This is a genomic window from Peribacillus sp. FSL E2-0218, assembly GCF_037992945.1.
Lineage (GTDB): Bacteria > Bacillota > Bacilli > Bacillales > DSM-1321 > Peribacillus > Peribacillus simplex_B.
Genome location: NZ_CP150304.1, coordinates 4,297,865 through 4,355,535, shown reverse-complemented (window position 1 = coordinate 4,355,535; position 57,671 = coordinate 4,297,865). Strand labels below are relative to the sequence as shown.

Sequence of the window (57,671 nt, the reverse complement as noted above, 5' to 3'; positions counted from 1 at the left end):
AGAGCCTCGGAGCTGCCCTTTTTTATAAAATGAAGTCATTGTATAATAATGGTATCGTTTATTAAAGGAGGATGAGATATTGGGTGGCAGCACATTGTTTGTTCCGCATCGTGTATATATCCTTTTAACTTTGATCCCTATCGTGATTTCTTTGGTGCTTACTGGTTTTGCCATTTATTTTGTGAGTAAGGTCATTAAGTTCATGAATGAAAAGGTAAAATTAGATCAAGAAAAGAACGAGAAGCTGGATGAATTAATTAAGGCAATCAAGGGATAAAAAAGTAAAAGTTTCTATATATAATTCAGGGGACAAAAGAACTTGATTTACATCCAAAATTTTAATGACAGATGGGAGCTAGTTACGATGATAAAAGGTTTTGGCGGAATATTTTGGAGAACTAAAAATCTAGAGTCAGTAAAAAAATGGTACAGTGAAGTGTTGAAGCTTGAAATAGACAATTGGAATGGGACGGTAATAAAGCCCCAAGCAGGAAATGAGACCATCTTTTCTTTCTTTACCGAGGATGACCGTTATTTTCCAACAGAACAACAAGTGATGTTAAATTTCCAGGTAGATAATCTAAGCGAGACAATTAAGCATCTTGAACAAATAGGTGTACCTCTTGCCAAGAAAGAAGAGATTAGTGAATATGGAAAGTTTGTTTGGATTGAAGATCCTGAAGGCCGGCTGATCGAGCTTTGGGAGAAATGACTACGAAGCTAATGGTTGCGTTAGCTGAAGATCGGAGCTGTCTATAAGGCAGCTTTTTCTTATGAAAGGGACGGATAAAATGGATGTTGAAAGTTTGATAAAGAGGAAAATAACTGTCACTTATGTCACGACAGCGGTTACTTCCTTTATCTTCGTTTATTTGTACATGGCTGATGGAATGAAGGAGGGAACGACCTATAATTTAGGAGGGGAATTTTTAAGATGGGTATTTTTATATAGTATGTATGTAGGTGCAATTGTCTTGATTTATGGCACCCTGGTTTCAGTAGTCATAGAATATCTGCAAAGAAGATGGTTTATAAAACATACATGGCTTTACATTTTGCTTCATGGTCTTTTTGGTTTATTGAATGGATTGTTTTTTCAGGAAACGTCATTAGCAATAGCCGGAATGGTTGCTGCTTTATTCTATGCTTTTATTGATAGATGGCTATATGTTAGAGATAAGGCTCAACAGACTACAAAGCTGTTCTTGCTTTTCCCTCCCTTAGCATGTGGTTTGCTATGTGTGTATTTTCAAATAATATCAGAACCTTTACCTCCATTTTCAACGGAAGATGCTGTTGAATTTGCCACTGATGGAGAGGGGACTTTTACTGAGGTTTTCCCTAAATATGTCGGCAAGGTGGATGAAATGATTCACGGTTATCATGTTGAGAGAGAAACATCTGCGAAAGGAATTGGAAAAGAAAAATATCTCATTACGTTTACTGAGAGGTGGAACAAAGGAAAAGAAAAGGGATTCTGGTCCTTTTCTTATGAAGTAGAACGAAAATCTTTAACCGCTTATGATGATGAGGGAACTTACCCTCCATACTATCAATAAATGAATGAAGATTCTGATTCGCTGTCTTGTGTTGGATTCCTCTTGACCTAACATGCCCGACTATTTAAACCAACTGTTATTTTTATTATTGTAGCTGTCCATGGTATCAATACATAGGTTTTTCTCTGAAAGTGGGAATCCACTGAATATATTCAACACAACTTTTGCCCGGCAAAAAACCTATTCCTCCATATGCTAGCCCTGTAGCACCAGATAATTGAATAACATTTGCCCATTTACAAATAATATTAAAAATTAGAAAGGTGGAAATCGATGAAAAAGTTGTTGTTTTTAGCAATTTTGCTGGCTTCCATGAGTCTCGATAACGTTTCCATTAGTGCTGAGAAACAGCATAAGCACGATTCAAAAGGTATGGAACAAGTTATGGACCATTTTATATTAGACCAGTTTTCTGATGAAATGAAACAAGCAGTAACCGATTTTTATAAAAAGGATTCAGTGACGTTTCAATATAATTGGTGGGATAAAAATTATGATGTTGTGGAAATAAAACAATCGGAAAAAGGAAGGGAATTAAGCCATCCTTATATAATAAAATTTACTGTTAAAACTTACGATGGAAATAAAAGGGGACAATTAGGCACGGATACCATTACATTTGGTGTTTCACCCCTCCAGTTTAACAAAGACCTGGATGAGAAAAATTTAGCCGCTTCCAATGTGGAATTATTAAACTATAGTCACGGTGAACCTTCGAAAGGGAAATGATAACGAAAAAAGCACCTGCTTGGTGCTTTTTTCTATTATCTATTTTAATTAACCTTTACCTTTTACACAGCCTATTATTTATTCTCTCTAAAATGGCATGCTTGAGTTCCGATGGGGAATCAGAACGAATGGCGATTTTAGTACATTCTTTTTGAATTCCCATGAACAGAGTAACTTTTATTGATTTTTTTAAGTGGATAATCATATCCGGGTCAACCTTAGCAAAATCGCGAACGATAAAATCGATTGTGTCTTTCGGTATTTTCTTCTTTAAGATTTCAAGGTCCACAATAATGGATTCAATGTTATCGAACTGAATTTCGGCACGTTTTACCAATCCTAAAGATATAAATAGCGTCCGGTCATTCATATAAATTGGATTTAATCTGATTGCTTGAATATTCGCCAGAAAATAAACGACAGAGTAAATATTAAGGACTAACAAAATTAGAGAGAGGGTCGTCGATTTTCCATGAATCCACAAGTGAATCCCTAACGTTTCAATAACAATTGCATGAATCATCATAATTTGAAAAGCCATGTAACTAGAATTTTTATAAATAGTCATGCCAGGAGGCGGAGTCTTTTTCCAACTGAAAAATGCATAATAAGACATGAGAGCTTCTGAGCAAATCATATGAATAATTGGATTTTTCTTCACATACAAATTAACAGCGTGTGGAAAAGAAAAAATGACAGGCAATTTACTAGATGAAACGGTCCTGACAATTTGGGGTACATAACGTACAAACATAAAGATCAGTAAAACTTCGAAAACGATTAAAGCTGCTTCAATAGCAATTCCTGCCCAAGTGACTGCCACGAATGGTTCCAAGAAATCATAGGGTATCAAAAATCTCGCTAAAATACACCCCATTGCTGTAAGAAGTACCGCCATCTTTATCGTGAATTTCCGCTGATAGAGCATAAAAAGTATAGGAAGCAGAATCACTAAATCTAATAGCGAGCCTAAAACGACTTCATTGGTATCATCTGGTAATATACCATTGCCCACGTTTGTGTTGTATATAGCGAAGTTACTACATAGGACCAATCCTAACATTAATAACCAAACCCATTTTCCCTTTTCAATCAGAACCATTAGCTTCTCCTTCACTATAAAAAAATTGTCTAACAATAAATATTTCGTTAACGAAAAAAATGAAAGTGAACGAGCCCTTATGCATGACGGACTCTTTATTGTCATTTTACTTTAAGTAACATTATAGTAACTTATTGGGTATTTTGGTGCAACAGCTATTCTTTTAGCTGGAAATGCAAAAATGTGGTTTCTTGTTTTGGAACAGAGCTGCTTTAATCTTTTTTGCTAACTCAATTGGTGGACAATGGAAAATGATACATACATGGAAGATCCATCATATATTTTGAAATGTATTTTCAAAAACCAAAGGCGCTATAACCGATTTAGTTAAAAAAATTAAAATAACATTAACTAAAGAGGATTATGTTTGCTTGTATTAGCTTAAATTCAGAAAAATAGATTGAACATTCTAGAAAAAGTAATTGGATTGGTTGTTGTAAATTGGAGAGATTTAAGCTCTGTCACAAAACTTCTAATCATTTAATAAATACAAGTGCGTAAGCCGATGGGGCAGCCTTTGTACGGATCTTTTTATATTGGAGTATAAGGTTAGCCAGTTTTTACTGGATGACCTTTTTTAATAGAATCTATTATATCAGTAGCCAGGGCAGGACGCAGATTTCGTATAGCAGTTAAGCTCTCCAAAAAATATAGGCCGCTTGGCAATGTTAGGCGGCCCTCATCATTATAAATGGAATAATAATCGAAAAACATGTCCAGAAACGAATGAAACATCTCTGATTTCTCATCACGGCGGTATGCTACTGCAATATCCAGCGTAACTGCCGTATCCACCAGTTCCCTAAAGACAACCTCAGCAGTTTGTGTATTTCTAGCTGTAAGTGAGAAGCTCATCCCAAGGGAGACGAAGGAGATTACCGTTTGGAGGTCATGGGTCTCGACCGTGATATTAGGAGAAAACCCGGCTTGAAGACAGGTTTTTGTAATTACATCGTAAAAGCCCGGTCCAATCACCCTTGGGGTAATAACTAATGATTCGTCTGCCAAGTCTGCTAAGGAAATGGGACCCTCTTTCAGTACAAAGTCATGATGAGTTAGTAACAAGCATAGTGTATACGAACTGTGCATATTCCTATTTATCAACGTATCGATTTCCTCTCTTTCAAAAGTTGAATAAAATGCACTTTCTATTCAACCTTTCTAGAAATATAATGAAACGGAAAGGAGGCAATAAGAATGAAGCATGATTCTATGCACCAAGGGCATAAAGAGCATAATAAACGGGTAGCGGAGTTTCACAAAAAACACGCTGCTCAAGTAGCTAATGGAGAAAACGGAAACGGTTGGTTAGCCAAGCTCGAAACCTCTTTTTTTCATAAAGTACTTGTTCCTCTTAAAATTGTGAAATAACATCTTTTTTTTCTGCTTCTGCTCTTTGAGGAGCAGTTTTTTTGATTTTATATAAATACTTTGTGATTCGGTATGCGTCAACTCTGCGATAAATCTTTATGAACTAACGGGGCAGGTTATTCCAAGAAGGTAATATTTGGATTGATATGGATATAAGTAGAAAAGGTGATTTTTGGAGAGGATATGGGGATGTAACGGAATGGTTATTGGGGTTAAGAACCATGAAGGCTTATGCAGAGTGTCAAGGCATTATATTGGCGAGGATTTATTTTACTAAGTTTTTAATGTTTTTATTGATATATGCCAAGTTAGCAGTACACTAATAAAGTAATAAGGTTTAGTTCAGTAAAATAAGGTATATTATATTTGTTGAATAGATTCTCTTTACAGACAAGAAAAGTAGGTGAATAAAGTGGGGAAATATCAATTGGATTACAAAAGTCAGGTAGCTGTGACAAAGTTTCATGAAAAACAGAAGCCTGCCAAATTTGATAAAAAGCAGCAAATAGAAAAAATACGTGCGGAGTATTTGAAAAAGAAGCAAAAACAAACAGATCAATAATAGGAATGAAAACATAGGAAGACTAAAATCTCCCTATGTGATGAAGAACGATATTCCTGTCTTTGAAAAGGGGTTGGGAATTTAAATTCCCAACCCCTTTTTGAGATTCTGCCTTATCGATTACATGTATTTCAATACTTTATATGCCAAAATAGCTAAGTATAACTTTATGCCATTATCATAATCATCCAGGTCCAATCCGGTTTTTTTCTGTATCTGATCTAGCCTATATTTCAGTGTATGGCGATGAATATATAGCTCACTTGCCGTTTTTTTGATGCTTTGATTGAAAAAAAGATAAGCTTCAAGTGTCGTAATGAGGTCTACTCCTTTTGAATCAAATAGATTTCCAAGATATTTTTGGTGAAATTCCTCTAAATCCACCCCTGATTCTTTCATTTCCATCAGTAATTGATATACCCCAAAATCATTGTAATGGGCGATCGATTTTGGCTTAAATAGAACTTGGGAAAAACGTGCGGCTTGCTCGGATTCAGCCGCACGTTTAGGTAATTCATGAATGTGGGCAGCTGTTTGACCAATCCCTATGGCTATCGGTTCATTTAACGATGTTGAATTCCAACTAGTTAAGAGGCTCACCGCTAAGTCCATACTATTCGATCCAGGTTTTGCTTCCGCCATAATCATCACACTATCGGATTTCGTCCGCAGAAGGTAGGGGATTTTCGACTTTCCCATAGTGTGTTGAATCATTTCGGTTAATTGATTGTATTTTTCATCACTGTTCTCCTCATTCAATGATGGAAAATAAATGAATAAGATACTTTGTGGGTTTGCAAGGTCTACGCCTAGTTTACGTCCTCTCTCGATCATATCTTGATTATTGGGGATTATGGGATTCAATATTTCATCAAGGAAGTCACTGGTAAGCCGCAATTGGGTCTCCTCTATTGCTCTTCTTCGCAAAAATTCAATGGCATATACAGTCGTCGCATGCTCGATTGCGATAGAATCCAATTCTTCCGATAACCTTTTTTCCTTTATGATGAGTACCTTTCCGTAGGTATGCTTATTGGCGATAATAGGTTGACTGATCATTTTGACGTTATCCATTTGTTTTTCATCTAGATTGGTTACATTGTCGATATCAATAAAGTCATGTTTTAGGCAGGAGCTTATTACTTCATCTTGTGCGATAAGGATGATACTTGCATCCAGTATGTCATGAAGGGTTTTCGTAATCGGATCAAATCCATGCCCTTCCAATACAAGCCGTGTAAAATCCTGATGGATACGCAGCGAGTACTCCAATGTTTGGCTTTGTTTGTTCACAATTTGTACGAGTAGCTCTTTTGTGATCATCGAAAAATTTATGTCTTGAGGAATTTCAATTAAGGGCAGGGCAAATTCGTCGGCGATGGCGATAAATGATTTTGGAATTTCCTTTAGATAAAAACCGGTATATAGGGCTATTCCAGACAGTTTTCCGCTGGATAAAAGCTTTTCGAACACCTTGCGTTTCTCCGTATGTTCTCCTAATCCGAATCCTGTTGTAATCAAAAACTCTCCATCTTGTAAACGATGAATATCTTCAATTACCTCCACAATGGTTACCCATTTGAGCCAATTTTGTAAGCCCTTTTTGCCAGCCACTAATTTGGTTTGCTGCATAATCGGCAGTTGCAACGCTTCATACATCCGAATCGCCATAGATAGCCCCCCAGTGAGTAAACATCGATTAGTCTATCATCCATTATACACAGTGTACAATGGAACCCCGATTTTTTCATCCGTTTGTCAAATTGTGGTTTGTCGGAAAATTTAATAAAGTTTTAGTATACTCTTATAATCCGAGGGAGCTGTAAAGGATGAAGGAACGAGATTATTTAATTAAACCGATATTAGGTAAGCGATATCCAATGGCAGCATCGGCAAAAGGCATATATATATATGATCAGGATGGAAAAAAATATATCGACGGGTCTTCGGGAGCTGTAACAGTAAGTATAGGACACGGTGTACAGGAGGTTATCAACGAAACTCTTGCACAGGCAGAAAAGATTTCATTTTCTTATCGATCGCAATTTACCAATGAACCAGCTGAAAAACTAGCGGAAAAATTGAGTCAATTGGCTCCTGGAGATCTTAATTGGTCATTCTTTGTCAATAGCGGTTCGGAAGCGACCGAGACAGCGATGAAGATTGCGATCCAATATTGGCAAGAAAAGGGGAAACTGAAAAAAGACCGCATTATATCCAGATGGTCGAGCTATCACGGAATTACAATGGGAGCCTTATCGATGTCAGGGCATGTGCTGAGAAGACAGAGATTTTCATCGTTGTTAGCTGATTATCCTTCCGTATCTGCCCCATACACGTATCGCCGGCCGGAGCACGTAACGGAAGAGGAGTGGGGTTTTCTTTGTGCACAAGAACTAGAAACGGAGATTAGGCGCATTGGGGCAGAACGTGTTGCTGCATTTATTGCCGAGCCGATTATAGGCGCTGCGGGTGGGGCCATCACGCCACCAGCTAATTATTATCAGAAAATCAAAGAAATTTGTGAGCGGTATGACGTCCTATTTATTGCAGATGAGGTAATGACAGGAATTGGCCGTACCGGGAAAATGTTTGCCATCGAGCATTGGAATGTTACGCCGGACCTTATGACCCTAGGAAAAGGAATGAGTTCAGGGTATACCCCCATGGCAGCCACCCTAGTCAGCGATAAAGTCATGGAACCTATTTTGAATGGATCCAAGACCATTATGGGCGGCCATACGTATAGTGCCAATCCGCAATCGGCAGCAGTTGCCCTAAAGGTCATTGAATACGTGGAGAAACATCAATTGGTAAAAAAAGCAGAAGAACAAGGTAACTATCTGATGAGTAAATTGAAAGCGCTCCTATCGTCGTATGAAATGATTGGGGACATAAGGGGAAAGGGTTTACTAATTGGAATGGAGTTTGTCGCAAACCGGGAAAAGAAAAACCCTTATCCACCAGAATTAGATGTAACGAATCGGGTAATTGAGCATGCATTTGATAAAGGGTTACTTGTTTATCCGGCTTCAGGAGCCATTAATGGGATGGGGGATGCCATTATCATTTCGCCACCCTTGGTTATTACAAAAGGTGAAATGGATCGTTTAGTAGATATTTTAGAAGCGGCCATTTCCGAGGTGCAATGTGAACTCCGTCTGGAGGGGAAGGCAGATCCTACTGTCCAACTTTAAACAAGGATGAGCCAGGACGGAGCCTTTTCGATATACGACGTGAGCGGCCATCCTGAGGAGTTTACAGAAAAAAAACGCCCGGAGAAGTAGCTGGTGCAGCACTTCTGCGGGATTTAAGTTAAGGAGGATACATGATGTCTATTCAAAATCTGCCTTTTTTTACTCGAATTGAGACGGGGGAAAGTTTTACGATGGAACTCTATCTTGATCATGCAAATCAACGATTGCGCATTGATGATTATCGGGGGAATATCAAAACAGTGATAACTCGATCGCTCGTCATCACTCAGGAGCACGGCTTTACAAAATTGATCCTTAAAGCCAGACAAGAAGATTTATCTGCGACATTGGCTCGTGGGTTTGTGCTCGAAGGAATATTGAGGAAGTATTTTAATGGGAATGATGCTTATTGCATGGCCTTGTATTTTACTGATGAAAGGCGGACAAGTGACGATTGGATGAAGGAAGATAAAATTATCCAGGATGTCATCGATATTCCTAGAGTGATAGAAAAGCGGCAACTGCCTGAAGATTACTCCCTTCGATTTGCTGAAGTTAAAGATGCACATGAGCTGGCTAAGTTATATGGTGAAATTTTTGAAACCTATCCAACACCAATGAATGATGCGGGCTATATCAAAAAAGTGATGGAGGAAGGTACGATCTTTAGTGTTATCCAATATGAAGGATCGATTGTCAGTGCTGCATCCGCGGAAGTATGTGAAAGGTATCATCATGCTGAAATGACAGACTGTGCTACGATTCCTCATCATCGGAAACATGGTTTTATGAAGGTGCTTATCTCGTCATTGGAGCAGGAACTTATCAGGAAAAATATTTATTGTTCCTACTCTTTGGCACGGTCTTTGTCGATGGGAATGAACGCCGTCTTTCACCAGCTTGGGTATGAATATGGAGGAAGATTAACGAAGAATTGCAATATTTGGGATAAGTATGAGGACATGAATATCTGGGGGAAAGATTTATCTTCAGGTGATGGAGACTTTAAATAGGCATATATTTCAGATGAAGAAACTGGAAGCTTCAGTTGAGAGGTAGGAGGAACCACATATGAAGCAGGTCATTTCCAAAAAAAACAAAATTGTGACTCTGGAAGAAGCAATCGAGTATATAAAGGATGGATGTACGCTCATGTATGGCGGGTTTGGGGGAGTGGGGACGCCGCCAACGCTCATACAGGGCATCCTGGACAAGGGGGTCAAGGATTTAACCTTGATTGGCAATGATACAGGATTCCCCGATATTGGAATTGGCAGGCTAGTAACCCTTGAAAGGGCCAAAAAGGTCATCGCCTCTCATATCGGCTCTAACCCTAATGCCGGTCGGCTCATGACGGAAGGGAAGCTGCAGGTGGAATTTTCCCCGCAAGGCACATTAGCTGAAAGGGTTCGTGCCGGGGGAGTGGGCTTGGGTGGGATATTTGTTGATGTCGGGATTGGAACGATAGCCGAAGAAGGCAAGGACAAAATGGTCATCGATGGCAAGGAGTACTTGATCGAAACCGCTTTGACCTCGGAAGTGAGCATCGTCTATGCCAAAAAGGCTGATCCGTTGGGGAATTTGGTATATGACAAGACTGCCCGCAACTTCAATCCGCTGGTAGCGATGGCAGGAGCCCTTACGATAGCCGAGGTAGAAGAGATCGTTCCGGCCGGCGAATTGGATCCGGAATGTATTGCCACGCCAGGTATTTATGTAGATATGGTGATTCCAACAAAAGGGGTGAATTGGAAATGGGCATGGGAGTAGATGTAAGGAATCGCATCGCGAAACGCGCTGCCAAGGAAATCCATGACGGATTGATCGTGAATTTAGGGATTGGCATCCCTACCTTAGTGGCCGATCATTTACCACAAGATATCCATGTTCTGTTTCATGCCGAAAACGGTGTTCTTGGAACAGGCCCCAGTCCAAAACAGGGGGAAGAGGATCCTGCTCTCTGTAACGCAGGAGGGGTACCGATCACGACTGTAATGGGGGCTTCTTACTTTGATAGTGCTGCGGCATTTGGCATGATTCGCCGAGGGTACATCGACATTGCCATCCTCGGGGCATTGGAAGTTAGTGAAACGGGGGATTTGGCAAATTGGATTGTCCCAGGCAAACGGGTACCGGGGATGGGCGGAGCAATGGAGCTTGCCCAAAAAGCGAAAAAGGTGATTGTCTTGATGAATCATGTGAACAAACAGGGTGAATCGAAAATTTTAAAGAAATGCACACTGCCTTTAACGGCAAGACAAAGTGTAGATATGATCATCACAGAAATGGCTGTCATTGAAGTGACAAAAGAGGGATTGGCATTGAAGGAAGTCATGGCGCCCTATACAGTGGCCGATGTGATTGCGAATACAGAGGCAACGCTGAAAATCGGGGCTGCAGTCCACAGCATCGAATAGGCAAGAGGCGTGAAGGATTGATAGTCACATTGTGATGGAATATGGAATGGCACGCTATGTATATAAGGAGGATGAAAGTGGCGAATTTCAAAACACGAATCAACCAATGGATCAAGGATCATCGGGAAGAAGGAACGGACTTATTGCAAAGATTGGTGCAAGCCCCGAGTACCCAAGGAAATGAAGCAGGGGCGCAGGCCATCGTTGCCCAAAAAATACGGGAAATGGGCCTGCAGGTCGATATTTGGGAGCCTGACGGCGGGGAGCTGAAAAAGCATCCCTATTTCTATTCTCCCCGCAGCGAATTTTCCAATAGCCATAATGTGGTTGGTGTCATGAAGGGGACCGGAGGAGGCCGTTCCATCATCCTGAACGGACACATCGACGTGGTTCCGGATGGTGATCGAAATCAGTGGGATGACGATCCATATAGCGGAGCCATTAAGGATGGGAAAATGTTTGGACGCGGCGTAACAGATATGAAGGGAGGCAATGTATCGCTTATCCTTGCCATCCAGGCATTAAAGGAAAATGGCATCCAGTTAAAAGGAGATGTCATATTTCAAAGTGTGATTGAAGAAGAAAGCGGTGGTGCCGGAACGTTGGCAGCCGTCCTGAGGGGATACAAAGCCGATGCGGCTCTGATCCCTGAACCAACGAATATGAGGATCTTCCCTAAACAGCAAGGGTCGATGTGGTTCCGGGTTCTAGTAAAAGGCCGCTCGGCTCACGGCGGAACAAGGTATGAAGGCGTTAGTGCCATTGAAAAGAGCATGACCGTAATAAATCACATTCGTGCTCTGGAAGAAAAGCGAAATGCACGTATCCGTGATCCGCTCTATCGGAACACGCCCATTCCGATACCAATCAATTTAGGGGTCATTGAAGGCGGTAATTGGCCATCGTCCGTCCCTGATCTCGTGAAAATGGAAGGTAGAATGGGTGTTGAGCCAGAGGAAACGATGGAGCAGGCGAAAAACGAAATGGCCGAGTGGCTATTAAAGATCAAAGAAGTAGATGAATGGTTCAAGGATCACCCGCCCGTTTTAGAATGGTTCGGAGCACGCTGGGTCCCAGGGGCAATTGATGTGGAACATGAACTCATGAATACGCTCGTCAATCAATTTCGGGAAGTTGCTGGACAAGATCCGGTCATTGAAGCCTCTCCTTGGGGGACTGATGGAGGATTGCTGACTCATGTCGGTGAAACGCCTTCCATCGTTTTTGGTCCTGGCGTAACGGAGGTCGCTCATTATCCCAATGAATACATCTTACTGGACCATGTATTCACGACAGCGGAAATCATTGCCCTCGCTTTAATTCAATGGTGTGGAATGGAACCCTTGCAGGATGAGCAGGATGCGGTCCTGGCAAGTAACGAAGACAAATGAAGCGTAATTTGATATCTATTGAAATGAACGCTTAAAAGAAATCATTTTGACTTTTTCCAGTAAAGTGAAGCGGCAATAGGGGCAGGAACCTAGCCAATGTACAGACAAGGTTCTTGCCTTCAGTCAGTAAGGGTAAATACATCTCTAGCAATATTTCTTAAAGCTTTGGGCAGTAGTTTTTAGTGTAGTGCTAACTTACGGTCCATGATGAGATAAATAGAATTTTTAGATGATGGCAAACTTCACCACTTGGTGAGCTTGCTTTTTTTTTGTGCCCAAACGGCCGATTTCAATAAAAACCCGGTACCAATCGTGCAGTCACCCCTTAATAACAACCTCCTATCCACTTCCTTACTTTGACCACATAAAATCAAAACAAACCATTCAGCATCTCCTCCCCATTAAATCAAAATGGTTTCCTTACATTTTTATCCGGGGTCGTTACAAATTCCCATTATTGATAAACATTATTTAGGATAACTTCATTTATTGTGGATAACTTAGAAATGAAATCTTAAAAGAAAGGATACATATATGAAAATAAAATGGGTTTTATTGGCTATTCTTTCTGCCTTAGTTCATGTGCTTTCTGGCTGTGACCGATTAGCGGTTTTAGATCCTAAAGGACCTCAGGCCCAAACGCAAGCCAATGTGATATGGCTATCCATTGCGATCATGGCGGTTATCGTCATTATTGTTTGTGCTTTTTTAGTTTATGTGTTAGCGAAATACCGTGACGATAAACTGCCTAAAGACTATGAACCACCCTACATTGAAGGGAACCATGTCGTTGAATCGATCATTGTTGGGGTGCCGATATTAATCGTCATTTTCTTCTCCGTTGTTTCCGTCATTTCCAACAATAAAGTGGAAGCCACTCCGGAAGAGTACAAAGGTCAAGATCCATTGGTGATTTACGCTTCGACATCTGACTGGAAGTGGCATTTCAGTTATCCAGAAAACGATATCGAGACCGTGAACTATTTGTATATCCCGACAAATCGACCACTCGAATTCAAACTCTATTCATTCGGGCCGATCACGAGTTTCTGGGTTCCGCAACTTGGCGGTCAAAAATATGCCATGTCCAACATGGTGACCACCTTGCACTTGGCAGCGGACGAATCAGGGGAAATGATGGGACGGAATGCGAACTTCAGCGGGAAGGGATTCGCTGAGAATATGTTCCATGTCGAAGCGGTGTCTCAAGATAAATTTGATGAATGGGTCAAGGAAGTGAAAGCAACTGCGAAACCCATCACGGAAGAAAAATTCAATCAATTATTAAAACCGGGTCACACAGGGCAGTTGACCTTTACGGGAACTCACTTGGGCTTCTCACCAGCGCCGGAGGGTGAAAATGCTGGACATCATCATGGCTCTAGTAATTCTGATGCGAATTCAAAAGGCGACCATATGGAACATGATCATAAAACAAATGATGGTAATGAAAAGCCAGAACACAATCATGAATGATTTCCTGGTCCCTCTCATGAAAAATATGGTTAGAAAGGAAACATAACAGTATGGGGTTCTTCACTAGATTTCTTATACCTAATCCTAGTCCAGTCATCTACACATCAATGGTAGCCATTGGTGTTACTGTTCTCTTGATCATTTTTGGTTTAACCCACTTTAAGAAATGGTTTTATTTATGGAGTGGCTGGCTGACGACGGTCGATCATAAAAGAATAGGCATCATGTATTTGATCGCTGCTTTGCTGATGCTATTCCGTGGTGGGGTAGATGCCGTGATGATGCGTGCGCAACTTGCCATACCGGATAACAAATTATTGGATTCACAGCACTATAATGAGATTTTTTCTACACACGGGGTCGTGATGATTCTCTTTATGGCGATGCCATACATCATGGCCTTGATGAATTTCGTCGTGCCATTACAAATTGGAGCACGGGATGTAGCATTCCCGCGTCTGAATGCGATAAGCTTCTGGTTATTTTTTATGGGGGCGATGCTATTCAACATCTCATTTGTAATCGGCGGCTCACCCGATGCGGGGTGGTCTTCTTATTTCCCGCTTGCAGGCAATGAGTTCAGTCCGCATGTTGGAACGAATTATTATATGATTGCCATTCAAATTGCCGGAATTGGGACGTTAATGACGGGGATCAACTTTTTGACGACCATCCTTAAGATGAGGGCGCCCGGCATGACATTAATGAGATTGCCGATGTTTACTTGGTCTTCTTTAGTCACAAGCGTCATCATCATTTTCGCCTTCCCTGTATTAACAGTGGCGCTGATCATGGGGACGATGGATCGACTATTCGCCACCAAGTTTTTCACGATGACCGACGGCGGAATGGATATGCTTTGGGCTAACTTGTTCTGGGTTTGGGGACATCCTGAAGTATACATCCTGATCCTGCCTGCATTTGGTCTATTCAGTGAGATTATCCCAACCTTTTCACGTCGTAACCTTTATGGCTATCGATCAATGGTGGCTTCGATGGTGTTCATCTCGATCTATTCATTTTTCGTCTGGACGCACCATTTCTTTACAATGGGGCAAGCAGCCTATGTCAATAGCATTTTCTCGATCACGACGATGGTGATTGCCATTCCGACCGGGATCAAGATCTTCAACTGGTTGCTCACGATGTGGAGAGGCAGAATCAGATTTACCGTACCGATGCTTTATTCGATCGGCTTCATCCCGCTTTTCACGATCGGTGGCGTTACCGGGGTCATGCTGGCGATGTCAGCCGCGGATTATCAATATCACAATACCATGTTTTTAGTGGCTCACTTCCACAATGTCATCATTCCGGGAGTAGTATTCGCCGTGCTTGGCGCCGCCACTTACTACTGGCCGAAAATGTTCGGTTTCATGCTGAATGAGAGGCTTGGGAAATGGGCGTTCTGGTTTTTGACCATCGGTTTTTGCTTGGCATTCTTCCCGATGTATATCACCGGGTTGGATGGTCAAGCACGCCGGATATACACATACTCTGAATCGACTGGTTTCGGACCATGGAATATGGTTACGTTTATCGGTACAGTACTTATGGCCATCAGCTTCTTTATAATCGTTTATACGGTTTACTATAGCATTCGCCATGCGCCAAAGGATGTTGGTGGTGATCCGTGGGATGCGCGTTCCCTTGAATGGGCCACTCATAATCCAGTCCCGGAATATAACTTTGCGATCATTCCGCAAGTGAACTCAAGGGAAGCGTTTTGGGATGCCAAATATAAAGGGGTTGAATTATTCAAGGGTGACTATGAAAAAATCCATATGCCCAACAACAGCGGCGGACCGTTCATCCTATCCTGTATCTTCTTTGTCTTTGGGTTTGCGTTAATATTCAGCATCTGGTTTCTTGCGATCATTGGGTTAATCGGCATCTTTGTTTGCATGGCCCTTCGTTCATTCGAAATAGATCATGGCCATTACATTTCTGTAGAAGAAATTAAAGAGACGGAAGCAAAATACGGGGGTGTCAATAAATGAAGATCGATCACTCGCAGCCTCTTGAATATAGCACGGAACAAAATCGGCTGAATATTTTAGGCTTCTGGATTTTCCTGGGTGCCGAAATCATGCTTTTTGCAACACTCTTTGCCTCTTATTTTACATTGGTGGATCGTACCGGTAACGGCCCGGCTGGAGCGAAAATCTTTGAAATCACTCCGGTCCTTGCTGAAACTTTCCTGCTCTTGACAAGCAGTTTTGTCATCGGACTTGGCATTCACGCCATGCGTCTCGGCAACAAGAAAGCCATGTTGACTTTCTTCGTAATCACTCTCCTTCTTGGACTAGGGTTCCTGGGGTTTGAAATCACGGAGTTCATTACGTATTATCACGAAGGAGCTACGCTGCAAACCAGTGCCTTCACATCGGTGCTCTTTACAACATTAGGGACACATGGAGCGCATGTCACATTAGGACTTTTCTGGGGTTCATTTATTATCCTGCAAGTGAAAAAACGCGGATTGACACCGGAAACAGCCAATAAATCCTTCATTTTCTCTCTTTACTGGCATTTCTTGGACATCGTTTGGATTTTCATCTTCACGTTTATCTACATGAAAGGAATGACCTGAACATGAAGGAATTATTCCCGGCTAAACAAGTATGGGGTTTTGTATTTTCATTGCTCTTGACGTTTGTCGCTCTTTTGGTTTACTTCTTCAATATGTCAAAAGCGATGGGAATGACGATTTTTATATTGACAGCATTCATCCAAGCAGCTGTTCAACTAGTGGTGTTCATGCATGCCCGTGAAACGGATGATAGCAAATCGATTTTCATGACTTTGTATTGCGCTATATGCCTGGCTATCATCACTGTCGTCGGTACAATCCTATGTATGATCTGGGGTTGGACTTATTGAGAGGAAACGCATGCTGGTATGCAAAGCTCAGGAAAAGGTCGGAAGTTGAAAGATCAATGAAATAGGATGTGTTACCTCATTTACCAGGAGCTGATCAGCAGCTCCTTTTCTTATGGAACTAACGGGGCAGGAACGATGCATTAGTTAGGCTCTTTTTGTTTTTCGAACGAAACGATTTAAGCGGACTCCTGGAAATCGACCACCCGATCACTTGATGCAAAGCAACAAAGCCATGCAAAAACAGCCATCAGTTATTAACCGCATGAAATCGGCATATGTTAACTGAAAGGAGTGAAATGAAAATGCAAAGTCCACCAAATAATGCTTATCGTGAGATATTGCCGCCTGGGCATTATGCGTATTCAAGCGGTTTTCCCACCATGATGAAAAATGTATCGCCGACTTATACGATACCTACCGAACCTGTTTTTTTAGATCATTTACTTATGAATTTAGAAAAGACCATTGTCGTCGCCACAACGATGGGGGCATTAGAAGGAAAATTAACAGGAGTTGCCATTGACCACATTCAACTCACTATCGGAAATATAAATTACCATATTCGCCATCAACATATTGTCTACTACACTGGTAAGCCTTAACCGCGTCTTAGGACGCTTTTTTACTGTATCCTCGCTGTTCGGATTGTACGTAGTCTTTTATGCATCAACAGTCTATACATACCGTTCATCGTGCTGATCGAAATTAGCAGCGGCACAGCTGGGGAAGTGGAATAAACTAATTGAAACCTCCGAGGTAAACGAGCATGATGAAGCATTGGATAGTTCCCCTTTTTCCCAGATTACAAGAAGGTATCAGTAAATCTTTTGGCGAAAATATAAAGAGCTGACATTCAATGATGAGTGGGGAAAAAACGACTACTGATCACTTTAGGGGGAAATATATTGAAACAAACATTACTGATCATCGATGCCCAACAGGATTTAATAGAAGGCAATAAAGAAGAACAAGGCGTCTACGAGAAAGAAAAGCTTGTTAATAACCTGAATGCTGTAATTGAAAAAGCGATAAATGAGGGAATTTCCGTCGTTTTTATAAGAGATATAGATGTTTCAAATGGAGAAGGACCTGGATTTCAGATACACAGGGATATTAGGGTGCCATCAACTGCCATCATATTTGATAAAGCTGCCACAAATTGCTTTTATGGCACGCCCTTACACCAACATTTAAGAGAAAACGATGTAAACCACATTGTAATGATGGGATGTAAAACGGAACATTGCATTGATTCAGCTGTTAGAACAGCAACAATCAATCATTTTGACGTAACATTAGTTGGTGATGGACATTCTACGTCAGATTCCAAAAACCTAACTGCAAAGCAAATAATCCTTCATCATAATGAAATCCTTCACGGGCACTATAATGTAGACAATTTTTCCATTGTGAGAAATGCTGATGAAGAACTATTCAACCCTCTTCACGATCATTACCGAGAAGCATCATCTCCAACTAATGTGAGTGGCTGAGGACCTGAGCTGTCATCTGGCAGCTTTTTCTTATGGAATTGAAAGGGCAGGAAAGTTGAGGGTTGCTTTTTAAGCTTGGGCGATATTGCGTAAGACTGGAACCAATGCCCATTTCAAACGTAAGTCATGTTAAAGACTCAAAGTTGGGAGGCATAGGTATGAAGCAGCTTTATATAAAGCAGAAGGTATTCAGTCTTAGCGGGAAATTTACAGTAAAGGATCAGCAGGAGAAGGATATTTATTACGTGGAGGGAAGTTTTATGCAAGTTCCAAAGACTTTCTCCATCATGAATACAGCAAGAGAGGAAGTCGCACTCATTACGAAAAAGGTGTTCAGCTTTTTACCAAAGTTTTTCGTTGAGGTGAATGGCCGGGAGGTAATGACGATAAAGAAGGAATTTTCCTTCTTAAAAGCACGATATACAATAGAAGCGGCAGGCATTGAAGTACAGGGCAGTTGGTGGGATATGGATTTTCAAGTTTTACAGCACGGCAAAACCGTAGGTAAAGTCGGTAAGGAGTGGTTCACATGGGGCGATAGCTACAAGGTTCAAATCATGGATGAAGAGATGGAAACCATTATGATCGCACTCGTTGTAGCAATAGATTGTGTGAAGGCAGATCAAGCAGCTGCTTCATCGGCAGCATCGAATTAAAGAAGGGCTGTCAGCTATAAACGGTATCATGAATTACCAAGGTTTTATCCACGTTCTGCAACTACCGGGCGCAAATTGAATAAGGTTCGCTTTTCTAATGAAACGAACAGGCTGAAGGAGGAGCTGTCTTAGTCTTAGGGCAGCTTCTAATTTAGGCTCTTTTTGTAAAACGTGTTGTTTTAAAAACAAAACGTTTCAAGGGAAATCAACGGAGCTTGGGAGAAACGGACCTGTTATAACTGGCGAATATTAGATGAGGCAGACTGGTTAATCCCGCACACTTGGATGACTCCTTTAATAAAAGGGAATAAATTTTTTTACCCACCATATCTTTTTTAGGAGGAAAACCGTTAGTAAAGTGAAAGGTTTTTTTACACTCTATTAAAGTGAATGGAGGAAAACTATGAAGGTCCTAATATTAGGGGGTACTCGTTTTTTAGGAAAAGCATTGGTAAAAGAAGCATTGAAAAGAGGTCACGAAATTACATTATTTAATCGCGGTACCAATAAAGAGGTGTTTCCTGAGGTGGAGCAGTTAACTGGTGATAGAGACGGTGATGTTTCGCTTCTGGAAAACCGGAAATGGGATGTTGTCATCGATACCTGCGGATTAGCTCCGCATCAAATCAAAAAAATCGCGGCTGTGCTTGGGGATAACGTCGAACATTATACATATATCTCAAGCATCTCTCTTTATAAGGATTGGATTCCCCTCCATATTACGGAAGACTATCATTTACAGCCGATGCCGCCTGTTGATAAGTTGAAAGACGTTGAGGAAGGGCGAATTTCTCCCTATGAGTATTACGGTGCGTTGAAGGTACTTTGTGAAGCAGAAGCAGAAACGCATTGGCCAGGGCGTGTGTTGCATTTAAGAGCGGGGCTGCTTGTCGGACCGTTTGACTATACGGATCGGCTCTCGTACTGGGTTCAGCGTGTGGCCCAAGGCGGAAAAGTATTGGCGCCGGGGCGTTCAGATCGTCCTGTTCAATTGATTGACGTTAAGGATGTAGCAACATGGGTATTCAATATGGCAGAAAGCAGAAAAAAAGGCACGTTCAATGTAACAGGTCCGAATGATAAATTGACAATGAAAGAGCTATTGAACACCTGTAAAGCCGTCACCAACAGCGATACCGAATTGGTGTGGGCAGAAGAACAATTCATATTAGAGCACAAAATAAAGCCGTGGACGGAAATGCCTTTTTGGATTCCTGAACACTTCCCGTTAGAAGGAGAAACAGAACCGTGGAAAGGATCTTTCTCCATCAATATCGCAAAATCCATTAACGCTGGTCTTACCTTCCGTCCTCTTGAAGATACTATTTATGATGTGTATCAATGGGAGCAAACGAGACAGGATACAGAACGAAAAACAGGGATATCACGAGAACAAGAACAAGAACTGCTAGCGGCTTGGTTCCAAAAAGAAAAAAAGGAAACATTGTGATGGGGGGGATGACCACCATGCCCATCTAATAGTGGATTACTAGCTGCGGATCGGAGCTGTCTTAGGGCAGCTTTTTCTGTTGGGAGGAACGGGGCAGTCATATGTACTAGATCCCTATTGCGGCCCATCCCTTGATCGAAGAAAAATTGAAGCTGAGGGTATTGTCCCGAATAATTTACAGTGCTTTTATTTTTGGATAAAATTAAGGTACAATTAATACGTATATAGGTTATTGATGATAAAAGATAATGAGGTAGGTAAAAAATGATAGCAAAAACAGAAGAAGATTTTAATGGTTTGAAGGAAATCGGTAAAATTATTGCCTCCATCAGAGATGAATTGGTACAAAGAACAATTCCTGGCATTACGACCAAAGAACTTGATGAGATAGCTGGAGAACTTTTGGAAAAAGCAGGAGCAGTTTCAGCTCCAAAAGGTGAATATGATTTTCCTGGCTATACGTGCATCAGTGTTAATGATGAAGTGGCACATGGTATTCCTGGTCAACGGGTTATTCAGGAAGGGGATCTTGTGAATATCGATGTATCTGCATCAAAGAACGGTTATTTCGCAGATACAGGAATCTCATTTGTAGCAGGAGAAGGAGAAGAGGTATTAACGAAATTATGCGAAGTTGCTAAAATGGCATTTGAAGCAGGTCTTAAGAAAGCAAAACCCGGTGCCAAAAAAAGCAGAATCGGAAAAGCAGTATTCGAAACAGCAAGACAGCATGGGTTCACTGTGATCAAAAACCTTACAGGACATGGTGTTGGACGCAAAATACATGAAGCGCCTGCCCATATTTGTAATTATTATGATCCATGGGATAATGAAATATTAAAGGAAGGGATGGTTATCGCATTCGAACCATTTATCTCGACCTCTGAAGAAGAAGTATTCCAAAAAGAAGACGATTGGACCTATGCAACAGAAAAAAGCTATGTAGCTCAAATCGAACATACGATTATCCTTACTAAAAATGGTCCCATTATTGTCACCCTTTAAGTCAAGCATGGACGGAAAAGACGCGTAAACATAAAGTAGCTCACTTACCGTGCTGCAAACTTAAAATGGAGTACCATACCGCGCATCTAATAAAAGCATAAACCCACGTAATGAAGGAGTTGCTTATGGCAGCTCCTTTCCTTATGGAACTAACGGGGCAGGAATGGTTCAATAAAGCAGTGTATTGATGCCAAATGTTAAAATATAAATTAGAAAATTAAGAGGTGGTATGGTGTGAAGAGAGTAGACGTTGTATATGCGTTAATTTATGACGAAATAACGGAAAAAATATTAATGGTTAATAATCAGCATTCAACTTGGTCACTACCAGGTGGGGCAGTTGAAATAGGAGAAACCTTAGAACAAGCTGTTATTCGGGAAACAAGAGAAGAAACAGGTTTAGTAATTGAAGTAGGAAGTATCATTGCGGTTAATGAGGTTTTCTTTTCAAAACAGGGACATCACGGTTTAATGATTACATTTGGAACGAAAGTTATTGATGGTGAAATTACAATTGAAGACGAGGATGAAATTGCCGAGATTAAATGGGTGGACCTAAATACTGCTAATAACTTAATGCCCTACCATAGAGATGGAGTAGAAAGGTTGCTAAAATCCTCGTCACCTTACACTTTTCAGGGTGAATGTTAATAAACAAAATTAGAATAAATAAGACGTTGTCGTTCATTTTTATAAAGGATACTAAATAAATAATGGAGGGAAAAGGAGATGAAAATTGATCAGAAGACATTTAATGTTAACGGGACATGTTACACAGTAAGACCTGCAATTAATAAAGATGCAAAAGATTTGTCTGAAATCAGATTACAGATTGATGGTGAAACACAAAACCTTGATAGAGAAAAAGGTGAAGCATTCATAGACGCACCTGGTTTTGAGAAGTTAATCAAAAAGGATTCGGAAATTAAGAGAAACCTTTTTATTGTTGCTGTGGTTAACGACAGGATTGTCGGATTTTCAAGGTGTGAAGGAAATTCCTTGAAAAGATTTGCTCATAAAGTAGAATTTGGGGTTTGTATCTTAAAAGATTATTGGGGTTTAGGAATTGGATCAAACCTTTTAAAAGAATCCATTGCTTGGGCTGATTCAAACGGAATTAATAAAATTACTTTAAATGTTTTAGAAACAAATGACACAGCGATAAATATCTATAAAAAGTTTGGTTTTAAAATCGAAGGCATTTTAGAAAATGATAAAATACTTTCAGATGGTCAATATTATAACACTGTTGTAATGGGAAGGTTTAATGAATGAGGTCTATAAAACTTCCTTCATTTTTCTTGATATTGCGGTTATGTTCCTTAATAAACTATCAGGTGCTTTACTTCAATATCAGGAGCTGTTCAGCAGCTCCTTTCCTTAAAGTATGACAAAAAACAAAAAGTATAGGAGATAGCTACTTACATTATGAACTGAAGTGGTCATTGGATAAAAAAATAGTACGAGTTAGATTAATGAATGCCTCTAAAGGGGGAGTCATTCTTTTATCCTTATGCCAGGCAATTTGGGTGAAAAGGGAAGATTCGGCACCCTTCCATGGCAGTTCCTTCATTCTACCTTCTTTAATATCTTTTTTGACTACCATCTCCGGTAATAATGCTACTCCTAAACCTGCTATTACACATTGTTTGATTGCCTCGATACTGCTAAATTCTATTTTATCCAGAGGGTATACTCCCGCTGATTGAAGGAATTCTTCGAACATGATCCTATAAGAACATCCCGTTTCCGTAAGTAAAAGAGTCTCGTCCTTAAGGTCATCCAGTGAGAGAAATGTTTTGGGGTGGTTTAATGCTGTGACCAGCCTGAATTCCTCTTTGATTAGTTGCTCCACTCGTAATGAACCCTCAGGCTTACTTATATCCATAATAAAAGCAATATCCAATAAACCCTCCATAAGGTGTTTTCTCGCCAATTCGTCAGAAATGGCAGGCTTAAACACGAGCTTAACCTTGGGGAAGGCTGCCTTGAACTCTTTAAGAATGGGAGGTAAGCGATAGGTACACTGGCTCTCCTGGGCACCTATGATTAAGGTTCCAGTTGGCTCTTCTTCGACGTTCACAGCCATAATCGCTTCGTTACTTAATTTTATCATTTTTTCTGTATATAACTTAAAATGGTGCCCAGCCTCTGTTAAGATCAATCGTTTTCCTAGGCGTTCAAATAAGGGTTTGCCAATTTCATTTTCAAGAGCTTTAATTTGGGCAGTTACACTTGATTGTGCAAAATTCAAGATTTTCGCAGTCTGGGTAAAGTTCAAATTTTCTGCGGCATGTTTAAAAGTAATCAATTGTTTAATATCCATGTTTACGCCTCTTTGTAATCATTTTTTTCGATTGAATCAATCGAAATAATTAGCTTTATCGATTATTAAATTAACTATAAGATATACGTATTGAAGAAACAACAAAAAAAGTATTGGGAATTGTTGAAGGGAGAAATCATAAATGAACATAGCAGTGATCTATGGCGGGACCCGTCCCGATGGCAATACGGAGATTTTGACAGAATACTTAATTGAAGGTATCGCTACAGAAAAGTTTTACTTAAAAGACTATAACATCAAACCAATCATGGACATGCGTCATTCAAAGGATGGATTTCAGGACAGAAGTGATGAGTATAACTCCATAATCGAACGGATCCTGCCATGTGACATACTAATATTCGCTACTCCAATTTATTGGTATAGCATGTCAGGGACAATGAAAAACTTCATCGATCGATGGTCACAAACTTTACGGGACCCCAAGTATCCTGATTTCAAGAACCGGATGGCTTCCAAAAAAGCATTTGTGATTGCGGTTGGAGGAGACGAACCTACCATTAAAGGCCTGCCTATGATTCAGCAGTTTAATCACATATTCGATTTTATGGGAATTGAATTTGCGGGATATATTCTTGGAAATGGAAACAAGCCTGAGGAAGTAATCCAAGACAAAAATGCATTTTCCACAGCTGCGCAAATTCGAAATACATTAACTGAAAGCAGCTGAAATTAAACAAAAAATCGGTTACTCGAAAGGTTAAAACTGATTATGACACAAAAACAGGCAAATTTACTATTAGTCACTGTTTCTATGGGGTGGGGGACATCTTATGTCTTTATGAAACTATGTGCTGACACGATCTCTCCATTCACAACTGTAGCGCTACGATTTGGAATCGCATTTATCGTGATGGTGGCAATATTCTCCAAAAAATTGATCCATACCAATACTGCCATGTTAACATATAGTGCCATCGTTGGAGCTTTACTGTGTGGGATCTTCATTACCCTTATGTATGGAATGAAAACGACAACCGCTTCTACAGCAGGTTTTTTGACAAGTTCAACGGTTATTCTGGTACCTATCTTGCGGACATTCCTCACACGAAAATTGCCTCATAAAAACATCATTTATGGAGTGATCATCGTTTCCGTTGGTTTAGCTCTACTTATTATTAAAGATGATTTAACTTTTTCGATGGGGTCGCTATATTGCTTGGTCGCCGCATTGCTATATGCGATATATATCATCTTAATAAACAGCTTTGTCCGTCAGGTTGATGCCCTGCTGCTTGGAATCTGCCAACTCGGATTTGCTTGCTTTTATGCAATCATTGGAAATTTCATTTTTGAAACGCCAGCTTTACCAAACGAAGTTATGGATTGGTTAGCGATTCTCGGTCTAGCACTCATTTGCACTGCTTATGGCTTTGTTATGCAGCCAATTGCCCAAAAGTACACATCACCTGAAAGTACTGGTTTTCTTTTTTCACTGGAACCGATTTTTTCAGCTATATTTGCATTTGTTTTTCTGTATGAAAATATGGGGATACAAGGTTATCTTGGTGCTTTGCTCATTTTAGCTGGTGTATTCTTGGCAAACTCCACATCTCAAAAACACCCTTTAATTGAAGAGGCGAAAGTTTAAAGCATTCTTATCTACTGCACGACCTTGAGGATTTTACAACGTACAATGCGGGTAAAAAGAATGATAAATAGGGAAAAATCTCAAAGAGTATTTCTTGTATTTTTAAATAATCAGCTAAAAAATAAACTATCGACCATTCAGGTTGGGTCATATCGGGAAAATTTCTCAAATGGGCGGCAGGGCATGGGTTCTGCCGTTCGTAAAAAGACATGTTTAAGAACAAGAAGAAAGCCCTTCATAGAAGAAAAAAGGGCTTTTTTTGTCTTTACTGTTAGATAAGAACTCATTGTAGCAACTAATTCACTCGTATTTTTTTAAAACGATGGCTGCATTATGACCTCCAAAGCCAAATGAATTGGATAGACCAGTACGTATTTCCACTTTACGCGCAACACCTGGTACATAATCCAAATCGCATAATGAATCAGGATTTTCTAAGTTGATGGTTGGAGGAATGATTCCTTCCTTTAAACTTTTCGCCAAAGCAATTGCTTCCACGCCACCAGCTGCTCCTAGCATGTGACCAAGCATGGATTTATTAGCTGTTATTGGGATCTGGTACGCGTTTGATTCAAATAGTTTTTTAATGGCCAGTGTCTCAGAGCGATCGCCCACTTCTGTACTTGTTGCATGGGCGCTGATAACATCAATCTCTTCAGGAGAAATTTTTGCATTTTTCAATGCCATTTTCATGGCAAGATAGGCTCCTTTACCTTCCGGGTGTGTAGCTACCATATGATAGGCATCAGAACTGGCACCATACCCAATGACCTCTGCATGAATATTTGCATTTCTACGTAAAGCGTGAGACAAAGATTCCAAAATTAAAATTCCTGCTCCTTCTGACATGACAAATCCATCGCGATTTACATCAAAAGGACGGCTGGCTTTAGTTGAATCATCGTTTCTCGTTGATAAGGCTGTAGCATTACCAAAGCTAGCCAAAGATAAATCTGTAATAGCTGCCTCTGCTCCTCCTGCAAAAACGGCATCTGCTTCCCCATAGCGAATAAGTCTGAATGCTTCACCTATAGCGGTATTTCCAATCGCACAAGCGGAAACAGGTGACATGGTAGGTCCCATTGCGTTCCATCTTATACTAATTTGAGCTGCAGCTGCATTTGAAATCATGGCTGGTACCAAGGTTGGACTAACCCGTCTTGGACCTTTCGTCCGCAGAGTATCCACATTCTCGATAAATGTTTCGATGCCCCCTATCCCCGAACCCACATATACGCCAAGTCTTTCAAGATTGATCTCATCCATCTTTAAATTGGAATCAGTCCAAGCTTGTTCAGCGGCTGCCAAAGCAAATTGAGAAAAGCGGTCCAGACGCCGGGCTTCATTTTTTCCTAAAGTGTCATCTGCATTGAAATCACGAATGATTCCGGCAATTTTTGCTTTATGATTGCTGACGTCAAATGTATCAATAGAGGAAATTCCCGACTTCCCTTCGGTCAGGTTTCTCCAAAATTTTTCTACGTTGTTTCCAAGGGGAGAGACTACGCCCATTCCGGTAATAACGACTCTTTCCATTTTTCATCACTCCAAATGAATAGTATACCTGTATTATACGTCGGATTTATCCTATTACAAGTGAGTGTTTATCCTGGTATAATGACTACTAGGTTAAACGCTATGATGGAGGTTATAGAAATGGATGATAAAAACAGACTTGACGCTTTGTCTTCATTTTTAAAAACGAAGCGATCCCAAATAAAGCCTGAATCTATCGGTATACCTGCTGGTACACGGAGAAGAACACCTGGCTTACGAAGAGAAGAAGTTGCACATTTGGCGGGAGTGAGTACCACTTGGTATACGTGGCTGGAGCAAGGCCGGGATATAAAGGTCTCCACAAGCGTATTGGATTGTATATCTACAGCTCTGCAATTAAATCATGATGAACGAGCGTATCTATATGATTTAGCCTTAGAAGTGAAATCACCCATTATTGATCGAAAGAAGGATCAGCCAAAACTGAGCCCTTCCTTGGAAAGAATTTTAGCCGAGCTGATGTATTGTCCTACTATCATTACCGATCGACATTGTCATATTGTAGGCTGGAACAATGCTGCAGCTCATGTATTTTTAGATTTTGAACAACTTCCAGATGACCAACGAAATTTGATCCGCCTAATCTTTACAAGAAAAGAATTAAAAACATTAGCTGTGAATTGGGAGCATTTCGTTAAGGGGTTTCTTTCCATTTTCCGTGCCTATTATGGTCACTACGTAGGAGATGAATGGTATAACCTATTTATTAAAGAAATGAGCGATTCTCATCCTGAATTTCAATCTTTATGGCAAGAAAGTCAAGTGAGCAGAGCACCGGAAATGATGATTGAATTTAGACATGCCAAAGCCGGTAAGATGCTGTTCAATTTAACTTCCCTTCAAGTCCAGGGGGACATGGACTTAAGGTGCAGTATCTATACACCAGCAGATGGAACAGCCACTGAAGATAAATTAAAACGATTAATGAAGAAAATCTCCATTGAAGGTTCATAAACGAGTTACTGTGGTGAAAAATCTAACCTAAGCCTTTTTTTTCTGAGCAATAGATACGGAACGTAAAATCGGCAATGTCTTTACGGCAGCTTTTTCTTATGGAACTAACAGGGTGGGATCGTTACATATAGTGCAGTGTTCCTTCTATGAATAAAGTTCTTTTACATTCACCATACTAAAATAAATTACTTGTGAAGGAGTGACCTGTTTGTTCGATGTGTATCCTATTCTAGCCACACTCTTAGTTGTCTTATTTTTTTTGACTGAAGGATATATTTTCTACAGGTTTATTAAAACTCCTGGCACTGGTCTTTTTTGGGCTTTAGCCACCTATGGAGCAATAGGTATATATGCCGCTGTCTTTATGATGATTTTTAATCTTACTGATTAGTTGATTTACTATATAAGGATTCGGTGAACAAAAGCCTGGAGTGAGAATACTTCAGGCTTTTTTGTTTTTTGCGAAAGCTGCATGAAGTAGTGGATAATGAAAAAACTTTTCCTGAAAAAGTGAATCTTTGGATAGATGATAATATAAAAAAAATCGATTAAGATTGTATGTAGAAGAATTTTCCAATTGAGAATAAGGGAGGAGGATTAATCATGAAAAAGTTTAGAATGAGTGTCTTGGTATTGGCGGCTGCGTTGTTGTTCCCTTCTGCTACATTTGCAAGCGGCTGGGATTACTTAGGAGAACAATCTCTTTTTTCTAATGGTGCTGAAAGTGATCAGTTTGCTTCTACTGGTGGTGATTATAAGATTTGTCGGGATTCTTACGTGGGCCCAGCTGGTAAGTTAAAAGTTGAATTATGGGAGTATGATCCTGACAGTTATAATGATTATGTAGGGGTAAGATATTTAGATCGAGGCGAATGTGGTATTTTCCGTGGTATTGGCAGCTTTGTTGATGGAGGAAATGAAGCAGAATTTTTTGCGAAATCAAGGACCAACAGTGATATGCATTTAATCTTTTATGATTAATTCACTAACTGAAGGAATGCGTAAATACATGAATATTCCTGTTACTATATAAGTTGTTTTAGGCTGAAGGATTTTCACTTCAGCCTTTTTTTATGCAGAAAATCATTCAATATATAAACTTTTTACATCGTCTAGAATTCAAAATTAAGAAAGACTACAGAAGTTAGGAAAGCTGCACTAACGGGGCAGGATAATTGAACAAGGTAATATACTGTGGAAAACAATATATTACTCTATATGTGGGGAATGATAGGCAGCTATAACCAAAAATAAAAAAAACTATGCGTAATTTTGTCATAAGGATTCCTCAATCCACTAGGGAAGAGGGGAAGAGGATTCTTGTTAAATTATTTCATACAATTGAAGTAACGGGTGCATCAGCTGTGATCATAGCTCTCTTTTGGGCCATATAATTGAATGGAAATCATATCGGATACTGGTTGATTCGGTTAAAATTGGCATGGGGTTTAGGTGGTTTTGTTTCACCTACAAGATCAAGTTTTGTAATATAATCAGTGGATAGTTTTTTTTTTAGCAAGGAGGAACATAATTTGATTACAGAAGGAAATGTAGCAAAAAAGGAGCAAGCAGAAGAAATGGCTCAACAAAACATCCCTCATTATCTAATGAAAATGAGGGGAAAAGGAAAGAGTCCTCTGAAAGTAAATACGAAGGATGTTATAACTGGATTTATGGGTGGGGCTATTACTATTTTTATTCTAGGATTATTGACACGCTTTACATACACTCCATTGTTAATAGCTTCATTTGGTGCAAGTTGTGTATTAGCATTCGGGCTTTGGAATTCTCCTTTATCACAACCTAGAAATATCATAGGCGGACACTTCATTTCAACTTTAATAGGATTACTTGTTTATCATCTAATTGGAAACGAACCATGGTCTCTGGCCTTGGGAGTTGGATTAGCTATCAGTTTGATGATGTTAACCAAAACAACCCATCCTCCCGCTGGGGCAGACCCAATCATTGTAATACTTGGCTCTTATACATGGAATTATTTATTTACGACAGTATTGACTGGATCCATTATTATTGTGCTGATGGCATTATTAATCAATAATTTACGAAGTGATAGAAAATATCCTGTTTTTTGGATATAAAAGTATAGAATTAAAGAATAAACCACCGTTTTTCTCCATTTGTATTTTAAAAAAATAATCTGTAAAGATAAAATTCCCCACAGGTTACAGGTTTCGTAATTCATCCTTAGTGTATGAATTACGATTCTTGAACTAGTTTCACTTCTCTTCTTCACTGAAAATACCAGGACATTCGGATTCATAAGTATGCAACCCATTGTCTTCTTCAAAATACTGAGGGGTGGTTTTATTGAGCAAGTCATCTCTGCCCGTTGCTTCACTTTATCTCTACTCTTCATTGATAACATCCCATTCCACACTGTTTGTATCGGCTCTGCGATAAGTCTGATAGAACTAACGGGTACGTTAGCGCCTATGTATAGTAAAAATACCACCAAGCTGAGTGCACTGGTGGTGTTTCCTGCTGCAAAACTAATATACGATCAGTTGCATTTCATCACTCGGGTTTAGTTGAATTGGTATTTAATCCTATTTTTTTTCTTTGTTTCAAGAACTCTTCATACTCTTTTTCATGCTTTGTCGAAACAGCAAGATTAGATAGCGCATGGTGAAATTGCTGGTGGTCCAGTTTAAATAAAAAAAGGTTCTCGAATCCACTTGCAGTAAGTACTCCAAACTCCCAAATGGCTTTATAGTCACGTGGATTAAGGGATTTAGCCATTAAAGCTAACACTTTTAAAATTTCAGTTGCCACAATTACATTTTCTTTAGCATAATGTCTGATATAACCAAAACCATGATAAAGATAATGATTAAAATCCCTTTCCTGTAAAATCACGCGCAGATTATTATTTTCATCTATTAAGTAATTAGAAAAATTGGATTTGCGTGAAATGGAAGCAAGTACCTCACCAATTTGATAGATTGCATTTGTAGCTGTTTTGGGATCATAATTTCCTATGGACCTAATCGCAACTTCCACCAGTTTGTTGATACTGAATTCAATATCTTGAACTTCAGATTGCCTCCTTTTGATACTAAAAAGCGAAAGATACTTTAGTTCATCTATTTCCTTCGCGTTTTTTTTCCAATAGGATAAGATAGGCGTTGATTCGAAAACATAACTTCCAATTGTATATTCCAACCGAATAACGATGCCATCTTTTTGAGCTTCATTAACCATGGTAATATAATCCACGAGTTGAATATAACCAGATTTCCTTGCAGTAATAGTAAATTCCTTACTCTCGGATATTTGGCCCGTAATAGTACTTATATCTTTTACTTTATATGGATCTATTTCATCTTCTAACGTACTTTTTACAATGCTTAACGCTTCTTTTTTCATGTCATAAGTCATTTGGTTAACCTGCAGCCAATTGACCGCATGATTAATGAAAAAGACAAACGTTCCTATAGATATTGCGGCTATTATCGTGGCTAAAACAGGTACTGCAAAATAATATTGTGCAATCTCCTTATTCAGGAATAGATAACATAATAGCATATAGAAAAAACTTGCTGTAAAAATCCCAAGCACACGTTGGGTGGCTTTACTGGCAATGAAATTTTTCAACATGCGTGGCGAAAACTGTCCGGAAAATGTCGTGAAAACGACCAGAACCAAGTTAAATGTAAACGTAGTTAATGTCAAAGTGGCTGCTGTAAGCGTACCGACAATGGCTTGAGTAAGACTATAATCCACCGCATAAATAGTGATCATATTTTTTCCTAACTCATATTGATAGTCTGCCGTTAATGCAGCACCTACCAATAGAAAGGAGATAAATACATATATAACAGGCGTATACCATAAATTAGATTGAATAATATGAGATAATTCCCTATTTGACATCGTTCTAAATTTCTTTATCTTATCAAATGAATTAATTTTACCCAAATTCAAGTACTTCCTTTCAGTAAAAAATTAAAGGCATAAAGCTAATTTTCCAACAAGTTCAAAGGAACACTATCTATGTATTACCTAATCCTCCCCATCTTTAAACAGTTTATGCCAAAATGACATGGAAACTTAATCAACCTGAAAATCCGGATTCAATGAATCGCTTATTAATTGAATAAAATGGATCAGAGAAATGGATATTTTTGATTCCTTCTTCATGAACTATCGGGGCAGTTTAGTTGAAGAAAGAATGGTAAAATTAAATATAATAAAATCATTTTTACTTGGTGGTGTTTAACATAGATAAATTGAAAATATATGAGGAATTGAAAAATTTAAAGGCAAGTCTATATAACCCTTTTCCATACAGAGATACTGATAAAATACAAGAAGATTTCAATAAGGAACTTTCCAAGGAGGATTGTCTGACAGGTGATTTAAACACATATTGGATGAATATTGTAGGAAGCCTGAGCTATGTCTTGAGAGGAAATTCAAAAAGAATTCCCCAAGGTCAATTAGAATGGCTTCATTTATCTTTCTTTGATATATTTCATCAATATCGTTTTTTAGAAGAAAAAGTGGCGGATTATCCAACATTTTATGAAGAGTATATGAATAATGAAAAAGCTCGAAAATTATTATTAGATTATTTATCTTTTAATTAATCCTTAATCAACTAACGGGTGCTTTAGCTTAGGATCGGAGCTGTCTTTAAGGCAGCTTCTTCTTTATGGAACTAAAGGCGCAGGATTGTGAACAAATGGGTGCGTTAGCGCTATAAAAAGGCTGCCATATGGCAGCCTTTTTAAACGGATCGTCTTCTTATAAGGGATGATGCTGGAAGTCAAAACACATCCCCTTTTTTTATTAAAAATCCTAATTCAAGGGAGAGGTAAATAGAAAAACCGTCACAAGCAAAGGTATATTCAATAGGTATAACCTACTCCAAATTCAGCAATCTATATGCATTGGTTTTGAACATTTTTTGCTTCATTGCTTCTGATAATATACCCGTTTGTTCAAGTTGTTCAGCCAAACTAATCACAAATTTGGTTGGTGTGTACGGTGTGTCGGAAGCGTATAGCAGCTTATTCTGGTCGACTAAGTCAAGCAAGGCTGGCAGTTGTTGGGGAAGAACGATACCCGCGACGTCGAAATATTGCGAGCGCATGACAGCCATAATATCCACTTGTTCATCGGTCAAATCTGGATTCAACACTTGCGCCAGTTTCACACGACTTGCAATAATGGGGAGGACTGCGCCAGCATGTGGAATAATGAATTTAATATGGGGATAGCGGACGAAAATCCCATTTTGCAACATGTTTAATACAGTGCGTGTCGTATCAAAGAAAAATTCCATAATTGGAGTTGGAATTTGACCCGCAATTTTTGTGTCATACTTACCAGGCTCATTGGGATGCAATGCCACAATGGCATGATGTTCATTCAATGATTCCATAATGGGGTCAAGAAGCGGGTCACCCAGGTATACCCCACGGGAGTTGGTGGGTAATGTAAAACCGGTCGCATGTTGTTCGGTTAGAGCTAGCTCGATCGTCGCTAAACTAGCTTCAATATGCGGAAGCGGTAGAGAAGCCAAAAAGCCGATCTGTTTGGGGTATTTTCGCTGCTGTTCAGCCGCATAGTTATTGACCTCTGCGGCTAACTCGATCGTACTGTTCATTTCTCCCGTATTAATGTGTGGTGACGAAATTGAAATCACCGAATAATCTATGTTTGTTTTATCCATAGTTTCCAGCGTCAAATCAATTGAATATTCTGGAGTTTTTACTCCATCCCCCATATCATTGAATTGCGTTTTTAAAAAATGTTTATACCCGGGAGAAAGATAATGAGCATGGAAATCAATTTTAGAATAGTTCATCTATTTCATCCCTTTCTACGTTAAACAAATACTTCTTTTACAGTTTGAGCAAATTCCTGGGGCTTTTGTGCATAGCCTAAATGAGCGCCAGCAATGGAGTGAATAGGTAAATCAAACTTCTCGGACAAGTCTCTGACAACATCTTGAGGGAATGAACCCACTGAATCCGTTCCATTAAATAAGATGATTTTTTCTTTTTGCTCTGCCATTTTGTTTAAATCAATTTTACGACTGGTGTATTGGAGAATTTCATATTTGAACCAATCGGCCATTCCTTTAACAACGGGGTTATCTATATTTTCGAGCGAAACAGCTGGTTTAGCCATCATTTTGGCATCCATAGGAGCGATATGCAGCGCTTCGCCGAATAGTTTCATGGCTGCCGCCATTCCCTCTGTCTGGAAAGTTTCAACTATTTTTTCATTCATGGCTGCCCAATCCGATGAATCAGGCAAAAATGAGTTGATTGGCGGTTCGTGGAAAGCGACTTTTTTTACAATGCCAGGATAGTCTTGCAAGGTTTCCATAGCGACAATTGCACCGGAACTGCTGCCCAAAATATATATCGGGTCATCAGTAAGGTGTTTTGCTAATGCAGCTACATCATTAGCGTCGGTTTCAAGACGGTAAGTGCTGTGTGGATTCTGGGCATCTTTCGGCAATGGTGTAGTTAATTCACTCTGTCCATAGCCGCGGCGGTCATAAGTTACAACCGTATACTGTTCTTGTAAAAGACCAGCTGTTTTGGCATAAATATCTCCAGTGCCATTAGCTCCTGGAATCAAGATGATAACAGGACCTTGACCAATTTTTTCATAATATAAATTGGCACCATTAACCTGTAGAATACTCATTGCAAATCGCTCCTTTAAAAATATATTTAAAACTCCTTGCTAACTCATGTCACCAACTATATACTCATGGTATGAGTTAGTCAAGCGACAAACATAAAGAAGGATGGAATTATGACAAAGCGAATTAGTTTATCAAGAGAAATTGTGCTAGAAGAAGGTTTGAAAATCAGTAGCGAAATGGGATTTAATAAACTGACCTATAATGGGTTAGCCCGTTCATTATCCATTCAGCCGCAATCGATGTATCGATATGTAAGTAATCTGGAGGATTTAAAAAGTGGAGTTGTAGCCATCTACCTAAAAGGCTTGGTCGAATTGATTTACCATGAATTATTAGCGTACTCAGGTAAAGACGCGTTACGTAAATTCGCGTTCTGCGTGATTTCATATTCACAATCCAGACTCACATTTCCAGATATGGTTGGCGGACTTGCTGAATTCAGTGATACCGATGCAGTTTCACAGCAAATGGAAAAGCTGCATAACATATTAGTTGAAATTATTAAACCCATTACAAAAGATGAATCAATGATTGAGCAAAATGTACAAATGTTTCTTAGTTACGTACTTGGACATTTGCAACTCATGAATAATGGAATTGCACCGAAAAAAGTAAATATTCAACAAAACTTTGAAGAGAACATCGAACGATTATTTTCATTATTTTAAAAGGAGAAAAAGTCAGGTAAATCGGCACAAACCCCCAAATCCGAGGGCTGCTTACGGCTATTGGGAAATATTAATAATTCAGCCGTAAAGATGATTAATTTAGGAATCTCCCTAGAGGTTCCTTTTTTTGTATCTTATACATAGTTTTCTGATAATTAATGGTAAAATAGAGATATTTCAAACTGGGGTGATTGTAAATGAGAATAATTCAATTAGTCCATTAAGAAAAAGGTGCCCTAAAAGACAGCTCAAGTATTCTTTATGCTGGATCCTTGATATTATTGGTCATCATTAAACCAAATTAAAAAAGGAGGATATGAATTGGAAAATTATCTATTATTTTTAATGATGTCTTTTTTACTTATTATAATGCCAGGTCCAAATGCAGGAGTTCTTATTCAAAACACAATCTCTCTTGGTAAAAAAGGCGGGGTCAAGACCGTTTTTGGGTCATTCTCTGGGCTAATCCTCCATATCTTGGCAGCAGTATTTGGGTTGTCAGCAATCATCCTTCAATCGGCTTATGTCTTTTCAATATTCAAGTATGCTGGTGCCGTATATTTAATCTACCTTGGTGTTAAATCTTTACTTTCCTTACGGAAGCCGAGCGAACTTAAAGTAGAAGGTCAAAAATCACAAATAAAAAGTAACTCAAAAAGAAACAGTTGCTTTTTCCAAGGTTTTATAACCTGCGTCTCCAACCCAAAAGTCGCCGTATTTTTCTTTACATTCTTACCCCAATTTGTTAAACCAGGAGAAGGCCATTTTACTCAATTATTAGTGATGGGATGCTCCTATGCATTTTTAAACCTTATATGGTATCTAACTTGTGTTTATTTAATAAATTACCTGAAATATTGGATAAGAAAACCTTCTGTACAAAAAGTTTTACAAGGAGCCACTGGATTTGTTTTATTAGGCTTTGGTTTTAAACTTGCTTTTGAAAAACAAACCTAAAATTATGAGCACTTTGCTTAATATATGTATTATCTAACAGATTTCCCGTACAGTTTATTAACTCTGCGATAAGCCTTAATGAACTAGCGGATGCGTTAGCTGCAGATCGGAGCTGTCTTGATGACAGGTTTTTCTTTATGTAACTTATGGGGCGGGGTCTTTCCTCACATTCAAATAAATAATCCAAATAGAAATTAATTGAGAAATCGCCTTTTCCTGTTAAGCTGCAGGTCAGTTTTGTGGAGGAATATGAGTTTGTGAAGAATTGTACTTAAACTAACGGGTGCGTTCGTATTATAAGGTCGACCAGTAAAAATTACTGGTTGACCTTTTTTTAATAGAATCTATTATATCAGTAGCCAGGGTAGGACGTACGGGTGCGTGGGACTTGATCCCGTGAACTAAACTGTCCGCCCCCTACTTGTAGAAACATGTTTGAGGCTGGTTGGGACGCAGATCTCGTATAACAAGCGAAGCTATGACACTACATGGAGAGGACTAGGGGTACTGGTTAGTAAGTAGAGGAGGAAAAAACAATGAATCCAGTTGTTGGTCTGGATGTGGCAAAAGGAGAGAGCCAAGTTCAGGCATTTTTAGATCAATCTAAACCGTATGGGAAGAGCTTTTCAATGAAGCATATCAAAGAGGAGTTAGATCATTTTTTAGAATTTCTAAAAGAAATGGAAGAGGTGACAGGGCAGATGCCTATGGTCATTTTAGAATCTACAGGGCATTACCATTCTCCTGTTATTCAATACCTGGAGGAACAAGGGATTCCATATATCTTACTAAATCCGATTATTTCTTATCAGGCAAAGAAGTCCAGCTTACGGAAGGTAAAAACGGACGCTATCGATGCGTACCAGTTGTGTGTGCTGTATTACAAAGAGGATTTAGAACCTCATAAAGTTAGAGGAATTCAGCTATTAGACCTTCGGAATTTGTCCAGACAACAGGAAATCGTAACGAATATGTATGTGGAAGCTAAACTTCAGTTTCACACCATTTTAGATCAAGTGTTTCCTGAATACCGGAAGGTTTTTGGGGATCTATATTCAAGGGTTTCCTTATTGATATTAAAGGAATATCCCACTTCAGAGGCGGTATTAGCAGCCGGAGAAAGTAAACTAGCAGAGAGTGTTATAGAGTTCTGTCCTAGCCGATCGGGTCAATGGGCATGGGAAAAAGCAAAAAAAATAATGGACTCCGCGTCTCGAAATCCATTTCAAATAAACGTGTATCAAAGTCACGTAATCAATCTTCGTATGTATATTGAGTTGCTTTTTCATTACCAGGGACACCTCTCTGAGTTGGAAGATCGTATAGTGGCCCTGGCAAATGAACTGGAAGAATATAAGATCATCCAATCGATTCCCGGTATCGGAGAAAAAATCGCAGCCACGATTATCTCTGAGATTGGTGAAATCGATCGGTTTAATCACCCGAAAAAACTAGTTGCCTTCGCTGGAGTAGATCCAAGTGTTCACTCATCGGGTAAGTTTACGGCAACCATTAATCGTATTACTAAAAGAGGTTCGAGCAGACTACGTCATTCTCTGTATCTTGCCGTACTATGTGGCATAAGAAGTTCAAGGAACAAAAAGCTTAAAGCCTTCTATGATAAGAAAAAATCAGAAGGAAAACCAGCCAAAGTGTCAATCGTTGCCTGTATGAATAAGTTGCTTCATTGGATTTACGCTTTATTAAAGAGAAAAGAAGCATTCCTAGATTTAGCCTGATTAACGATTTTGTGAAACAGAGAAAAATCCTTCCAAAAGGGTTTTGGAGGGTTATTTGTCATGAACAAAAATAGTATATCATAAGGGAAATGAAAATTTTAGAGAAAAATATTGACTTCCTATTAGCTGGTTTAGCTGAAGATCGGAGCTGTCTTTAAGGCAGCTCTTTCTTATGGAACTAAAGGGGCAGATTAGTTGCATAAGTAGTCACCCCGATAGAAGATAATGGTAAAGTTGAAAATTAAGGGGGACACTTAATCATGATTATTAAAAGGATTTCTTGTCAGGTAAAAAAAGATAAAATAGATTTATTCTCAAAATTACAAGAACAATGGCAACCTTTAAACACCATCAACGGATTCTTAGGACAAGTTGGTGGATGGAGTAAAAAAAATAAATCTACTGCTTGTGTATTTTCCTTCTGGGAAAATAAAGAAGTTTATGCTTATTTTATGAATAATGTTCACGACAGTATATTTTTAAACACTAATCAGTCAAGTACATATACATCAATTGAGGTTGAATTATTTGAAGAGGTCTTTAATATTCAGGGAATTGAAAAAGACATATTATCGATATTAAGAGAAAGTAATTTTATTCGAACTGCACTTTCTAATGTAAAGGAGGGAAGGGCTTCTCATTTTATAGAAACACAAAGCAAAGTTTGGAACCCAGGTATGAAAAAGACTGAAAAAATGCTTGGTGGGGAGTTTGGTTCTTCTGTTAAAGATGATAAACGCTTCCTTGTACTCACTGGGTGGTTAAGTGAAGAAGCACATAAGAATTATATAAATTCATCCTTTTCTGCTTTGAAAAGTCAGGCAAAAACGGAGTTGGATCTTAAAGGAATTATAGGAGAACAATTCACAATTGAAAATTCCTGGCGTGTCGTACCTTTGATATAAAAAGAGAGCGTTCTTAAAGAACTAAAGGGTACGTTAGCTTATGATAGGAGCTGTCTATAAGGTCTCTTTTTCTTATGGAACTAAAGGGGCAGTTTAGTTGAATAAGAATACATCTTAGGGAACACTAAAATGAGGTGTTAAACTAATGAAAAGATACATTATTTTTATAATGGCATTTCTTCTTGTTATAGTCCCTAATAAAGCAGGAGCAACAATTCCTGGAAATACTGTCATAGCAAAATCTGATAAAGATAATATAACTGTCTATGCAAAAAAGATGGGTAGTCTATATCGAGATTTTAAAATTGATTTCAAGGGAAAGGTTTACTCAAGACCTTATTGGATAAACGATACCAACCCTTCCTACGCCCCAAAAATATTTTATGAAGACATTAACAAAGATGAAAAGAAAGAGTTAATCATAATCTTGACGAAAGGTTATGGTACTGGTGTTTTAGAAGAAGAAGTTTATGTTTATAAAAATACTAATGGATTGATTGACGTGCTTGTTGAAAATCCTATTGCAATTATTTATAAAAATGTAAAAACAAAATTATCGACTCAAAAAGCAGAAGTCAGTTTGGGTGATAAGGTATCTATTGTAGATATAACACCTTTAAAAATACGACCTTCAAACTTATTTGAGGATATAGGTTTTGGCAGTATTATTGATTATGAAGTAAAAGATAATCAACTAATTGCTAAAATCCCAGGTCAAATTTCTCCAGCTGGCTATATTGGTGAAATTGTTATTGTTTATGAATTTCTAGACAAAATGTATCAAGCAAAATCAATTGAATTTCAACCTGCCGATTTATGAGTTGTGGAACTAACGGGTGCGTTCGTATTATAAGGTCGACCAGTAAAAATTACTGGTTGACCTTTTTTTAATAGAATCTATTATATCAGTAGCCAGGGTAGGACGTACGGGTGCGTGGGACTTGATCCCGTGAACTAAACTGTCCGCCCCCTACTTGTAGAAACATGTTTGAGGCTGGTTGGGACGCAGATCTCGTATAACAAGCGAAGCTATGACACTACATGGAGAGGACTAGGGGTACTGGTTAGTAAGTAGAGGAGGAAAAAACAATGAATCCAGTTGTTGGTCTGGATGTGGCAAAAGGAGAGAGCCAAGTTCAGGCATTTTTAGATCAATCTAAACCGTATGGGAAGAGCTTTTCAATGAAGCATATCAAAGAGGAGTTAGATCATTTTTTAGAATTTCTAAAAGAAATTGAAGAGGTGACAGGGCAGATGCCTATGGTCATTTTAGAATCTACAGGGCATTACCATTCTCCTGTTATTCAATACCTGGAGGAACAAGGGATTCCATATATCTTACTAAATCCGATTATTTCTTATCAGGCAAAGAAGTCCAGCTTACGGAAGGTAAAAACGGACGCTATCGATGCGTACCAGTTGTGTGTGCTGTATTACAAAGAGGATTTAGAACCTCATAAAGTTAGAGGAATTCAGCTATTAGACCTTCGGAATTTGTCCAGACAACAGGAAATCGTAACGAATATGTATGTGGAAGCTAAACTTCAGTTTCACACCATTTTAGATCAAGTGTTTCCTGAATACCGGAAGGTTTTTGGGGATCTATATTCAAGGGTTTCCTTATTGATATTAAAGGAATATCCCACTTCAGAGGCGGTATTAGCAGCCGGAGAAAGTAAACTAGCAGAGAGTGTTATAGAGTTCTGTCCTAGCCGATCGGGTCAATGGGCATGGGAAAAAGCAAAAAAAATAATGGACTCCGCGTCTCGAAATCCATTTCAAATAAACGTGTATCAAAGTCACGTAATCAATCTTCGTATGTATATTGAGTTGCTTTTTCATTACCAGGGACACCTCTCTGAGTTGGAAGATCGTATAGTGGCCCTGGCAAATGAACTGGAAGAATATAAGATCATCCAATCGATTCCCGGTATCGGAGAAAAAATCGCAGCCACGATTATCTCTGAGATTGGTGAAATCGATCGGTTTAATCACCCGAAAAAACTAGTTGCCTTCGCTGGAGTAGATCCAAGTGTTCACTCATCGGGTAAGTTTACGGCAACCATTAATCGTATTACTAAAAGAGGTTCGAGCAGACTACGTCATTCTCTGTATCTTGCCGTACTATGTGGCATAAGAAGTTCAAGGAACAAAAAGCTTAAAGCCTTCTATGATAAGAAAAAATCAGAAGGAAAACCAGCCAAAGTGTCAATCGTTGCCTGTATGAATAAGTTGCTTCATTGGATTTACGCTTTATTAAAGAGAAAAGAAGCATTCCTAGATTTAGCCTGATTAACGATTTTGTGAAACAGAGAAAAATCCTTCCAAAAGGGTTTTGGAGGGTTATTTGTCATGAACAAAAATAGTATATCATAAGGGAAATGAAAATTTTAGAGAAAAATATTGACTTCCTATTAGCTGGTTTAGCTTGAGAACAATGGCTGCCATTTGGTGGCCTTTTTGCTTAATGAACTAAAGGGGCAGTTTAGTTCCATAATTGTTTTATAAATAAAGTCCATAATATACAAAGCGATAATAGGGAATTATAAATCCATACCGGTATAAGGGGACAAACTTGATGAAGAAAATAATGCAATTTACCTTAATATTGGTGACATTAAATCTATCACCGATATTTGTTCATGCTAACGAAAACCAGGAAAAAGATATAATGAACATTGTTAAGAAGTTTAAACCATCGAACTCGTTACTTGTAAACCCTGAAAAACCTTTCTCCACACAGCCAATTCAACTTTATGATTTTAACCACGATGGGCAAAAAGAAATAATCGCTACTTTTGAAATTAAAGCAAAAGAACAACCTAATCCTTCCGAGTTTGGAGTAATGGTACTAAAAAAGGTTAATAATGTTTGGGAAACAAAAGCTCAAGGAGTTGGTTTGGATTTTTCAGGTTTAGCTGATATTACTGGTGATGGTACAAAAGAATATTTATTCGGTGTTTCAATTGGTGCAGCTGCAGGAAACAAACTTGAAATTTTCAAATGGGTTAATAATTCATTAAAGAAAATTGCAGATGTTCCTTATTTTGAGATAGACTTATTGAACCAAAATAAAAAAGTCAGTTTAGCTACCTGGCAATCGTATATTGGTGAAAGTTATTTAGTAGATGTATTAAAATGGAATGGTGAAAAATTGGTTTTTGATAAAGATTCATATCCTAAATACTACCCTATAATTGAAAATTTCTATAAGGATAAAATTTTAAAAATGGATGCTTGGTTTTATTGGTATTGCCTTGCAGATGCTCAAATTAAAGCAAATTTATTTGAAGAAGCTTCTAAATCAATCGAAAAAGGGAATTTATTAGCAAAAAAATTATCAATGCCTGAGGTAGTTCAGACCTTTAACGAATTAAGTGACAGACTGGAAGAAAAGAAAAAAGGCTTAATGAACTAACGGGTGCGTTAGCTGAAGATTAGAGCTGTCCTTAAGGCAGCTTTTTTTATGGAACTAACGGGGCAGGTGTGATGAAGAAGGATTTTTTTTTTACATATCGTATTTACTTAGTAAGTATAAAAGGAGTGTGTAGAATATGAATCAATACCTGATAGGAATCCATGCAGGTGAGTTATCGAATCCTCAGCTAAGTGAATTAATGGAATATAACTCCAAAATATCAAAAAACTCAATAACCACGATATCAATTTCTTCCCCAGAAAATCTGACGTTATTGGTAGGGGTAGAAGAGTCTCAATTATCAACTGGACTTACTGACCAATATTACTTACTAACTAATGAATTTAAAAAACGGAATCAATATCAGGATAAGTTTTATTTCGTTTATGATTATAGGAATAGAAAGATAGTAAAAAACCCTACGGTAAGATGTTTTCCTTTAATAAAATTAACGATTAGTGTTACTAAGTTACAAAGTCTAATTCAAACTGTTAAAGACATAAAACAAGAAGATGTATTTGCAGGCTTCAAAATGAACTTAGCAGAACCGGATTTACTTATCGTTGAAGTTCTTCTTTCCTCTCCAATGTTAGAAATGATGAATAAGGGTGAAAGAATACCTAATTCCTCACAATGCGATAAACATTATTTATATTTAAGCGAATTAACAGAGTTACTTTCTGATCCTAGGTTATGTAACTCTGTTCAAACTAAGGCAATAACAGATTAGAGTCATTTAAAACAAAGATTGTGGAGAGTGTTCATATGATTTGGTCATTATTATCTTTAGTGGGTTTACTTCTTATTGTTTTGGCTATCTTTTATTTTGTTAATGTAGCAAAAACATATAAAAATAAAACATTTAGTACCATTTCATTTGTATTTGATTTCATTTTTTCATTAGGAAGTGGCGTAATTTTGTTAGGTTTCCTTCTAATAATCATCGGAATGGCTATGGCAGCAGGCTCCTAATAATTTTTGTTTTTCGCGTCATATTTTATCATACAGTTTCTGCTGCAAGCATTATAGATCTAACGTATAACGAAAGGAATGTATAATGTATCTATTGTTTTTCTTATATGCAATTTTATTTTTCATTATTGGATATAGCTTTATATTAACATTTATAAAAGCAATAAAAGACGAAGCATCCCAGCATCTTGCTGCAATCCTTTTTCTTGTATGGGCTTCACTAGCAATAATCGTTACTGTGAATTTAATGACATTGTAAGAACTGTTCTTATTCATCAATCAGGGAGTTGCTTCGGCAGCTCTTTTCTTATGGAACAAAAGGGGCAGGACCGTTGAAAAAGTGAAACTGAAAACGATTTATAACGTCATATAACTAAAGGGGGAGTTTATGGTGAGATATGTGAGTTTTATAACTGCCAGCATAATGTTTTTGCTTATAGTTGGTTGTGCCGATATAGAGACTGATTCAAAAAAATTTGTTCCTTCTGATACGGATATTGTGAATAGGAATAATGGCGATATTGAAAATGAATCTAGGTTAAAAGAATTTATCAAAAATACAGAAACAGGGGATAAGGATAGTATTCGTGTGGTGGCTTACACGAAGGAAGGCGACCCAATCCTAACTGAATTAACATATAACGGAGAGCAGCTTGAAGTTACTGAGGATACCACTAGAGATGAATACGGCAGTGGAGAAATTAACACATTTGAATGCGAGAAAATTGTAGTTGAAGAAAATAAATACTCAATCATTGGTTGCCAAGGTGACAAAACACCTTATTACTTAGCAGAAGGAAATTAATGTGATATTAGATCGTGTAATTCTCAACGACCCTTTATCATGCCATGATTCTAAATCATCCTTAATCAACTAACCGGGCAGATTAGTTCAAGAGCGCTGTTTGATCTTTATTCGACAATTGACCTCCCGAAAGTGTGAAGCTATACACTTAAATTAAATGTGAGTTCAAATAAAAAAAACGTTCCTGCTGGCTACAGAAACGCACTCTTTAACTTGAAAAATAAACGGTACCGGTTCAATATCAATATTAAATAATCTTTAGTGAAGGAAGACTAGCAATTATTATCAATATTAATTATATGCTAAGATTATCTGTAAAAATTAACTTTTGCTTAAGGACGATTAAATGACACTTTTATATCAATCACTAGGATTTGGGGTTTTATTTGGATTATTTATGTTATTTGTGAATTATGATAAGCCAAATAAACTTTTGATCTTTCTTAAATACTTTTTAATAGGTACAGGCGGACACTACGTATATGAATGGATTTTGGGGTGAAGTTCCCCTTTTCCAAAAGAACGTAAATTATCAGGTGCGTTAGCTGAAGATCGGAGCTGTCTTTAAGGTAGCTCTTTCTTAATGAACTAAAGGGGCAGGATAGTTGAAGAAAGAGTTAAATAGCTGAAATAGACTTATTTAAATAATGTTATAGGTTTGGAGGGCATATTATGGCAACCTGGGGGACGGCAATTTTTTCAGATTATTTTGCTGAAGATGTGCAGTTACATTATAAAGGATTTAATTGCAGTGGGTTTTTCTTCTGAAGAGGCGACAAATATTTTAGTTGAACAGTCTTTAAAAGCCGAAGAGTTTGATGAAGAAGATACTACCGTGTTTTGGCTTTCATTAGCAGCTATTCAATGGAAATTGGGTAGGCTTGAGGAAAATGTGAAAAAAATAGCAGTAGAAATAATAGATAGTGGTAGTGACTTAAGATGGTGGGATGAAGAACCTTCCCTTATAAAGAAAAGGGAAAAAGTTTTATTAAAACTAAAAAAACAGGTTTTCTTAATGAACTAAGGGGTGCGTTAGTTCATTAAGGTTTACTAAAAAAAGCAATCATTTTACAATAACTGTATACTGTATCACAAGAAAAGAAACCATTTTGATCATTTTTTTCAAAATGGATTCTTTTTATTTACACTAATATGGGGGGCAGGATGACTTTTTGATCAATCTTTATTTCAAAGCTACACATAGCTCTTGATTAGTTCTATATTGTGATAGATCGACTTACTGAATCATTTATAAGTTCCTATATATATTCAACTTTTAGGGGTTTTTCACCTGATAATTATCCTCATGATTAATTGCATCTTTCAAAGCTTCATGCCTTTACCCATTCCTAGTTTCTTCAGAAAATAGAGTATGAGCTACAGTACCATACTCTCAAATTTTCTTCATCAGTATAATATTTTTTTGGTGATACACACTTAAAACCAGACCAAACAAGAAGGCGTTAATCATCGCTGATAAAGCACCATAACTCATAAATGGCAGGGATAGGCTTATTATCGGTAATAAGCCGAGAGACATTCCGATGCTAACAGTTACCTGTGCAGTGAATATGGCAAAACTGCCGGAAACAAGTATTTTCCCAAATGGGTCTTTCACAGTTTGGAATATACGAGAAATTCGCCAGATCAACCATAAAAAAAGCATACCAATGAGTAAGGCCCCGGCCCAGCCGAGCGTATAGGTAATCGTTACAAAGATAAAATCCGTCATCATTTCATTTGAAAAATCAATCTTCGCTAGGGAACCAAAATGTCCAAACCATCCGGCATCAGCAATTAGCTTTTCCAGTTTCAAATACATATACCCCGATGTCTCACTGAATTTTTCAGGTGTAATGAACGCAAGAAGTCTTTCAAATTGATAGGTCTTTATATCTTTTGAAAATATAAGCAGAAGCGAAACACAAGTAGTAAGCAGGACAGCTGCAGTGATAAGGATTTTCCTTTTATTTAGGCTGCTTCTCCAGACCATTACAGCAACCATCAATGAGTAAAGCGCCACCGCCTGCAAGTTGACTGTAAATAGAAACAAAAAGGTAGAACAAACGTATAAAATGGCAGCCCAATAAACATTCATCTTTTTTGATTGTAGCATTCCGGCCCATGCAAGCAGAAAAAGTGGCAGAACCACAATCGAATCGACCGACAATAAACCTATAATATTAATTCGAGGCTTGCCGTTCACTAATACATTGGAAAATTGGAACTGAACAAGAATCAGACATCCTATCGTAAAGAAAACCCAGCCCCATCTCTGGAATTTCCGATAATCGAAAAATAGAATAACACAGGCCATAATTACACTTCCTGTGACAGAGTATACCTGCTTCAGTACTGAAAAAGAATTACCATCCTTAAATAAGAACCAAAACAAAAACAGGCCCGTAGCTGACATGAACAGAAACATGCTCATTAGTTTCCAATCAATCGCCGGTCGATGCAGCTTGTCCATCTTCTGCCCAATGTCTGATGGACTTCCCATATTCCGGACAGCCAGTTCATCTGCTTCATCCTCTGTGTATCCTTTTTGGACCAGTTCAGTTTTAGCTTGATGCAGATGGGCTTTTAGTTCGGCTGCTATATATTCTTTTGCTTCTTTTGATCGGATATACGACGACACCTCATCTAAAAAATGATTGCTTCTCAATCGCTTCTTCCTCCTTCAAAGGCTGTCCGCCAACTAGCAGAAGCGGAACCACTATTAGCATCCTTTTTCTTTAGCCACTTTTTCGCACGTTCATCCAGGGAATAGAGCTTCCTTTCTTTCGTTTCCCAAAAAGACTGGAGCCAGCCTTCCTTCTCCAGCTCATGCAAGGCAGCATACAAGGAGCCTTCGTTATTTTCAAATTTACGGATGCCTTTCTGGTATAGAGATTCATTAATTTGATAACCACTTTTTTCCTTATCCAAAGATCTGAAAATACCAAGCAAGATTTCTTCCTTACTTACATCCTGATTTTCGATGGCAGTATGGATGGAGTTTTTATGATTTTCCGTGAATTTCAAATCAAGAAATGTATGCTTTTTCATAGCCGATTTCAAGCGTGATAATTTATCTTCCATCGGTGGATTCCTCCCAATAGGTTTTTAACCTTCTTTTCGCCTGGCGCATCCGGGTCTTCACCGTTCCAAGTTTGACCCCGGTAATTTCAGAAATCTCCTTGAGCTTCATTTCCTGAAAATAATGGAGATAAATGAGCTCGCGATATTGGATTGGCAGTTCCATGACTGCACCAGCAAGTTGCATGTCTTCATCCTGCTGAATGACCTTTTCTTCCACGTTATCGGTAGAAGTCCATTCCTGCTCCTCTTCCGCCGTCGAAACATTTCGGAAGTACCAGCTTTTCCTATAATCCTTACAATGGTTAATAGCAATTCTCCAAAGCCACGTCCTTATATTTGATTGTTGGTTATAAGTGGGCAGAGCCTTATAGCATTTGATGAAAATCTCCTGTGTCAGGTCCTCTGCCACAACTGCATCCTTTACATACGAATAGACCAATTGCAGAATATCCTGGCCATAAAGGGACATGATTTCATCCAGTATGGATTTGTCATCTTTCATTTGAGACCATTTCAACACTAACTCCTCCAAAACAGTTCACACTTCCTTCTTTAGTTATAGACGATTGTACTTATAAGAAGGTTTTCTGTTTTTTAAAATTATCCCTTTGTTATTATGAAGTACAGCTAAAAATAAAGAAAACATTTTAAGAATCAGTACAGCAAAAGTAAAAAATCCTTGCCTGACAAGGTCTAATCAGAAAAGGTAAACCGTTTTGGTATTTCCTTATAGAACTAACGGGGCAGGAGAGTTGAACAAGAAATCAAAGTAATTATAGAATTTGGAAGATGAATATTGGGATATTATGCTAAAATTTACAAAAGAATATTGAAAGGACTCGACATTATTAATGGATATTAGAAAACCTAACGATTCTGAACTAAAAAAGGTTATGTTACTTTCTCCACAAGCTGTATATGATGGCACATTGGGTGAAGTAAAACCTACAAACGAAAAAATCAAACATCTTGTTGAACCTCTACTGGAAAAGGGAAGCTATTATTTAATAGCAACAGAGACTGACAAATTAATGGGATGGATTCTTATAGGGTCAAGTAAAGACCAATTTACTGATAAGATGAGTGGATTTATTTATGAATTATTTGTTATAGAAGAATTTAGAGGGAATGGAATTTCTAAACGGTTAATGAGAACTGCCATTGACCATTTAAGACAAGATGGATACTCTGAAGTCCGTCTTAGTGCATTTGCAGAGAATCAAGCTATTAAACTTTACGAAAAAATGGGATTTAACATAAGAACAGTTACTATGAGTTTGCCATTATAAGCAACTGGCTTCTTTCACTAACGGGTGCTTTACTTCAATAAGGGGTTGCTGCGGCAGCTTCTTCTTTATGCAACTACGGGGCAGGCTAGTTTCATAAGCGAATTGTTAAAGAACTGTGCAGTAAAAAATATGATACACTAATACCAGTACTTGTAAAGGTAGGAATTAATATGAATGGCGATATGTTATATCAACTAGTTTTCCTTATTTTTATATTTGGTTTATTTTCTGGGGTGTTTTTTCTTGTTCGTTCTCTCATTACTAAACAACCAAGCAAGTCAGAAAATATCGAACAAAAGCTTGATAGAATTATTGATTTACTTGAAAAGGATAAGAAAAACTAATCTTTAATCTTTTGGCATTACCCCTTACTGCACTATTTATTTCAAATTTACAATAAGTCTTAATGAACTAACAGGTGCTTTACTTCATTATCAGGAGCTGATCAGCAGCTCCTTTTCTTATGGAACTAACGGGGCAGGATATTTCAATAGGAATCCAACAGAAAACATTGAACATTATATAGAAGTTGAGACAAAAGAATACGGGGGAAAATAAATGGGCTTTCTTTTGGGGGGGGCTTATTTTTTTGCTATTGATTGGAACTTCATTAATTTTATTTATATGGGGTTTATGTAAAAAATCTTGGAAAGCATTATTAATTAGTGGAATTGCACTTGTCCTACCATCACTATATTTCATTGGTGGAATGGTTGGTTCAGACTGGTTGCACTCCCCCTTTGATTACTTTTTTGCTTGCTTTTTACACAAGAAACAGCATCAAACACTCCTTATGAAATAAAGTTGAATTAACGGGTGCGTTAGCTGAAGATCAGAGCTGTCTTTAAAGCAGCTTTTTCTTATGGAACTAACGGGACAGGTTAGTTCATTAAGGGAAATGGGTTAATGTGGTAAAATTGGTTTAGCAAATTTTTCTTTAAGGAGGAAATTTAACATATTAGCTAACAAATAGAAAAAGATACAAATGAAAAATAGAAAGAAAATTAAGGAAAAGAAAGAAGCAGATGAAAATAACAGTAAAAAAGTGTTTGTTATTACTATTTTCATAGTTTTATTTATACTGGGACGATTTATTTCAATCTGTAATCCCTAAATAAATTAGGAGTTGTTTATATGAGTGGTGATGGGTTAATTTGGCTTGTTTTAGTTGTATCTCTTTTAATTTTGAATGCCTTGGCTATTTCTTTATACAAGAGAAATAAAATCTCATTGTGGTTATCCGGTATAGTTATTGGAATTTTAGGGCCTATAATAGCGTTTATAGCAGGTTATTTTTTTGTGAAGATTGATCATAATAGTGGTGGTACTGGAGAAGGGGCAGGATTTGGTGCTGCATTTATAGGGTTAATTATTGTTGCTAATGGAATTATCTATCTTATCATCGGTATTATTTCCAAGGTTAAAAGTTTAATCAATCAAAAAAATATAAACCAATAACGTGATAAATAAAAAAGAACAAGTATTGAAAAGCTCATTACTTGTTCTACCTTCTGATTTAGGAAAAAAAGCACATAGTAGTTTCAACAATGGCCCTGTCAATAGAGAACAAACTAAAATCGTATTTAAAAGAAAGAAAATCCAACTAACGCTGCCATTTTGGCAGCCTTTTTTATTTCACAGGTTGTGTCAACTCTACAAGCCTTATAGAACTAACAGGTGCGTTTCTGATTAACGATTAATCAACTTTAAAGAGCCTTACTACAAAAATTGTAGCAAGGCTTTTACGTATTTGGATTAAAAATAAATAACGTTATGATCACTTTACAGGTTCTTTAGGTAAAACAAGATTTTCTACTTCCATTATGGCTCAAATAGGAATAATATATAGGTATTAATACTTGAATAATCTTAAAATTATGAAAATGATACTAATTTTAGGTCCAAAGGTTTAATTCAATACAAGAACGTGGTAAATATATTCAAGAAAAGTATCGAATAATAGTATATGAAATAACAATTTTATTGTTATCTAGTCTTTTCTAATTGAGTCTGTTCAATTTTAGGTGAGAAGGAGTGGATGATAATAAATTGCTTAAATAGGTTAGATGATGAACTATTGATTGAAACTTACCTCGCGGCTACCAAACTTAAAGATAGTAAAGACTTTGTGGAATTACTTAAAAACGAGATATGTAGGCGTGGTTTGAATGATAATAAATTATTTCAAAAAAAATTTAAACTAAAGCTGTGATGCGTTGAAGCCATTCTGTACAGGAATGGCTTTTTACGTTCTGTTAAAGGAGGTATCACCAACCTGGTGATACAGGTTGGGACAATTCAGGTAGGGACCAAGCTGTGCAGCTAGGAAAAAGTTGTTTACTTCTTAATAACTAACTGGGCAGGTTAGCTGAACTGTTATGGGCGATAATTCTTACAGCCATTTCATAAATTCTACCATGTTGTATGGAAACTTATGTTACTTTATTAATGGAGGTGACATTTATGAAAAATAAACCAATCTATGTGGAAATTCCAATTCAGGCAACTATAGACGAGGTATGGGGGATGACTCAAAAGCCTGAACTACATGAACAATGGGATTTGCGTTTTTCTTCTATTACCTATTTACCGAAAAAATCAGAAGATGATCCGCAATCCTTTTTATATGAAACGAAATTGGGTCGTTATGTTAAAGTCGCTGGCTGGGGTAAAAGCGTTGGTACGCATAATAAGAAGGATGGTTCAAAAACATCTTCTCTCCACTTTGGTACCGATCAAAACATTTCGCCAATTCGTGAAGGGAAAGGATATTGGCAATATATACCGACAGATAACGGAATCACATTTCTGACCCAATATGATTATGATGTACGCTATGGTTTGCTTGGACGGCTTGTAGACTTCTTTTTTCGGCCAATCATGGGGTGGGCAACGGCTCTAAGCTTTGATGTGCTAAAACGCTGGATTGAAAAGGGGGAATCACCACGATCTCAGTATGTCCGTTTCATTATTAACGCTATAGTAACCATGCTTTTTGTCTTTATTTGGCTTTATCATGGGCTCATCCCGAAGATGATTGCCAAGCATCCTGAGGAAGTATCGATGCTCTCCAGTTTAACATCCTTGGATGGGACTGCTGCTGTGAAGGGTGTAGAAATAATAGGCGTTCTCGAGATTTTATTTGCAGTGGTTTGGCTGCTTTATCGTAAGAAAAGACATTTACTTATTGGGCAGATCATTATTTTTCCGTTACTAACCATTAGTGCCTTGATCGCTAATCCTTCATTAGCATCGCATCCGTTTACCCCTCTTACATTTAATGCTAGTCTGTGGGTCCTTTCCATCATTAGCTTCTTACTAGCAACTGATTTGCCATCGGCAACAAGTTGCAGGCGGACGCGAAAGGGTGAATCATCATGACAATCTACCAAGACCTCTTAGGTGAGGATTTTCAAAGACTTCATCCTAAGCTTCAAGAGCGTTATGCCCTGCCAATTGGTAAACCGTTCAATGGGGTCGGAACGATGTCAAAGATTGAAACGGGGGCAGGCTGGCTAAAACCTTTTTTGAAATTAGCAGCACGCTGGAAATTTCTTTTTCCCGAAAATGGGAAGGATGTGCCGTTTTCCATCAAAAATACCTGTAGATCATTGCCGACAGGTGAGGCACAAATACATTGGGAGCGTACTTTTCATTTTAAAGAGATCACTCGGCATTTTAATGCGTTTATGACGGTCGATACGAAACGTGGAGTTGTAAAGGATTATTTAGGGGAGCCGAGCTTATTTTATTCGGATTTAACATTTGCGGTTACACCTGAAGGGCGCATTCATATTCACTCTGGTCCTCAACGTATCGTTATAGGTAACCTGGAGCTTCCAATTCCTCGGTTATTGGAAGGAGTCGTGACCGTTGAGGAAGGGTACGATGATGTCCGAGAAGTATTTACGATTCAAGTCGATATAAGAAACCGAATCGTAGGAAGGTTGATGGCTTATGCAGGCGAATTTAAGATGCAGGCTCTTTAGTCCAATCACCATTGCAGGTGTGCTCTTTTTCATAGCAAGCAGCATGTTGGCATCTGAATCGTATTTGTTAATGCTGACAGCTGCCCAGTTAATTTTCGTGCCACTTATGCTCCAGCTGCTATTAGAAACAAAGTGGAAATATATTATGTTCAATTGGATGGCCATGCTCTCCATTTTTTTACTGCAAGTCGTCCCATCAAGTACAGGACAGATGGTACTCGCCTTCATTTATATGACGTTTACCTTTTTTGTGGCGTGTAATGGCCTAAAGCGTTTTTTTCAGCGTGGTTTTACAAATTGGGCAGAAATATCCATTGATATTGGGATGATGTATTTATTTGTAGGCGGACTATGGTTCTTTGCTTATATGACGGGAATGGATACAGGTTTCAGTCCACTGATCACGTGGTTAACGGCTATTCATTTTCATTACTCTGCCTTTTTATTGCCCATATCTCTTGGGTTTTTTGGACGCTTACACGATTCAACCTGGTATCGTGTAATTGTGCCGATTATTTTAGCAGGTCCCATACTGGTCGCCATTGGCATTTCATTATCGCCGTTACTGGAAATCATCTCTGTGTTGCTATACATATTTGCCATTTACACATTAATCGTCCTGGCATACGAAACACGTTTCCTTTCACACTTGCAGGCGATATTGATACGGCTATCGTTCAGTGCACTAGGCATCACAATCTTATTTTCATTGCTTTATGCGACATATAATTCATTTGGAATTTGGTTGGTTAGTATTGATTTCATGCTAAAATTCCATGGCTTGTTTAACTGTTTAATTTTTGGCATGTTAGGCGTACTCGGCTGGGTGCTTGTGCCTCCTAAAACGAAACAGGATGTCTGGAATTTCCCAGTGAGCCAAATTCGAGGTGCGTTAAAAGGAGCAGGCAAGCCACACCCGGGTCTAGTGGATGATCTAAGTGAGTTTGTTGATATAAAAACTTTACCAAAAACAATCGTCCATTTTTATGAGAACACAGATAAGTATCGGTTATTTGCGTCTGTAAAATGGGCAACTTGGTTTAAACCGTTTGCGGTGTGCTATAAATTGATAAGTACAAAACTACAGCAATTGAACTTGCCCATCTCAAGTAACCGTACTGAAATGACCTATCAAATACGCACTGTTGATCAAACGCTCGATGGGAGGGAAAACCCACGCGCATGGATTCGCCAGGTGAAGGGGAATACCGTATTTGTGGCCATTTATTCTCAGCATGAAACGAAGGGCAGGACGTATATGAATATAGCACTTCCGCTTCCCTATTCGTCAATGATTGGCATTTTACAGCTTGACGCTACCGATGGCTCTCTCATTCTTTCGAGCGAGGGAGACAGTGACGCCGGTATTTATTTAGCAGCGGGCAAAGCGCTTTTCAAGCTTCCGTTATCCGAACACTTTTTCATTAATGAAACAATGGCAGGCGTGCTCACAGCACAACATAAAATGCGAATCTTTGGCATTCCCTTCTTACATATCGATTACACCATTGATCAAAAATGATGGTGCAGGATAGTAGAAAATTGAAAAGGGTTTTTATGGTAAAATAAACTTAAATTATTTTCATAAGGGGTTTACCTGCTATGAAATTAGATGATAAAAAGAAAAAGGTACAAATGAAATACAGAGAGGAAATAAGGGAAAAGAAAGAAGTTGGAAATTACAGTAAAAAAATGCTTGTTATTGTTACTACAATTATTATTATTCTAGTGGCATACTGGGCAAATTCCGTTCTTTTTAGAGCCTTTTAACTGTGTTAGTTCATTTGTATGGCCGCCAAATGGTGGCCTTTTGATTGTAAAAAAAGAATCCTAAATTAACGATAGGTGCAGGTTAGTGGAACAAGATTATAGAAGTAAAGGAAATGAATTCAAAGCAAAAGAACAGGGAGGATATAAAATGAAACAAAATGTTGGTACAGAAGAAGCAATTAAAAGGTGGGATAGTTTCGCGGATACATATTCAGCAAATCATACCGAACAAGGAGACCATCATAAAGAAGTTTTTTTAAATCCAACTTTATTATCACTTATGGAACCGGTTAATAATAAAAAAGTTTTAGATGCTGGGTGTGGTGAAGGGTATTTAAGTCGAATTTTAGCCAAGTCCGAAGCGAATGTAACTGCTGTGGATTATTCAACAAGGATGATAGAAATTGCTAAAGGAAGAACTCCAAATGATTTGTTAATTGATTATAGGCAGGGTAATTGTGAGGACTTGAATTCTCTAGAAGATCAAAGTTTCGATATAATAGTATCTAATATGGTTATTCAAGACCTTGCAAATTACGAGAAAGCATTTCAAGAAATGTATCGGTTATTAGTGGATGGAGGCTGTTTTATATTTTCGATTTTACATCCTTGTTTTGTTACTCCAGAAAGTGGTTGGGAGAAAACAAAAGACGGTATAAAGTTACATTGGAACGTAGATAAATATTTTTATGAAGGTGCGTATGAACAAGGTTTAGGAGATAAAGAAAAAATGTTATTCTTCCATAGAACATTAACAAGTTATATAAACACTTTAATCAAAACAGGTTTTATTTTAGAAAGCATCGTAGAACCGAAGCCATCAAAAGAGATGTTAAAAAAATATCCTTCATTTGAAGAAGATTTTAGATGTGCTGATTTTATAGTTTTTAAACTAAAAAAGTAAAGTTGAATATTTTGGATTAGTAATCATCTTAATGAACTAAAGGGGCAGGTTAGTTCAAGAGTGCTGTTTGATCTTTGTTCAGCAATTGGGCCATTTTGTGGGAAGATCAGCAGAAACTTTTGAGATCTTAATCAAAATAGTAATTAATCTATCGAAGTTGTAAAATAAAGGTAAGAATAGTTCTGGGGGGATTTATATCAATTATAACGCTATTAATCTAAGCGAGAAACTGTCCAAATTCAGTGAACACTGGTCGCCCAAAGTCATTGGTGAAATGAATGACTATCAGTTTAAGTTAGTTAAGATTCTGGGGGATTTTGTATGGCACGATCATAAAGACACCGATGAGGCATTCATCGTAATAGACGGAGAGATGTCCATCGCATTCCGCGATGGAGAGGTTAAACTTTCCAAAGGAGAAATGTATGTGATACCAAAAGGTGTGGAGCATAAGCCTTATGCTGAAAAGGAATGCCATATAATGCTGGTAGAGCCTAAAGGTGTAGTCAACACTGGTGAAACTAATTTTAAACTAACTGCTGAAAATAATATATGGATTTAAACCAATAATTCAGTTACTTTCTTTGGATCAACATATAAAAGGAAGTTACAAATTTTCCGCAATCGGGCACGATTCTTCATTAAGGGGCTGGAAACAGCTGCAACTAAAGGGGCAGTATGGTTGAACAATAATTAAGACGATAACCTAATCTTTTAGAAGGAGAAATAATGGAACAAGTAATGAAAGAAATTCCGTCTAGAGGAATACTCTTTAACTGAAGCGAATCTATTGTAAGGTAACCAATAAAATCAGCCTAGGATTAAATTGGAGGGAATAGAAAATGGATGTAAAGACACTTTTGTTACAACAATGGGCAAGCTGTTTGGATGAAGAAGACTGGTTTCCACCACTTGAAAAAGTGCTAGAGGACATCACTTTGGAACAGGCAATTTGGAAACCGGCTGATGGGGCAATGATGAATTCCATTTGGGAATTAGTTTGTCATTTGCTATTCTTTGAAAAGAGATATCTGATGCGATTTCTTGGTGAAACAGCGAATGAACCACAGGCAGAAAATAATGACTCTACATTTCAATTACCAACTGAGACGTTAGAAAATTGGAAGGAAACAAAACAAGAATACTTTTATGTTCATCGAGAACTTGGAAAAATACTAGCAAAATCAGAACATGAAGATTTATATAGACAGATTCCAGGCGATAATCCATTAGTGCTTGAACTGAAGAGTTTAGCCATGCATAACGCATATCATATTGGGCAAATTGTATTCCTTAGTAAAATGCAAGGTGCTTGGGCAGCGAAACGCAGCTTTTAAAAAGGCGTCATTAGCTTTACCGTTATTCCATTATAGGGATGCTTAATGGAATAAGAATAAGAATGGGAACGTCCAAATCGGACGTTCCCATATTTTATACCTGAAAACAACAATACTATTAACAAAGCCTAAGATAGAAAAAGTTGTGAAGATTCTCACTTAAACGAACGGGTGCGTTAGCTGAAGATCGGAGCCGTCTTTAAGGCAGCTCTTTTTCTTATGGAACTAAAGGGGCAGGTTAGTTCATTAGGATGTATCACGCAGTTGACACAAACTGTACGGTTTCACTTTTACAAATTCGCAAGTGGTATTTAAATAAAATAAAAAAGATCACATATTGTGATCTCATTCCTTTATCGCTTATCTCTATTAGAGTCTAGAATGGTTTTATTCATTTTAATGACAGCCCTTGCTTTATCTGAGTTGTCCTGATAATCAAACTTTTCCTTCTGTTCTGTTTTATCAGGAACTGGAGAAATTCTTTCTAACGCATCTGCAATTCTGATAAGTTGTTCTAAAATCTTTTCTGTTGACATTATAAGCCTCCTTTTCACATTTAATTATACATTAAACCAACATAACTTTATTCATTTCAATGTTTATAAAATGTGAACAAGGTTAAGACTGTTCTTCTATCTGAACATTAAATTCATCACGTACGAATAAACAATGAAACAAAAAAAGGTAACTATTCCAGAACAAGAATAGTTACACAAGTCCAAATTATAAAAGAGACATTCGGAGAACGTGATGCTGCAATCTAAGTATATGTCGTTAATAACAAAAGATCCGCCAAACTTAAAGGTGCATGGTACGAATAAACCAAAATGAAAAAAAGTAACTATTCTTGAGAACAATAGTTACATGTTGAGGACTTATTATATGTCAGGTTCAGTATATGAAACGAAATAAATTATGTTCCAATAAAAAAATATAGTTCGAATAAACAGTGTGGTAAGGCACAAACTGTAAAAAGATTTAGGGGAAATATACAAAAAAAGAGCCATTAAAGGAAAAGGCTCAAAGTTTAACTGCGCTAGATATTTGATCATAAACCCTAGATAGATGATTAATTAGTTGAATTAAATCGTCTTCATTGAAATCTTGTTCTTCGAGTTTTTGAAAATAATTGTCTATTGCTTTCTTAATAAAAGCATTCTTTTTATTAGTCAAATATCTCCTTTCAACATTGAGGATATAAAATACCTCAAATATTCTATGCACCAACCGTATCATTTTTATGCCCGAGTGTATATGGTAAGTACTTCTCATAAAGAAAGTTTGAAATATTTTACCGAACGGTCCGAATAAACTACGTGGAAACAAAAGCTTAATCATTTTCATTGGCTTTTATAACTAAAGGGGCACGTTAGTGAAAGAAGGTTATGGTAAACTTAACCTAT

General features: G+C 38.0%; 62 protein-coding genes. 50 read left to right on the top strand and 12 right to left on the bottom strand.

Going from position 1 to position 57,671, the window contains the following annotated elements; all coding sequences use genetic code 11:
- The first annotated feature begins 79 nt into the window (after positions 1-79).
- The 4 genes from MHI53_RS20980 (at position 80) to MHI53_RS20965 (ending at position 2,288) form a co-directional block, all read left to right on the top strand.
- Positions 80-277, top strand: a complete 198-nt coding sequence (locus MHI53_RS20980; RefSeq protein ID WP_340372194.1) for a hypothetical protein — start codon at positions 80-82, stop codon at positions 275-277.
- Positions 278-364: 87 nt separating this feature from the next.
- Positions 365-712 carry a VOC family protein gene (locus MHI53_RS20975; protein WP_100531918.1) on the top strand — a complete coding sequence of 116 codons (348 nt, stop codon included), beginning with the start codon at positions 365-367 and terminating at the stop codon, positions 710-712.
- Positions 713-773: 61 nt separating this feature from the next.
- Positions 774-1,559 carry a hypothetical protein gene (locus tag MHI53_RS20970; protein ID WP_340372193.1) on the top strand — a complete coding sequence of 262 codons (786 nt, stop codon included), beginning with the start codon at positions 774-776 and terminating at the stop codon, positions 1,557-1,559.
- 273 nt (positions 1,560-1,832) lie between these two features.
- Entirely contained in the window at positions 1,833-2,288 is a 456-nt protein-coding gene (locus tag MHI53_RS20965; protein ID WP_061141017.1) for a DUF3888 domain-containing protein, read from the top strand.
- A gap of 55 nt (positions 2,289-2,343) precedes the next feature.
- Here MHI53_RS20965 and MHI53_RS20960 read toward each other — a convergent pair whose 3' ends face one another.
- Both MHI53_RS20960 and MHI53_RS20955 read right to left on the bottom strand, forming a co-directional pair.
- Complete coding sequence (locus MHI53_RS20960; protein WP_061141016.1) at positions 2,344-3,390, bottom strand: hypothetical protein; 1,047 nt, start codon at positions 3,388-3,390, stop codon at positions 2,344-2,346.
- Positions 3,391-3,939: 549 nt separating this feature from the next.
- Complete coding sequence (locus MHI53_RS20955; protein WP_340372192.1) at positions 3,940-4,494, bottom strand: LysR family substrate-binding domain-containing protein; 555 nt, start codon at positions 4,492-4,494, stop codon at positions 3,940-3,942.
- A gap of 93 nt (positions 4,495-4,587) precedes the next feature.
- On the opposite strand from MHI53_RS20955, the gene MHI53_RS20950 reads away from it, so the two are divergent.
- Positions 4,588-4,761, top strand: a complete 174-nt coding sequence (locus MHI53_RS20950; protein WP_185113027.1) for a hypothetical protein — start codon at positions 4,588-4,590, stop codon at positions 4,759-4,761.
- Between the two features lie 412 nt (positions 4,762-5,173).
- Positions 5,174-5,323: a hypothetical protein gene (locus MHI53_RS20945; RefSeq protein WP_061141013.1), complete on the top strand. Its 150-nt coding sequence runs from the start codon at positions 5,174-5,176 to the stop codon at positions 5,321-5,323.
- A gap of 120 nt (positions 5,324-5,443) precedes the next feature.
- Here MHI53_RS20945 and MHI53_RS20940 read toward each other — a convergent pair whose 3' ends face one another.
- Complete coding sequence (locus MHI53_RS20940; RefSeq protein WP_340372191.1) at positions 5,444-6,994, bottom strand: PucR family transcriptional regulator ligand-binding domain-containing protein; 1,551 nt, start codon at positions 6,992-6,994, stop codon at positions 5,444-5,446.
- Positions 6,995-7,152: 158 nt separating this feature from the next.
- On the opposite strand from MHI53_RS20940, the gene MHI53_RS20935 reads away from it, so the two are divergent.
- The 16 genes from MHI53_RS20935 to MHI53_RS20860 all read left to right on the top strand — a co-directional run bounded on the left by MHI53_RS20935 (position 7,153) and on the right by MHI53_RS20860 (position 22,566).
- Positions 7,153-8,520, top strand: a complete 1,368-nt coding sequence (locus MHI53_RS20935) for an aspartate aminotransferase family protein (RefSeq protein WP_340372190.1) — start codon at positions 7,153-7,155, stop codon at positions 8,518-8,520.
- A 134-nt stretch (positions 8,521-8,654) separates the two neighbouring features.
- Positions 8,655-9,533 (top strand): putative beta-lysine N-acetyltransferase, encoded by an 879-nt coding sequence (ablB, locus tag MHI53_RS20930; RefSeq protein ID WP_340372189.1) that lies wholly within the window; start codon positions 8,655-8,657, stop codon positions 9,531-9,533.
- Positions 9,534-9,591: 58 nt separating this feature from the next.
- Positions 9,592-10,290 (top strand): CoA transferase subunit A, encoded by a 699-nt coding sequence (locus tag MHI53_RS20925; RefSeq protein ID WP_340372188.1) that lies wholly within the window; start codon positions 9,592-9,594, stop codon positions 10,288-10,290.
- Entirely contained in the window at positions 10,275-10,937 is a 663-nt protein-coding gene (locus MHI53_RS20920) for a 3-oxoacid CoA-transferase subunit B (RefSeq protein WP_340372187.1), read from the top strand. Before MHI53_RS20925 ends, MHI53_RS20920 begins: the two co-directional genes overlap by 16 nt.
- A 77-nt stretch (positions 10,938-11,014) precedes the next feature.
- Positions 11,015-12,328: a peptidase gene (locus MHI53_RS20915; protein ID WP_340372186.1), complete on the top strand. Its 1,314-nt coding sequence runs from the start codon at positions 11,015-11,017 to the stop codon at positions 12,326-12,328.
- Between the two features lie 534 nt (positions 12,329-12,862).
- A complete protein-coding gene (gene qoxA / locus MHI53_RS20910; RefSeq protein WP_340372185.1) occupies positions 12,863-13,804 on the top strand; it encodes a cytochrome aa3 quinol oxidase subunit II in 942 nt (313 codons plus the stop codon).
- 50 nt (positions 13,805-13,854) lie between these two features.
- The gene (gene qoxB / locus MHI53_RS20905) at positions 13,855-15,804 is read left to right on the top strand and encodes a cytochrome aa3 quinol oxidase subunit I (RefSeq protein ID WP_061141005.1); all 1,950 of its coding nucleotides are present in this window, start codon (positions 13,855-13,857) and stop codon (positions 15,802-15,804) included.
- A complete protein-coding gene (gene qoxC / locus MHI53_RS20900) occupies positions 15,801-16,397 on the top strand; it encodes a cytochrome aa3 quinol oxidase subunit III (RefSeq protein WP_061141004.1) in 597 nt (198 codons plus the stop codon). Before qoxB ends, qoxC begins: the two co-directional genes overlap by 4 nt.
- A gap of 2 nt (positions 16,398-16,399) precedes the next feature.
- Positions 16,400-16,687 (top strand): cytochrome aa3 quinol oxidase subunit IV, encoded by a 288-nt coding sequence (gene qoxD, locus MHI53_RS20895; RefSeq protein WP_340372184.1) that lies wholly within the window; start codon positions 16,400-16,402, stop codon positions 16,685-16,687.
- 302 nt (positions 16,688-16,989) lie between these two features.
- Complete coding sequence (locus MHI53_RS20890; protein ID WP_061141002.1) at positions 16,990-17,289, top strand: DUF2642 domain-containing protein; 300 nt, start codon at positions 16,990-16,992, stop codon at positions 17,287-17,289.
- Between the two features lie 303 nt (positions 17,290-17,592).
- Positions 17,593-18,180: a cysteine hydrolase family protein gene (locus MHI53_RS20885; protein ID WP_340372183.1), complete on the top strand. Its 588-nt coding sequence runs from the start codon at positions 17,593-17,595 to the stop codon at positions 18,178-18,180.
- 158 nt (positions 18,181-18,338) lie between these two features.
- Positions 18,339-18,836, top strand: a complete 498-nt coding sequence (locus MHI53_RS20880) for an LURP-one-related family protein (protein WP_061141000.1) — start codon at positions 18,339-18,341, stop codon at positions 18,834-18,836.
- A gap of 403 nt (positions 18,837-19,239) precedes the next feature.
- Positions 19,240-20,286 (top strand): SDR family oxidoreductase, encoded by a 1,047-nt coding sequence (locus MHI53_RS20875; RefSeq protein ID WP_340372182.1) that lies wholly within the window; start codon positions 19,240-19,242, stop codon positions 20,284-20,286.
- Between the two features lie 264 nt (positions 20,287-20,550).
- The gene (gene map, locus MHI53_RS20870; protein ID WP_340372181.1) at positions 20,551-21,291 is read left to right on the top strand and encodes a type I methionyl aminopeptidase; all 741 of its coding nucleotides are present in this window, start codon (positions 20,551-20,553) and stop codon (positions 21,289-21,291) included.
- A gap of 234 nt (positions 21,292-21,525) precedes the next feature.
- Positions 21,526-21,942 (top strand): NUDIX hydrolase, encoded by a 417-nt coding sequence (locus MHI53_RS20865; RefSeq protein ID WP_340372180.1) that lies wholly within the window; start codon positions 21,526-21,528, stop codon positions 21,940-21,942.
- A gap of 78 nt (positions 21,943-22,020) precedes the next feature.
- Positions 22,021-22,566, top strand: coding sequence for a GNAT family N-acetyltransferase (locus MHI53_RS20860; RefSeq protein WP_340372179.1), 546 nt, complete (start codon positions 22,021-22,023; stop codon positions 22,564-22,566).
- Between the two features lie 151 nt (positions 22,567-22,717).
- Here MHI53_RS20860 and MHI53_RS20855 read toward each other — a convergent pair whose 3' ends face one another.
- On the bottom strand, positions 22,718-23,617 hold the full coding sequence (locus MHI53_RS20855) for a LysR family transcriptional regulator (protein ID WP_340372178.1): 900 nt from the start codon (positions 23,615-23,617) through the stop codon (positions 22,718-22,720).
- 142 nt (positions 23,618-23,759) lie between these two features.
- Here MHI53_RS20855 and MHI53_RS20850 point away from each other — a divergent pair, with 142 nt between their 5' ends.
- Together MHI53_RS20850 and MHI53_RS20845 are read left to right on the top strand one after the other, a co-directional pair.
- Complete coding sequence (locus MHI53_RS20850) at positions 23,760-24,308, top strand: flavodoxin family protein (RefSeq protein ID WP_340372177.1); 549 nt, start codon at positions 23,760-23,762, stop codon at positions 24,306-24,308.
- 42 nt (positions 24,309-24,350) lie between these two features.
- Positions 24,351-25,229, top strand: a complete 879-nt coding sequence (locus MHI53_RS20845) for a DMT family transporter (protein WP_340372176.1) — start codon at positions 24,351-24,353, stop codon at positions 25,227-25,229.
- Between the two features lie 300 nt (positions 25,230-25,529).
- Here MHI53_RS20845 and fabF read toward each other — a convergent pair whose 3' ends face one another.
- Entirely contained in the window at positions 25,530-26,765 is a 1,236-nt protein-coding gene (gene fabF, locus MHI53_RS20840) for a beta-ketoacyl-ACP synthase II (protein WP_340372175.1), read from the bottom strand.
- A gap of 120 nt (positions 26,766-26,885) precedes the next feature.
- Between fabF and MHI53_RS20835 the strand changes: the two genes are divergently transcribed.
- The 3 genes from MHI53_RS20835 to MHI53_RS20825 all read left to right on the top strand — a co-directional run bounded on the left by MHI53_RS20835 (position 26,886) and on the right by MHI53_RS20825 (position 29,842).
- The gene (locus tag MHI53_RS20835; RefSeq protein WP_340372174.1) at positions 26,886-27,740 is read left to right on the top strand and encodes a helix-turn-helix transcriptional regulator; all 855 of its coding nucleotides are present in this window, start codon (positions 26,886-26,888) and stop codon (positions 27,738-27,740) included.
- A gap of 603 nt (positions 27,741-28,343) precedes the next feature.
- Positions 28,344-28,721, top strand: coding sequence for a hypothetical protein (locus MHI53_RS20830; protein WP_340372173.1), 378 nt, complete (start codon positions 28,344-28,346; stop codon positions 28,719-28,721).
- Between the two features lie 596 nt (positions 28,722-29,317).
- The gene (locus MHI53_RS20825; RefSeq protein WP_061141074.1) at positions 29,318-29,842 is read left to right on the top strand and encodes an HPP family protein; all 525 of its coding nucleotides are present in this window, start codon (positions 29,318-29,320) and stop codon (positions 29,840-29,842) included.
- Between the two features lie 436 nt (positions 29,843-30,278).
- On the opposite strand, the gene MHI53_RS20820 is transcribed toward MHI53_RS20825, so the two are convergent.
- Positions 30,279-31,682 (bottom strand): DUF2254 domain-containing protein, encoded by a 1,404-nt coding sequence (locus tag MHI53_RS20820; RefSeq protein WP_340372172.1) that lies wholly within the window; start codon positions 31,680-31,682, stop codon positions 30,279-30,281.
- A 329-nt stretch (positions 31,683-32,011) separates the two neighbouring features.
- On the opposite strand from MHI53_RS20820, the gene MHI53_RS20815 reads away from it, so the two are divergent.
- Entirely contained in the window at positions 32,012-32,353 is a 342-nt protein-coding gene (locus MHI53_RS20815) for a YxiJ family protein (protein WP_340372171.1), read from the top strand.
- Positions 32,354-32,628: 275 nt separating this feature from the next.
- Here MHI53_RS20815 and MHI53_RS20810 read toward each other — a convergent pair whose 3' ends face one another.
- Positions 32,629-33,576: an amidohydrolase family protein gene (locus tag MHI53_RS20810; RefSeq protein ID WP_340372170.1), complete on the bottom strand. Its 948-nt coding sequence runs from the start codon at positions 33,574-33,576 to the stop codon at positions 32,629-32,631.
- Between the two features lie 20 nt (positions 33,577-33,596).
- On the bottom strand, positions 33,597-34,430 hold the full coding sequence (locus tag MHI53_RS20805; protein ID WP_340372169.1) for an alpha/beta fold hydrolase: 834 nt from the start codon (positions 34,428-34,430) through the stop codon (positions 33,597-33,599).
- A gap of 111 nt (positions 34,431-34,541) precedes the next feature.
- Here MHI53_RS20805 and MHI53_RS20800 point away from each other — a divergent pair, with 111 nt between their 5' ends.
- The 11 genes from MHI53_RS20800 (at position 34,542) to MHI53_RS20750 (ending at position 44,919) form a co-directional block, all read left to right on the top strand.
- Positions 34,542-35,099, top strand: a complete 558-nt coding sequence (locus MHI53_RS20800; protein ID WP_100530976.1) for a TetR/AcrR family transcriptional regulator — start codon at positions 34,542-34,544, stop codon at positions 35,097-35,099.
- Positions 35,100-35,420: 321 nt separating this feature from the next.
- Positions 35,421-36,056 (top strand): LysE family translocator, encoded by a 636-nt coding sequence (locus MHI53_RS20795; protein WP_340372168.1) that lies wholly within the window; start codon positions 35,421-35,423, stop codon positions 36,054-36,056.
- A 536-nt stretch (positions 36,057-36,592) separates the two neighbouring features.
- On the top strand, positions 36,593-37,795 hold the full coding sequence (locus tag MHI53_RS20790) for an IS110 family transposase (protein ID WP_340372149.1): 1,203 nt from the start codon (positions 36,593-36,595) through the stop codon (positions 37,793-37,795).
- A gap of 260 nt (positions 37,796-38,055) precedes the next feature.
- Complete coding sequence (locus tag MHI53_RS20785; RefSeq protein WP_340372167.1) at positions 38,056-38,700, top strand: YdbC family protein; 645 nt, start codon at positions 38,056-38,058, stop codon at positions 38,698-38,700.
- A gap of 145 nt (positions 38,701-38,845) precedes the next feature.
- Positions 38,846-39,520 carry a hypothetical protein gene (locus MHI53_RS20780; RefSeq protein ID WP_340372166.1) on the top strand — a complete coding sequence of 225 codons (675 nt, stop codon included), beginning with the start codon at positions 38,846-38,848 and terminating at the stop codon, positions 39,518-39,520.
- Positions 39,521-39,789: 269 nt separating this feature from the next.
- Positions 39,790-40,992 (top strand): IS110 family transposase, encoded by a 1,203-nt coding sequence (locus MHI53_RS20775; protein ID WP_340372091.1) that lies wholly within the window; start codon positions 39,790-39,792, stop codon positions 40,990-40,992.
- Positions 40,993-41,278: 286 nt separating this feature from the next.
- Entirely contained in the window at positions 41,279-42,118 is an 840-nt protein-coding gene (locus MHI53_RS20770) for a hypothetical protein (RefSeq protein ID WP_340372165.1), read from the top strand.
- Positions 42,119-42,254: 136 nt separating this feature from the next.
- On the top strand, positions 42,255-42,848 hold the full coding sequence (locus tag MHI53_RS20765; protein ID WP_340372164.1) for a hypothetical protein: 594 nt from the start codon (positions 42,255-42,257) through the stop codon (positions 42,846-42,848).
- A 35-nt stretch (positions 42,849-42,883) separates the two neighbouring features.
- Positions 42,884-43,090, top strand: a complete 207-nt coding sequence (locus tag MHI53_RS20760; RefSeq protein WP_061140984.1) for a hypothetical protein — start codon at positions 42,884-42,886, stop codon at positions 43,088-43,090.
- A gap of 388 nt (positions 43,091-43,478) precedes the next feature.
- Positions 43,479-43,895, top strand: coding sequence for a DUF4362 domain-containing protein (locus MHI53_RS20755; protein WP_340372163.1), 417 nt, complete (start codon positions 43,479-43,481; stop codon positions 43,893-43,895).
- Positions 43,896-44,646: 751 nt separating this feature from the next.
- Entirely contained in the window at positions 44,647-44,919 is a 273-nt protein-coding gene (locus MHI53_RS20750; RefSeq protein WP_340372162.1) for a hypothetical protein, read from the top strand.
- A gap of 369 nt (positions 44,920-45,288) precedes the next feature.
- Here the strand turns inward: MHI53_RS20750 and MHI53_RS20745 are convergent, their stop codons facing one another.
- Genes MHI53_RS20745 through MHI53_RS20735 form a run of 3 tightly spaced genes read right to left on the bottom strand, consistent with a single transcriptional unit; the run spans position 45,289 to position 47,511 of the window.
- Positions 45,289-46,563, bottom strand: a complete 1,275-nt coding sequence (locus tag MHI53_RS20745) for an FtsW/RodA/SpoVE family cell cycle protein (RefSeq protein ID WP_340372161.1) — start codon at positions 46,561-46,563, stop codon at positions 45,289-45,291.
- On the bottom strand, positions 46,560-46,979 hold the full coding sequence (locus tag MHI53_RS20740) for a PadR family transcriptional regulator (RefSeq protein WP_340372160.1): 420 nt from the start codon (positions 46,977-46,979) through the stop codon (positions 46,560-46,562). Before MHI53_RS20740 ends, MHI53_RS20745 begins: the two co-directional genes overlap by 4 nt.
- On the bottom strand, positions 46,969-47,511 hold the full coding sequence (locus tag MHI53_RS20735) for a sigma-70 family RNA polymerase sigma factor (RefSeq protein ID WP_340372159.1): 543 nt from the start codon (positions 47,509-47,511) through the stop codon (positions 46,969-46,971). Before MHI53_RS20735 ends, MHI53_RS20740 begins: the two co-directional genes overlap by 11 nt.
- Before the next feature lie 319 nt (positions 47,512-47,830).
- Here MHI53_RS20735 and MHI53_RS20730 point away from each other — a divergent pair, with 319 nt between their 5' ends.
- From MHI53_RS20730 to MHI53_RS20680, 11 genes are all read left to right on the top strand, one after another.
- Positions 47,831-48,268 carry a GNAT family N-acetyltransferase gene (locus MHI53_RS20730; protein ID WP_340372158.1) on the top strand — a complete coding sequence of 146 codons (438 nt, stop codon included), beginning with the start codon at positions 47,831-47,833 and terminating at the stop codon, positions 48,266-48,268.
- Positions 48,269-48,438: 170 nt separating this feature from the next.
- Complete coding sequence (locus MHI53_RS20725) at positions 48,439-48,612, top strand: DUF4083 family protein (protein WP_340372157.1); 174 nt, start codon at positions 48,439-48,441, stop codon at positions 48,610-48,612.
- A 790-nt stretch (positions 48,613-49,402) separates the two neighbouring features.
- Positions 49,403-49,726 (top strand): ABC transporter permease, encoded by a 324-nt coding sequence (locus tag MHI53_RS20720; RefSeq protein WP_340372156.1) that lies wholly within the window; start codon positions 49,403-49,405, stop codon positions 49,724-49,726.
- 580 nt (positions 49,727-50,306) lie between these two features.
- Positions 50,307-50,480, top strand: coding sequence for a sporulation histidine kinase inhibitor Sda (gene sda / locus MHI53_RS20715; RefSeq protein WP_081092312.1), 174 nt, complete (start codon positions 50,307-50,309; stop codon positions 50,478-50,480).
- 251 nt (positions 50,481-50,731) lie between these two features.
- Positions 50,732-51,649, top strand: coding sequence for a DoxX-like family protein (locus tag MHI53_RS20710; RefSeq protein WP_340372155.1), 918 nt, complete (start codon positions 50,732-50,734; stop codon positions 51,647-51,649).
- Complete coding sequence (locus MHI53_RS20705; protein ID WP_340372154.1) at positions 51,646-52,257, top strand: DUF4166 domain-containing protein; 612 nt, start codon at positions 51,646-51,648, stop codon at positions 52,255-52,257. Before MHI53_RS20710 ends, MHI53_RS20705 begins: the two co-directional genes overlap by 4 nt.
- Positions 52,226-53,779, top strand: a complete 1,554-nt coding sequence (locus MHI53_RS20700; protein ID WP_340372153.1) for a YndJ family protein — start codon at positions 52,226-52,228, stop codon at positions 53,777-53,779. Before MHI53_RS20705 ends, MHI53_RS20700 begins: the two co-directional genes overlap by 32 nt.
- An 80-nt stretch (positions 53,780-53,859) precedes the next feature.
- On the top strand, positions 53,860-54,027 hold the full coding sequence (locus tag MHI53_RS20695) for a hypothetical protein (protein ID WP_340372152.1): 168 nt from the start codon (positions 53,860-53,862) through the stop codon (positions 54,025-54,027).
- A gap of 148 nt (positions 54,028-54,175) precedes the next feature.
- Positions 54,176-54,931, top strand: coding sequence for a class I SAM-dependent methyltransferase (locus MHI53_RS20690; protein WP_340373714.1), 756 nt, complete (start codon positions 54,176-54,178; stop codon positions 54,929-54,931).
- 196 nt (positions 54,932-55,127) lie between these two features.
- On the top strand, positions 55,128-55,493 hold the full coding sequence (locus MHI53_RS20685) for a cupin domain-containing protein (RefSeq protein WP_034304537.1): 366 nt from the start codon (positions 55,128-55,130) through the stop codon (positions 55,491-55,493).
- A gap of 280 nt (positions 55,494-55,773) precedes the next feature.
- Entirely contained in the window at positions 55,774-56,268 is a 495-nt protein-coding gene (locus tag MHI53_RS20680; protein WP_061140974.1) for a DinB family protein, read from the top strand.
- 353 nt (positions 56,269-56,621) lie between these two features.
- Here the strand turns inward: MHI53_RS20680 and MHI53_RS20675 are convergent, their stop codons facing one another.
- Positions 56,622-56,804 (bottom strand): hypothetical protein, encoded by a 183-nt coding sequence (locus MHI53_RS20675; RefSeq protein ID WP_061140973.1) that lies wholly within the window; start codon positions 56,802-56,804, stop codon positions 56,622-56,624.
- Positions 56,805-57,671: the final 867 nt, after the last annotated feature.

Excerpts from the sequence above, each read along its gene's own strand:
- MHI53_RS20975 (WP_100531918.1), top strand. The coding sequence starts at position 365 with ATGATAAAAGGTTTTGGCGGAATATTTTGGAGAACTAAAAATCTAGAG.
- MHI53_RS20970 (WP_340372193.1), top strand. The coding sequence starts at position 774 with ATGAAAGGGACGGATAAAATGGATGTTGAAAGTTTGATAAAGAGGAAA.
- MHI53_RS20965 (WP_061141017.1), top strand. The coding sequence starts at position 1,833 with ATGAAAAAGTTGTTGTTTTTAGCAATTTTGCTGGCTTCCATGAGTCTC.
- MHI53_RS20960 (WP_061141016.1), bottom strand. The coding sequence starts at position 3,390 with ATGGTTCTGATTGAAAAGGGAAAATGGGTTTGGTTATTAATGTTAGGA.
- MHI53_RS20950 (WP_185113027.1), top strand. The coding sequence starts at position 4,588 with ATGAAGCATGATTCTATGCACCAAGGGCATAAAGAGCATAATAAACGG.
- MHI53_RS20940 (WP_340372191.1), bottom strand. The coding sequence starts at position 6,994 with ATGGCGATTCGGATGTATGAAGCGTTGCAACTGCCGATTATGCAGCAA.
- MHI53_RS20935 (WP_340372190.1), top strand. The coding sequence starts at position 7,153 with ATGAAGGAACGAGATTATTTAATTAAACCGATATTAGGTAAGCGATAT.
- ablB (WP_340372189.1), top strand. The coding sequence starts at position 8,655 with ATGTCTATTCAAAATCTGCCTTTTTTTACTCGAATTGAGACGGGGGAA.
- MHI53_RS20925 (WP_340372188.1), top strand. The coding sequence starts at position 9,592 with ATGAAGCAGGTCATTTCCAAAAAAAACAAAATTGTGACTCTGGAAGAA.
- MHI53_RS20920 (WP_340372187.1), top strand. The coding sequence starts at position 10,275 with ATGGGCATGGGAGTAGATGTAAGGAATCGCATCGCGAAACGCGCTGCC.
- qoxA (WP_340372185.1), top strand. The coding sequence starts at position 12,863 with ATGAAAATAAAATGGGTTTTATTGGCTATTCTTTCTGCCTTAGTTCAT.
- qoxB (WP_061141005.1), top strand. The coding sequence starts at position 13,855 with ATGGGGTTCTTCACTAGATTTCTTATACCTAATCCTAGTCCAGTCATC.
- qoxC (WP_061141004.1), top strand. The coding sequence starts at position 15,801 with ATGAAGATCGATCACTCGCAGCCTCTTGAATATAGCACGGAACAAAAT.
- qoxD (WP_340372184.1), top strand. The coding sequence starts at position 16,400 with ATGAAGGAATTATTCCCGGCTAAACAAGTATGGGGTTTTGTATTTTCA.
- MHI53_RS20890 (WP_061141002.1), top strand. The coding sequence starts at position 16,990 with ATGCAAAGTCCACCAAATAATGCTTATCGTGAGATATTGCCGCCTGGG.
- MHI53_RS20880 (WP_061141000.1), top strand. The coding sequence starts at position 18,339 with ATGAAGCAGCTTTATATAAAGCAGAAGGTATTCAGTCTTAGCGGGAAA.
- MHI53_RS20875 (WP_340372182.1), top strand. The coding sequence starts at position 19,240 with ATGAAGGTCCTAATATTAGGGGGTACTCGTTTTTTAGGAAAAGCATTG.
- map (WP_340372181.1), top strand. The coding sequence starts at position 20,551 with ATGATAGCAAAAACAGAAGAAGATTTTAATGGTTTGAAGGAAATCGGT.
- MHI53_RS20860 (WP_340372179.1), top strand. The coding sequence starts at position 22,021 with ATGAAAATTGATCAGAAGACATTTAATGTTAACGGGACATGTTACACA.
- MHI53_RS20855 (WP_340372178.1), bottom strand. The coding sequence starts at position 23,617 with ATGGATATTAAACAATTGATTACTTTTAAACATGCCGCAGAAAATTTG.
- MHI53_RS20850 (WP_340372177.1), top strand. The coding sequence starts at position 23,760 with ATGAACATAGCAGTGATCTATGGCGGGACCCGTCCCGATGGCAATACG.
- MHI53_RS20845 (WP_340372176.1), top strand. The coding sequence starts at position 24,351 with ATGACACAAAAACAGGCAAATTTACTATTAGTCACTGTTTCTATGGGG.
- fabF (WP_340372175.1), bottom strand. The coding sequence starts at position 26,765 with ATGGAAAGAGTCGTTATTACCGGAATGGGCGTAGTCTCTCCCCTTGGA.
- MHI53_RS20835 (WP_340372174.1), top strand. The coding sequence starts at position 26,886 with ATGGATGATAAAAACAGACTTGACGCTTTGTCTTCATTTTTAAAAACG.
- MHI53_RS20830 (WP_340372173.1), top strand. The coding sequence starts at position 28,344 with ATGAAAAAGTTTAGAATGAGTGTCTTGGTATTGGCGGCTGCGTTGTTG.
- MHI53_RS20825 (WP_061141074.1), top strand. The coding sequence starts at position 29,318 with ATGGCTCAACAAAACATCCCTCATTATCTAATGAAAATGAGGGGAAAA.
- MHI53_RS20810 (WP_340372170.1), bottom strand. The coding sequence starts at position 33,576 with ATGAACTATTCTAAAATTGATTTCCATGCTCATTATCTTTCTCCCGGG.
- MHI53_RS20805 (WP_340372169.1), bottom strand. The coding sequence starts at position 34,430 with ATGAGTATTCTACAGGTTAATGGTGCCAATTTATATTATGAAAAAATT.
- MHI53_RS20800 (WP_100530976.1), top strand. The coding sequence starts at position 34,542 with ATGACAAAGCGAATTAGTTTATCAAGAGAAATTGTGCTAGAAGAAGGT.
- MHI53_RS20790 (WP_340372149.1), top strand. The coding sequence starts at position 36,593 with ATGAATCCAGTTGTTGGTCTGGATGTGGCAAAAGGAGAGAGCCAAGTT.
- MHI53_RS20785 (WP_340372167.1), top strand. The coding sequence starts at position 38,056 with ATGATTATTAAAAGGATTTCTTGTCAGGTAAAAAAAGATAAAATAGAT.
- MHI53_RS20780 (WP_340372166.1), top strand. The coding sequence starts at position 38,846 with ATGAAAAGATACATTATTTTTATAATGGCATTTCTTCTTGTTATAGTC.
- MHI53_RS20775 (WP_340372091.1), top strand. The coding sequence starts at position 39,790 with ATGAATCCAGTTGTTGGTCTGGATGTGGCAAAAGGAGAGAGCCAAGTT.
- MHI53_RS20770 (WP_340372165.1), top strand. The coding sequence starts at position 41,279 with ATGAAGAAAATAATGCAATTTACCTTAATATTGGTGACATTAAATCTA.
- MHI53_RS20765 (WP_340372164.1), top strand. The coding sequence starts at position 42,255 with ATGAATCAATACCTGATAGGAATCCATGCAGGTGAGTTATCGAATCCT.
- MHI53_RS20760 (WP_061140984.1), top strand. The coding sequence starts at position 42,884 with ATGATTTGGTCATTATTATCTTTAGTGGGTTTACTTCTTATTGTTTTG.
- MHI53_RS20755 (WP_340372163.1), top strand. The coding sequence starts at position 43,479 with ATGGTGAGATATGTGAGTTTTATAACTGCCAGCATAATGTTTTTGCTT.
- MHI53_RS20740 (WP_340372160.1), bottom strand. The coding sequence starts at position 46,979 with ATGGAAGATAAATTATCACGCTTGAAATCGGCTATGAAAAAGCATACA.
- MHI53_RS20730 (WP_340372158.1), top strand. The coding sequence starts at position 47,831 with ATGGATATTAGAAAACCTAACGATTCTGAACTAAAAAAGGTTATGTTA.
- MHI53_RS20725 (WP_340372157.1), top strand. The coding sequence starts at position 48,439 with ATGAATGGCGATATGTTATATCAACTAGTTTTCCTTATTTTTATATTT.
- MHI53_RS20720 (WP_340372156.1), top strand. The coding sequence starts at position 49,403 with ATGAGTGGTGATGGGTTAATTTGGCTTGTTTTAGTTGTATCTCTTTTA.
- sda (WP_081092312.1), top strand. The coding sequence starts at position 50,307 with ATGATAATAAATTGCTTAAATAGGTTAGATGATGAACTATTGATTGAA.
- MHI53_RS20710 (WP_340372155.1), top strand. The coding sequence starts at position 50,732 with ATGAAAAATAAACCAATCTATGTGGAAATTCCAATTCAGGCAACTATA.
- MHI53_RS20705 (WP_340372154.1), top strand. The coding sequence starts at position 51,646 with ATGACAATCTACCAAGACCTCTTAGGTGAGGATTTTCAAAGACTTCAT.
- MHI53_RS20700 (WP_340372153.1), top strand. The coding sequence starts at position 52,226 with ATGCAGGCGAATTTAAGATGCAGGCTCTTTAGTCCAATCACCATTGCA.
- MHI53_RS20695 (WP_340372152.1), top strand. The coding sequence starts at position 53,860 with ATGAAATTAGATGATAAAAAGAAAAAGGTACAAATGAAATACAGAGAG.
- MHI53_RS20690 (WP_340373714.1), top strand. The coding sequence starts at position 54,176 with ATGAAACAAAATGTTGGTACAGAAGAAGCAATTAAAAGGTGGGATAGT.
- MHI53_RS20680 (WP_061140974.1), top strand. The coding sequence starts at position 55,774 with ATGGATGTAAAGACACTTTTGTTACAACAATGGGCAAGCTGTTTGGAT.
- MHI53_RS20675 (WP_061140973.1), bottom strand. The coding sequence starts at position 56,804 with ATGTCAACAGAAAAGATTTTAGAACAACTTATCAGAATTGCAGATGCG.